The following is a 57,671-nucleotide window of genomic DNA, read 5'->3' on the forward strand; positions in this document are numbered from 1 at the left end:
AAAATAAACATTATACATAAATGTGTATAAATATTCATAACATGATTTAATGTTTTAAAAAGATGATTTTGACTTAGGAGGAATTAAGATGAAAGGTAAATTGATTTTAGAGAATGGAATAATATTTGAGGGCAATATATTTGGGTATTTAAAAGAAAGCGTTGGGGAAGTTGTTTTTAATACAGGCATGACTGGATATGAAGAAATTTTAACAGATCCATCCTATTATGGCCAAATAGTAACTATGACCTATCCGCTCATAGGAAATTATGGGATTAATTTAGAAGATGTAGAGTCGAAGTCGCCTAAGGTTATGGGTTTTATTGTTAGAGAAAAATGTGATTACCCTAATAACTTTAGATGCGAAATGAATTTAGAGGGGTATTTTAAACAAAATAAAATAATGGGACTAGAAGGTATTGATACAAGAGCATTAACAAAAATACTTAGAAATAAGGGCACTATGAAAGGTATTATTACTACGAAGGAATTATCACAAATCGAAATAGAGCAAAAGCTTTCTGCATTTAATAATAATGATGCTGTAATGAAGGTTACTGCTAAAGAGCAATACACAATTGAGGGTATAGGAAAACATGTGGCAATTATGGATTTCGGAATAAAAGAAAATATTATACGTTGCTTTATGCAAAGAAATTGTAAAATAACAGTATTTCCTGCAAATTCAAAGGCGAAAGAAATATTAAAGGTTAATCCCGATTTGATATTTTTATCAAATGGGCCTGGAGACCCAGAAGATTTAGAGGGTGTAATCAAGGTTGTAAAAGAAATTATAGGTAAAAAACCTATAATTGGGATTTGCCTTGGACATCAACTTTTGGCATTAGCCCTTGGAGGGAAAACTGCAAAACTTAAATTTGGTCATAGAGGGTGCAATCATCCTGTTAAAGATATACAAGAAAATAAGGTTTATATTACATCACAAAACCATGGATATTATGTAAGTAAGCTACCGGAGAATATGGAGGTTACTCATGTAAGTGTAAATGATGGCACTATAGAGGGGATGAAACATAAGACTATGCCAATATTTTCGGTACAGTTCCATCCTGAAGCCAGCCCAGGACCTAAGGATATAGATATAATTTTTGACAAATTTCTTTCAACTATATAGTAAAAGCGATGGAAATAGAAAACAAATAGAGAAAAAGTAGGTAGAATTTTGGATACACAAATAGAATAAATAAAAGATTTCGTAGAGGAGGATTTATATGCCATTAGATATAAGCATTAAGAAAGTACTAGTAGTTGGATCCGGTCCAATAATAATAGGGCAAGCTGCTGAATTTGATTATTCCGGAACACAAGCTTGTCAAGCTTTAAAAGAGGAAGGCGTAGTAGTTGTACTTGTAAATAGTAATCCTGCAACAATAATGACAGATAAAGAGGTTGCAGATATTGTTTATATAGAACCATTAACTATAGAATTTCTAGAAAAGATTATTGAAAAGGAAAGACCGGATAGTTTACTTGCGGGTATGGGAGGACAAACGGGTTTGAATTTAGCTGTGGAACTAGCTGATAATGGTATTCTAGGTAAATACAATGTTAGAGTAATCGGAACCTCTATAGAAGCCATAAAAAAAGGTGAGGATAGAGAAATTTTTAAAAGTCTTATGCAGGAGATTAATCAGCCAGTTGTAGAAAGCTCCATTGTTACAAATATACAAGAAGGATTAAAATTTGCAAGCGAAATAGGGTATCCTGTAATTGTGAGGCCAGCCTATACATTAGGTGGAAGTGGTGGGGGAATTGCTGAAAATGAGGAGGAACTAGTTGAAATCTTAGAACTAGGTTTGCAATTAAGTTCTATTGGACAGGTTCTTTTAGAAAAAAGCATTAAGGGATGGAAGGAGATAGAATATGAGGTTATGAGGGATGGCCGAGGTAATTGTATTTGTGTATGCAATATGGAAAATATAGATCCTGTAGGAATTCATACTGGAGATAGTATTGTTGTAGCACCAAGCCAAACTCTTTCGGATAAAGAATACCAAATGCTTAGAAGCGCATCCATAGATATTATAAACAATGTAGGTATAGAAGGGGGATGCAATGTTCAACTTGCTCTCCACCCAAAAAGCTTTGAATATGCAGTTATAGAAATAAACCCTAGGGTAAGTAGATCCTCTGCACTAGCCTCAAAAGCTACAGGCTATCCTATTGCAAAAGTAGCAGCTAAAATAGCGCTAGGATATTCATTGGATGAGATAAAAAATGCAGTTACGCAGAAAACCTATGCTTGTTTTGAACCTTCATTAGATTATGTAGTAGTTAAAATTCCTAAGTGGCCCTTTGATAAGTTTCAGGGAGCGAATAGAGTTTTAGGTACAAAGATGATGGCTACAGGTGAAATAATGGCAATTGGAAGCAATTTTGAAGCAGCTCTGTTAAAAGGAATTCGTTCTTTAGAAATAGGAAAGTATTCATTGCAATACGACGCCTTAGCTCAAAAAAGTTTACAAGAATTAAAGGAAAGAGTAATGGCACCTGATGATGAGAGAATATTTCATTTAGCGGAGATGCTTAGACGCGATTATATAGTGGAAAAGGTTTCGGAAATTACAGGTATAGATAAATTCTTTGTAAATAAAATTAAGTGGATAGTAGAAGAAGAGGAAAAGATAAAAAATTCCTCGGTAGGAGATATGAATAAAGAGTGGTTACAATTATTAAAGAAAAAAGGATTTTCTGATAAGGGGATTTCTGATTTATTAGGAGTTAACCCAAATATAATATGCGAACTTAGAAATATATGGAATATCAAACCTGTTTATAAGATGGTTGATACCTGTGGAGGAGAATTTGAAGCCTTGTCACCCTATTATTACTCAACCTATGATGAATATGATGAGGTTGAGGTAAGCGATAAAAGAAAGGTTATGGTAATAGGTTCTGGCCCTATAAGGATAGGACAAGGGATTGAATTTGATTATGCATCTGTTCATAGTGTAATCGCGCTTAGAAAGCTAGGAATTGAGACTATAATAGTAAATAATAACCCGGAAACAGTAAGTACGGATTTTAATATTTCAGATAAATTATATTTCGAACCATTAACAGAAGAAGAAGTGCTTAATATTGTTGAAAAAGAAAAACCTGATGGAGTTATACTTCAATTTGGGGGTCAAACTGCTATTAATCTTGCTGAATTTTTAAGAGAAAAAAATATACCTATTTATGGAACTAAGCCCGAACAAATAGATTCAGCTGAAGATAGAGAAAAATTTGATGCACTACTCGAAAAATTAGATATTAATAGACCTAAGGGGAAAGCGGTTTGGAATTTAAAAGAAGGATTAAAAGAGGCTAAAATCATAGGTTATCCAGTTTTGGTTAGACCATCCTATGTATTAGGTGGGCAGGGAATGGAAATAACTTATGTAGAAGAAGAATTGGAACATTATTTAGAAAATGCTTTTGAAAAAGATAAGAAAAATCCCGTTTTAATAGATAGATACTTATTAGGTAGAGAGATAGAAGTTGATGCTATTTGCGACGGGAAAGAAATATTAATACCGGGTATTATGGAGCACTTAGAGAGAGCTGGGGTTCACTCCGGTGATAGTATAACTATATATCCAAGTCAAAACATATCAGATGCTATAAAAGATAAAATATTAGAATATACTAAGAAAATAGCAATAGGACTAGAAGTAATAGGCATGATTAATATTCAGTTTATAGAATTTAAAGATGAATTATATATCATAGAGGTTAATCCAAGAGCCAGCCGTACGGTTCCTTACATTAGTAAGGTTAGCAAAGTGCCTATAGTAGATCTGGCAACAAGGGTTATGCTAGGAGAAAAACTAGTGGATTTGGGGTATGGCATTGGAGTTTATAAAGAACCCAAATTGGTGTCGGTTAAAGTTCCAGTATTCTCAACTCAAAAACTTCCAGAGGTCGAGGTGTGCCTTGGACCGGAAATGAGATCCACAGGAGAGGTATTAGGAATAGGAAGAAACTTTGAAGAGGCTTTATATAAAGGACTTATTGCGTCAGGAATGAAGATTGATAAAGATAAAGGTGCTATATTGGCTACGATAAACCCCCAGGATTATGAAGAGTTTTTGTCTATAGCTAAGGCTTTTAATGAACTTAAGTACAAATTTATAGCAACAGAGGGAACGGCTAAGCTATTAAAAGACAATGGAATTAATGCCATAGAGGTTAAGAAAATCATTGAAGGAATCCCGAATATCATTGATGTAATAAAGAGTAGAAAGGTTGATTTAGTAATAAATACCCCTACTAAGGGAAATGATTCGAAAACGGATGGATTTAGGATTAGAAGAACCGCTATTGAGAATAACGTTTCAGTTGTTACTTCATTAGATACTGCAAAGGCAATAGTAGAGCTTATGAAGAAAAATATTATTAGTGAAAATTTAGAAGTGTTTAATATTGTAGATTAGTATAAAAAGTAGTTATAAATAGAACGCGTAATAGGTATTTTAACACCTGCTACGTGTTCTTTTTCTTAAGACAAGACAATAAAAGTAGATACTATTTCCAATCTGCATTTTTACTTAAAGCCTCACAATCTCGTTGGCGGTGCAGGACATATTTCCTTAAACACACTTCATTACTTCCCATTCTGAATTTAATATTTTAGATGCGTCGGGCATTCCTTCATTCCCTTTCTGTACAAATTTTTATATTATCTCTAACTTGCGATTTTAAATATATATTACATATGAATAATAGTATTTTATTGTAACTAAAAGTCAGTAAAATCAATTAGTTAAGCAGATTTTCCTAATTTTTACTGCATAATTATTATATAAACATGAATAAATATTGATTAAAAGTATTGCGCTATTATAAAAAGTGATATATAATAAATAAAAACAAGGCAGTTAAATCAATGATAAAAGTTAAGAATCAGCTAAACCAATGGTAAATAAGTAGAATATGCATTATACATAAAAATGTATAAATATTCACAAAAAAAATATTATACATGGGGGAGTGGTACAAATGAAAAAATTCATGTCAATTGTATTAACAGTTACTATGGCAGGTGTATTACTTGCAGGTTGCGGTGAAAAACAGGAAAAACTTAATTCTCTACAAGCGGTTCAAAAGGCGGGTATCCTAACTATAGGAACTGATGATTCATATCCTCCAATGGAATTTAGGGATTCTAAAAACACTTTAGTAGGGTTTGATGTAGATTTGGCAACTGAAATAGGAAAAAAATTAGGAGTGAAAATAGAGCATACTACCACAGACTTTAATGGAATACTTTTAGCTCTTAACTCATCAAGATTTAATATTATAGTTGCAGCTTTGAGTATTACGGATAAGAGAAAAGAAAGCATAGATTTCTCAGACAGTTATTTAATGGGTGGTCAAGTTGTTACCATAAAAAAAGGAAATACATCAATAAAAAGTTTGGAAGACTTAAAGGGTAAAATAGTAGCTTGCCAGCTTGGATCTACAGGAGATACAGCAGCTTCCGCACTTAAAGGATTAAAAGAGATTAAAAAGTATGACAAAATTACAGAAGCATTTCAAGAGTTATCATCTAAAAGAGTAGATGCAGTAGTTATGGATGCTCAAGTTGGTGGATATTATGTATCAAAGAAACCAGGTGAGTTTGAGGTTTTAAAGGACAGAATCAGCGAAGAACCTATGGGAATTGGATTTAAGAAAGAAGATAAAGAATTAAAAGCAGCAATTCAAAAGGCTCTTAATGAACTTAAATCAGATGGAACGCTCTCTAAGCTTTCACAAAAGTGGTTTGGATTTGACGCATATAAGAAATAACAACTAATAATTGTAATCTACCCAGATGAATGCTAGGAGGAACAAGAATGGATATAAATATTTTAAAGGATATGTTTCCAGTTTTATTACAAGGAAGTTTAATAACATTGGAACTTACTCTTATATCAGTAGTATTTGGAAGTTTGATAGGCATGCTTACAGCCCTACTAAAGCTTTCTAAAAATAAGTTGCTGGGTGGCATTGCAGGTTTTTATACCTGGCTATTTAGAGGGACACCTATGCTACTCCAATTATGGTTTTTCTATTTTGGATTGCCCTTTGTAGGGATTAAGTTTACAGCCTTTCAAGCAGCACTAATAGGACTTAGTTTGAATTCAGGTGCTTATATGGCAGAAATAATAAGAGGTGGAATACTTTCAGTTGATAAAGGGCAATTTGAGGCTTGTAAGTCACTCGGGTTTACTTATTTTGATACTATGAAAAGGGTGGTATTACCTCAAACCTTTAAAATAATTATTCCATCTGTAGGAAATGAGTTTATAACAATGCTTAAAGATACTTCTTTAGTTTCAACTATAACTATGGTAGAAGTTATGAGGTCAGCACAGCTTTTATATGCCTCAAGCTTCAGACCTATGGAAGCTTTCTTCATAACAGGTTGTTTGTATCTTTTAATGACAACAATTTTTACTACAGTATTTTCATACTATGAAAAAAGACTGTCAGTATATTAGTAGAGGTGATATGGAATGTATATGATAGAAACTAAAAATTTAACTAAAAAATTCGGTAGCCTAACGGTATTTGAAGATTTAAATGTAACGGTTGGAAAAGGTGAGGTACTAGTCATAATAGGACCTTCTGGTTCAGGAAAAAGCACATTTTTAAGATGTTTAAATCACCTTGAAAATCCTGATGGGGGCGAAGTTTTTATCGAAGGTGAAAAGCTGGATGTTAAAGATAAAAAGCATATGAGAAATACTATTGAAAAAGTAGGAATGGTATTCCAAAACTTTAATCTGTTTCACCATATGACTGTATTACAAAACGTGATTGAGGCTCCAATTACTGTTAAGCATGAATATAAACAAGAAGTATTAAAAAGAGCAGAAGGAATTATTGAAAAGGTAGGTCTAAGTGAAAAATTAGAGAATTATCCATCAAAATTATCAGGAGGACAAAAGCAAAGAGTAGCTATAGCAAGAGCATTAGCTATGAGACCTGACATAATGCTCTTTGATGAGCCTACCTCATCCTTAGACCCAGAACTAGTAGGCGAGGTTTTAGGAGTAATGAAAGATCTTGCAAAAGAAGGTATGACAATGGTGGTTGTAACCCATGAGATGGGGTTTGCCAAGGAAGTGGCGGATAGAGTGATTTTCATGGACGGAGGGAAAATAGTAGAAGAGGGAACACCAGAACAATTTTTTACTGCTCCCAAAGAAAAGCGAACTAAAGAGTTTTTAAATAAAATACTATAGATTAAACCTAGGACATTAAAATGTAAAAAAACAAAATTGAGAGGGGATATAAAAATGGAAAAAATAATTAAAGAAAAAGTGGTTTTAGCATATTCAGGAGGACTCGATACCTCTATAATAATAAGTTGGCTTAAGGAAAACTATGATGTTGATGTTATAGCAGCTTGTATTAATGTTGGACAAGAAGACGATATGGTGGGAATTGAGAAAAAAGCTTTAAGTTCAGGGGCGGAAAAAATTTATATTGAGAACGTAACAGCTGAATTTATAAAAGATTACGTATTTAAAGGAGTTAAAGCAAATGCTACATATGAAGGAACGTATTTATTAGGTACAGCCTTTGCAAGACCATTAATAGCTAAAAAACTTGTAGAAATTGCTCATAAAGAAGGAGCAAAATATATATGCCACGGCTGTACTGGTAAGGGAAATGATCAAGTTAGATTTGAAGTTGGCATAGCAGCTATAGATCCTTCTATAAAGATTATTGCTCCTTGGAGAATTTGGGATATAAAATCAAGAGAAGATGCTATAGATTATGCTAATACTAAAGGAATAGAAATAGCAGTAACCAAAGAAAAGATATATTCAGTGGACCAAAACTTATGGCATGCAAGTCACGAAGGCGGAGATATTGAGGATTTAAAAAATGATCATAAAAGAGATATGTATCTTATGACTACACCTCCAGAAAAAGCTAAAGATGAAGCTACATTTGTAGATATATACTTTGAAAAGGGAATTGCTAAGAAAGTAGATGGCATCGAACTAGAACCAATAGATATAGTTACAGTATTAAATAAAATTGGTGGAGAAAATGGAATAGGTGTTATAGATATAGTGGAGAATAGACTTGTGGGAATGAAATCAAGAGGGATATATGAAACTCCTGGTGGAACTATACTCTATGCAGCCCATAAAGAACTAGAGGAAATAACTTTAGATAAGGATACACTTCACTTTAAATACACAGTAGCACAAAAATATGGGGAGTTAGTTTATAATGGACTTTGGTTTAGTACTATGAGAGAAGCTCTTGATGCATTTGTAGATAAGACTCAAGAAACCGTAACAGGCACAGTTAAACTAAAACTTTATAAGGGAAATATAATGTCAGCAGGTAAAGAATCACCTAATGCTCTTTACGACGAAGGTATATCTTCCTTTGGGGCAAGTGACCTATATGATCATAAGGATGCAGAAGGATTTATAAACTTATTTTCATTACCAAGTAAAATTAAAGCATATAAAAATTTAAATAATATTTAAGGAAAACTACAAAATTTATAGAAAGTTTAGCAGGTGATATATATGAAACTTTGGGGTGGAAGATTTATTGAAAAAGAAAGCAGGCTTATGGAGGACTTTAATAGTTCTCTGTGCTTTGATAAAAACTTATATTATGAGGATATTATGGGCAGTATAGCTCATGTTAAAATGCTTGCAAAATGTAGCATTTTAACTAATGAAGAATGCGATACTATAGTCAATGGGTTGAATTCTATTCACTCAGATATTGAAGCAGGCAAATTAAAAATTGAAGGTGACTATGAAGATATTCATAGCTTTATGGAAATTCAACTTACAAAGCGAATAGGCGATGTAGGTAAAAAACTTCATACTGCAAGAAGTCGAAATGACCAGGTTGCAGTAGATATGAGATTATATTCAAAAGGTAAAGCCTTGGATGTTATTGATAATCTGAATATTATTTTGTGCACTATTGAAAAATTGGGAAATGACAATGCTGTTATAATGCCTGGGTATACTCATTTACAAAGAGCCCAACCAGTAACATTCAAACAACATATTATGGCTTACCATAATATGCTAGGGCGAGATGTGAAAAGGCTTATAAGTGCTATTGACGTTATGGATGAAAATCCTCTTGGATGTTGCGCTCTAGCAGGAACAACCTATGATACAGATAGAGGTTTTACAACCAAAGAACTAGGGTTTAAAAAACCAGTAGATAATTTTATGGATGGAGTAAGTGATAGAGATTACCTACTAGAACTTTTATCGATTTTTTCAATAATAATGATGCATCTTAGTAGATTAAGTGAGGAACTCATTTTATGGAGTAGTAAGGAATTTAATTTTATTGAAATTAGTGATGAATTCTCAACTGGTAGCAGTATAATGCCACAAAAAAGAAATCCAGATGCTGCAGAACTTATAAGAGGGAAAACTGGGAGAGTTTATGGAGATTTAATGAGCTTACTTACCACTATGAAAGGCATTCCACTAGCTTATAATAAAGATATGCAAGAAGATAAGGAGCCATTCTTTGATGGAGCTTCTACAGTTTTAAAATGCATAAAGATTATGAATGGAATGTTGAGTAGCCTGAAAATCAAAAGGGATAATATGTATAACGCAGTTAAAACAGGTTTTTTAAATGCTACGGAAGCTGCAGATTATCTTGTAAATAAGGGCGCGGCCTTTAGAGATGCCCATGGAGTTATAGGCGCTATAGTGCTACATTGTGAAAAGGAACATAAGGCTATAGAAAATTTAACACTAGAAGAACTGAAGAGCTTTAGTGATTTATTTGCGAAAGATGTATATGAATTTATAGATTATGAAAATACTTTGAGTAGAGGTATAAAAAAAGAAATGTAAAGACCATTCTAAGGTGGTATTTTAGCCTTTTTAAATTAAGAACACGTAACAGGTGCCCCCCACCAGTTACGTGTTTTTTAGTAGTTAAAATCACTAAGACAATTTTTAATGCCACCAATAGTTTCAGGTAAAGCAATACCATACTTTTTTAATTTATTATTGCTTATTCGAAGATCCCTTGGATGTTCATTATACCTATCAGTATCTTTTTCTAAATAGTTATCTGCGTTATGATCTAAACCAAGTTCTTTTAATATGAACAAAGCTATATCATAAGTGCTTAAATCATTTTCACTCCCTGTGTGATAAGTTCCATAGGGAATTTCTAAAATTTTATGAAAGTTTTCTATTATATCATAAACATAAGTCATTCCTCTAAATTCATTTACGGGTAATTTTATTCTCTTATCTTTTAAAACAGAAGAAACAACATTCCATAAAATATTAGAACTTACCCTACAATTTTTTTCTGGAAATCCAAACAACCAACTAAATCTTAAAATCCATAGTTCTTCAATTATTCCTTTTAATTCATCTTCAGCTTGGAGTTTATGGTTTCCATAAACTGTATTTGGTCTTGGGATGTGATTTTCATTATAAGGTCCTTTTTCGAAGTTGCCATTAAAAATTTGCTCAGAACTTAAATATATTAATTTAGATTTTGCTAAACTACAAGCTTTAGCAATGTTAATTGAACCTTTAACGTTTATTTCAAAAGATAATTCTGGATTTCGTTCACACAAACCTGTATCAGCAATGGCGGCAGTATGTATTACATAATCAGGTTTAAAACTTTGAATTATTTCTAAACACCTACGTTCATCTGTTATATCTAAGTCTCTGTGGGATAATGGAAGTATTTCGTATTTATTTTTATAATATGTATAAAATCTTGATGCAAAGAAACCACTAGCACCAGTTAATAATACTTTTTTCATTAAATCACCTCGTTTTTCTTTATGTTAATAATATCATATAATTTCAATTATGACTAAATTTACATAAGACTTTTTTTTAAAAAAACTAAATATTTTATTTGCGGTAATAATTATACTTTTGATGCTTTGAACTCGGACAGAAGCTATAGATTTTGTATTATTTAAAGAAAATTATTGATAAAAGAAAGCGTCTTTAGTTCATTTTAAGCTAAAGGCGCTTTTAAGTTATTATTAATATTTAAAAAGTAAATCTACTAATAAAGTGCTTTAGTAATTCTTCTTATTTATAAGAATTACTTCTAAGGAGCGAATGTTTCTTATAATTGTTCTCCCAACTTTCAAGAAATTCTTTTGCACAAACTACACCAGAATTATATAAATCCATAATTTTTTTATTAGAAATATTAAAATCTGTGGTTTTAATATCAAGAGTATTAATTTTTACAGTTCGTAGATAATCCATTTCTCTTATATGAATATCATCCTGTGCTTCTAGCATAGTCTCAATAATTGAACTAGTGAAATTAAAGATATTTGTGATTTTATGTTCTCGTATCTCTTTGTTTCCTCCTAGTTTAAAACCTATGGTTGGCCAACGAGGGATACCATTTACATCAAAAATCCAAACTGGGTAATTGCTTAAAACGCCTCCATCAACAATGAGAGATTTTTTATTTGAATTTACATCATTTAAATTTACAGGTTGAAAAAAGTAGGGAATGGATATGCTCATTCTTACTGCCAGGCTCACCTGGAGTTCATCAGGATTTATTCCATAGTCGGCAATATCCTCTGGTAATATTATCATTTTTCCATTGCTGATATCTGTTGCTATAATATGAAGTTTGTATTTTCTTTTATACTTATCATTATTTATAAGAATACCCTTTTCTTCTGGAATAATCAAATCTCCAAAGGTTACTTTTTTCCCATCTGTGTGGTTAATCTTAATTGAAAAAATTTCGTCAAGCCAGTTTTTCAAATAATCACCTTTAAAAATGCCTTTCTTAAAAAGTAGATTGCATGTATTAGATAATATAGGAATATTAAAATGATTTTTATCTGTAATTTTTTTATAGTCTAGCTGTATCATTAACTTTTTTATTTCTTCAGAACTGTAACCCACTGCAAGTAGTGCGGCTACAATAGAACCAGCGGAGGTTCCTGAAATATTTTTCCACTCATACCCATTTTCTTCAAATATTTTTAAGGCACCTACAAGACCAATGCCTTTAACACCGCCACCTTCAAACACTGCATCTGCAAATTTTCTATTATTATTATCCATATATAACACCCCCTTATGAGTAATATATGAATATGCATATTCTCATGACCTATATTATCATAAATAAATTCTATTTACACCTTTCTTTATGTGAAGAATATGATACATTATAATGATTTTATAAAAGAGGCAATGCATGAAAAAATTAGAAGAATTTACACCTAATGAATTAGCTACTTTAGCAACTATAATAGGGATTATTATTGCATCCAAATATAATATTAATCAACAAAATGTAATAGGCAATTTTTTAACGGGTGTGGCGCAGAATATTTTAATAATTGCAGCTCAGAATCAAAATCTCCAAACGCAGGAAGAAAATCAATGCGGAGATAATGGAAACAGTAATTCAAATGGTAGCAATAAGGATTTGCAAAAACAAATAGATGAACTTAAAGAACATATCAAAAAGTTTGAAGATAATATGAACTGTTAAGAAAAACGCACTTAATAAAAGGTTTGTTTTTTTTAATTTATTTGACATTACAAGAAACCTTAGGTAATATATATGTGTAAAGTAATTAAATATTAAAAATTAGGGGAGTCAATATTTTTGTCTGAGAGGAAACAATTGTGTTTCGACCCTTATAACCTGAATTGGGTAATGCCAGCGGAGGGAAAATGTGATTTGCATTTAATTTGTAATAAGACTAAATAAATGGTGCAAAGTTATAGAACTGTAAAACCCTTCGTTCAATTATGAGCAAAGGGTTTATTTTATTACTCGAAAAATACAAATATACATAAAGTTTTATTTTAATAATACATCACCATAGGTGATGATTTAAGGAGGAATTAAAATGTCAGTTGTAAATGTAAGTCTTCAAGTTATACCAGTGGTGGCAGAGGAAAGAATTTACCCTGTAGTAGACAAGGTTATAGAGTATATTGAAGCTAGTGGAGTAAAATATGAGGTAGGACCAATGGAAACTACTATGGAGGGCGAACTGGATGAGCTTTTAGATATAGTAAAAAAGGCACAAGAAATTTGTGTGGAGCAGGGAGCAGCTAGGGTTGTTTCTATAGTGAAAATCGATTATAAAGCTGAAGGCGTGACTATGAATGAAAAAACATATAAATATAGAAAATAAACTTATTCCTATAATGTTTCAATTGCTGATTCTTTTTATATGGCAGATATCTATAGATAAGTGGAAGGTTCCACAGTATATACTACCTTCACCAAAAGACATTATTGTTACCTTGGTTAATATAGTACCCAGCATTACTGTGCACATTTATGCAACTTTATATGAAGCCTTGATTGGATTCATGATTTCAATTTTGGTTGCATTAATATTAGCTATATTAATGGATAATGTAAAGCTTATTAAAAAGTGCATATATCCAATTTTAGTAGTATCTCAAACTATTCCTATTATTGCATTAGCACCACTTTTTGTAATTTGGTTTGGTTTTGGAATGTTGCCTAAGATTATCGTGGTAGTACTAGTATGCTTTTTCCCTATAGTTATTAGTTTGATTGATGGTTTAGAATCAGTGGACACGGACATGGTAAACCTTTTAAAGACAATGGGAGCAAGTAAGTTTCAGATTTTTACCATGGTGAAGTTGCCAGCCTCTACTGTGAATTTTTTTTCAGGCCTTAGAATAGCGGCAACCTATAGTATTATGGGGGCAGTTATTGGAGAATGGCTGGGAGGAGATAAGGGCCTTGGGGTATATATGATTAGAACTAAAAATTCATACGCCATTGATAAATTTTTTGCAGTAATTATAATTATTGTGTTACTAAGCATAGGACTATTTGGACTTCTATATTTATTACAATATTTTTTAACACCTTGGAATAGAAATTCCATAGAAAAGAAAAACTAAAATTATAAGTCACTTATTATTTTATTTGGAGGCAAGACTATGTTAAAGAAATCAATTTCATTATTATTGATAGTTTCAATGACTGCAGTTTTATTTGTGGGTTGTGGTACAAAAAAAGAAAGTGTAAAGAAGGTAGAGGCCTTAAAAAAGGTTACAGTCATCTTGGATTGGGTACCAAACACTAATCATACTGGATTATATGTAGCAAAAGACAAGGGATATTTTAAAGAAGAGGGCCTTGATGTGGATATTATTCAACCAGCACAAGGAAGCACTGCAACCTTAATTGCTGCAGGCAAAGGAGATTTTGGTGTAAGCTATCAAGAAGATGTAACTTATGCTAGAACTGCTAAAGATCCACTTCCAATAAAGGCTATAGCTACAATTATTCAACATAACACTTCGGGGTTTGCAGCACCTAAAGAAAAAAACATTAAATCTCCTAAGGATTTTGAAGGTAAAACCTATGGCGGATGGGGGTCACCTTCTGAAACTGCAATATTAAAAGCACTTATGGAAAAAGATAATGCGGATTTTTCAAAATTAAAGACAGTGGATGCAGGAGCAGAGGATTTCTTTGCTGTAACTAAGAAAAATATTGATTTTGAATGGATATTTTATGGATGGACAGGAATAGAAGCTAAGCTTAAAAATATTCCTATTGACTACATTGATATTAAAAAACTAAATCCAGATTTAGATTATTATACTCCAGTAATTATAGCGAATGAAAATAAATTAAAACAAGATCCTGAAATGGCAAAGAAATTTATGAAAGCTGTTACAAAGGGATATGAATACAGCATGGAAAAACCTGAGGAAAGTGCTGGAATTTTAGTGAAAAATGCACCTGAGACAGATAAAGCGCTTGCTATAGAAAGTCAAAAATACTTAAAGGGTCAGTATAAAGCTGAAGCTAAAAGATGGGGCGAAATGAAAGATTCAGTTTGGAATAATTATACCAAATTTCTTTTAGATAAAAAACTTATAAAAAAAGATATGAAGGCAAGTGAGGCATTTACTAATGAGTACTTACCAGACTAGTAATGCAAAATTAAGGGTATCAAACATTAAAAAAACCTTTGGGAATATGAATATAATAAATGATGTTTCCTTTTATGCTAATGAAAATGAATTTATAAGTTTACTCGGACCCAGTGGCAGTGGTAAAAGTACAATATTTAATATTATTTCAGGTCTTTTACTTCAAGATTCCGGTGAAATAACAATCGATGGACAAGAATGCCATGGTAATATTGGAAAAGTAAGTTATATGCATCAAAAGGACTTACTGCTTCCTTGGAAAAATATTGTAGACAACACTACACTGTCTCTTATTATAAAAGGGAAATCTAAAAAAGAAGCAAGGGCTGAAGTACTTAGTCATTTTAAAACCTTTGGACTCCAAGGTTTTGAATATAAATATCCACTTCAACTTTCAGGTGGTATGAAGCAGAGAGCCGCATTACTTAGAACATATATGTCATCCGCGGGTATCATGCTGTTAGATGAGCCTTTTGGTGCACTTGATGCAATTACTAGAGCAAAGATGCAGTATTGGCTAATAGACGTGATTAAAGAATTAAAAGCAACCATAATATTTATAACTCATGATATTGAAGAAGCAGTATTCTTATCTGATAGAATATATGTATTATCAGATAAACCAGCAACTATAAAAAAAGAAATAATTGTTGATTTACCTAAAAATAGAACTAAGGACATAATTACATCAGAGAAATTCAATGAAATAAAAAGAACAATTTTACAAACATTATAAGCTATTTTCAAAAATACTAAGATAAACACCCAACTTAATAATAATTAAGTTGGGTGTTTATTTTCATGTCCTAAAAGGTATGATAAATTCATAGTTGTGATAAAATATAATATTAAGAAGTTAATATTGGAGGAAAGAAAATGAAAAAAGGGGCTATAGAAAGGAATTTTATAAAAGTAAAAAGTCAGTTTAAACAAATTCAAGAAATAGCAGTGCATACTAAGTCAAATGCACTATGGGAACATGAAGCTGCAGTAAGAAAGAAGTTAAAGGAACTAAAAGAGTTTAGAAGTGAAAATTTCAAAGACTATAAAAGAGTATATGAAAATTATTCAGAGTTACTTAAATATATATCTATAAGGCTTGTGGAAGACTACAACAAGAAGAATAATACAGATTTTAAATTTGAAAATATTTCAAAAAATAAGGGAGAAAGCTATTTAAAATCAGGAATTATAAGTGTATTAATCACTGATCATATTCCTCAGATTATATCTATTGAGTTTGATCGCGTATTCCCGTCAAATCCTAAAGATGAGTATGAGGGGACAAGGAATTTTAAGAGAAAATTTTATCTCCATTTAGGAGAAACTAATACTGGGAAAACTTATAATGCCATGATGAAACTTAAAGAGGCAACAAATGGGATTTATCTATCTCCTTTAAGAATATTAGCGCTGGAGAATTTCGAGAGATTAAATAGAGAAGGTGTAAAATGTAATCTTTCCACTGGAGAAGAAGAAATAAACATTGAAGGTGCAGCACATGTCTGCTGTACAATAGAAAAATTAGATATAAGTGAGGAGTATGAAGTTGGTATAATAGACGAAATTCAAATGATTAATGACGACCAAAGAGGAGCTGCATGGACAAGAGCTGTTTTGGGATTAAAAAGTAAGGAGATACACATTTGCGGTGCAACCAATGCAAGAGAATTGCTTATAGAAATAATAAAGGATTGCTCTGAGGAGTACGAGATAATAGAGTATAAAAGAGATGTACCTCTTTCAATGGAGGATGAATCTTTTGCATATAAGAATACTTACAAAGGAGATGCACTTGTTACATTTTCTAAGAAGAAAGTGTTAGAACTAGCTTATCATTACTCAAACTTAGGTATAAAAGCGAGTTTAATCTACGGAGATTTGCCACCAGAGGTTAGGAAAAAGCAGTACAATCAGTTTATTAATGAAGAAAGTACAATTCTAATATGTACAGATGCCATTGGTATGGGAGTAAATCTTCCAATAAAAAGAATAATATTTATGGATATTAAAAAGTTCGATGGTAATGAGATAAGATATTTAACTTCTCAAGAAGTGAAACAGATAGCTGGAAGAGCAGGTAGAAAAGGCATATATGAAGTTGGATATATAGCATCTTATGGTAATACTCAAGATTTTATAAGAGAGAGTTTAAGTATAAGTGATTCAACTATAGAAGAAGGAGTTTTAGGGCCAAGTGAAGCTATATTAAAAATAAGTTCACTTTCGCTTAGAGAGAAATTAGCCTTATGGAGTACAAAAGAAGAAAAAATGATTTTTTACAGAAAAATGGATATAACTGAGTATTTGGTAGTATTAGATAATTTAAGGCATTATAAATTGGAGGAAAAAATTCAATGGAAACTGCTAAAGATTCCTTTTGATGTATCTAATGATAAGATGATGAATGCATTTTTAAGATATGTAGACGAATTATTTATAGCTAAAAGAGAGATTATATCAAAACCACTGTGCCAATTAGATGACCTTTATGAATTAGAGCTTTACTATCAAAAAATAAATCTTTATTATTCCTTTTCAAAAGTATTTAAATTGAATTTTGATGAACAATGGGTATATGAGAGTAGGGTAAAAGTAAGTGAGGATATTAACAATATATTGAAAAAAATATAACAAAACACTTTTTACCATGGTTACCATGAAAAGAATGTTATAAAATACATTATATATGTACAATATATTAGTACAACCAAAAATATATTAATTTAAAGGAGGCCGCATAATATGGCATACAGAAGTTTAGTACCAGAAGCAAAGGCGGGATTAAATAAATTTAAAATGGAAACTGCAAATCAGTTAGGAGTAAGCTTCACAGACTATAATGGTGATTTAACATCAAGACAATGTGGTTCTGTTGGTGGAGAAGTGGTTAAAAAAATGATAGAGCATTCCGAGAGAGATTTATAATTTTAATTATATAGGGTGTGCAACAAAATTGTATACCCTATTTTTTTATTGGGTAAATTCGAATAAATATGATTTGAATTTATAATAAATAATTAATCATCTATTTAGTTTACCTATTTGACTTATGATACATAAAAGGATATAATATATCTCGTAGTGTTAATACGGCTCCTTGGTCAAGAGGTTAAGACGCCACCCTCTCACGGTGGATTCAGGGGTTCAATTCCCCTAGGAGTCACCACTTATTTTTTTCATTGGGGTGTAGCCAAGCGGTAAGGCACTAGACTCTGACTCTGGCATTCGCAGGTTCGAATCCTGCCATCCTAGCCAAATTTTTTCAATTAAGTTTTAAATATTATTATTTAAATATAGATAATCCCAGCAAAATTTTGCTGGGATTATCTTTTTATATATTATTTTTTTCATTTTAATATGTTTTTTAAAAACACATATATTCCTAAAACTATAATTAGGCAAGGAATTGAAATAACCCGATAGCAAGGCCAAAGGTATAAATAGGCCAGGTTTCAGTTGAGTATTTCCAGTTTGTTGAAGTTTCAAAAATAAATAGTAAGCCTGTAGTGGTTAAAATTCCAGCAAGAACTAATATAGCAGGCTCTTTTTTTAGAAAGAAAAAACTTATTTCTAACAAAATACCTGTAATTAGAATAAAAAGTGGCCAAAAGTTAGAAAAACTAAAAAAGTCAATGTGATATATTTGATTAGCTAGAAGCATTGAGCCAAAATTTCATAATTATATTGTTTATATATATAATTTATGCATATTTAAAAGTATTAGTTAGACATTTATAGCTAATACTATATTTAAACGTTAAATCCTTTATACTTCAGAGAATAACAAGGAGGAAATTATATGCAAACAGGTATAGTAAAGTGGTATGATGTTGAAAGAGGATATGGATTTATATCTGCTCAAGAAGGTGAAGACGTATTTGTTCACCATTTAGCAATAAAAGAGCAAGGACCAAGAAAGGATTTACACGAGGGCGAGCAAGTGCAATTTGATGTGATAGATGCACCTAAAGGACCTCAAGCTATTAATGTTCAAAAGTATTAACAACATGATTTTATCTCTTGACATTATATAATAATATTTAGACACACTCGTTTAATCTTTTGAGTGTGTTTTTTATTTGTGTATTTTGAGTTTATTACGCTTAAAAAATACTGTAGCTGTAGAAAATAATCATGAGTATAGTATATAATGGTAATGCATGCTAATAATTATAAGATATAAGAGAAAAAAACTTCAGGTGGTGAAACTTTTGAATGATATTAATGAAGAGATTATACAAAAAAATAGTGATTCAGGGTCTTATAAAAGGGGAAGAGAGTATTATTTAAATAACAAGGTTAAGTATATAGATATAGACATAAATGAGAAAGGAAACTACATAGAAACTAAAATAAATTCAAAGGTAGAGTCTTCAAAGTTCACCCAGTATAAAGTGAACACGAGTTTTAATAATATTGCTCCCTTTATAATTTATCATTGTGAATGTAATGCAAATTATAGTTATTATGGTCAGACAAGCATGTGCAAACATGTAGTGGCTACATTATTAAAATATTTTTATGAAAAAGAACAAATTATTAAAGTGAAGAAAATGGGTAAAACAAATAAATTAATTAAACAAATAACTGAAAATTTAAGCAGTGCACCAAGGGAAAAATTAAATCTAAAACTAGACATAAAATATGTTCATGATTCTAATAGTGATAACAGAAAATCTTCTTTTGAGCTAAAGATTGGTGAGGATAAGCTTTATGTAGTTAAAAACATAAGAGAATTTTTACTTTGTTCTTCTAAAACTATTGAAACCTTGGAGTTTGGCAAAAAATTTTCTTACAATCCACATTTACAGTGCTTTAACACAGAAGATTTAAATATTATAGAGATTTTTAAAGAAGCAGGTGAATTGGAAACTCTAATTGCAAACGTAGATACATATAGAAGCAGTAAAGTAAAGTTTCTCTCTGGTAAAAAAGCTTATTTTACTGATAGCATGGTTAAAAGGCTATTTAAATGCATAAACAATAGGGCTATAACTGTGGTAATAAACGGTGAAATATTTACTAATGTACATGTATTACAGGAGTCAATGCCCTTGCAATTCGAAATTAATAGAGAAAATAATAAATTTGTACTTCAGCAAAAAGAACATATGCCCATTGCACTTTGCAACGATGGTGAATTCTTTTTTTATGCAGGTGAAATATATGAAACAGCTAAAGAACAAAGGGAATCATATTTACCACTATATAATAGATTTAAAGAGGAAAATAAAAATTACATGGAATTCTATGAAGAAGAGAAAGATGATGTTGCATCCTTTCTACTTCCGACTTTAAAAAAGATAAGTAATGGAGTTTCCATAGATAAATCTTTAGAAAATGAATTTTATTTAGAAGAACTTAAAGCAATGGTTTTTTTTGAAAAAATTTTTGAGAATGTAGAGGTGTTCATAACTTTTAAGTATGGAGATATCAAAATAAATCCTTTTAATAGTAGTGAAAACAAAACGCAAGAGGGAAGAGTGCTTATAAGAGACATAGAGAAGGAAATGAGTATCATAAATCAATTTCACAAGTTTGGTTTTGTTAATACAGTGGATGGTTTGGAAGTGAAAGATGAAACAAATCTTCTAGAGTTCTTAGTTTCAGGACTAGAAAAACTTCAAGGAGTGGCAGAAGTATATTATTCTGAGGAATTTAAGAAAATAAAAGTACATGGTAAATCCGGATATAAGTCAAATATAAGGCTTAATAAAGATAATCTTTTAGAATTCAGCTTTAGTATAGAGGGTGTAGATAATATTGAGCTTAGTAATATTTTTTCAGCATTAAGAGAAAAAAGAAAATATTATAGGCTTAAAAATGGTAGCTTTGTATTATTAGATTCAAATAATTTAGTGAATATTGCTCAAATGATGGAATATCTAAATATAAAAGACAGCGATATTTCAAAAAATAAAATTTTACTTTCTAAATATAATGCCATATATATAGAAGAAAAATTAAAACGAGAAGAAATGGATTTTGTTGAAACAAATAAAAAATTTATAGATTTGGTTCATAATGTAAAAGATACAAGCGAAATTAAAGTAACGGTTCCTAAAACCTTAGATAGTATAATGAGAACTTACCAAAAGGTAGGCTTTAAATGGTTAAAAACTCTTGCTAGTTGTGGATTTGGAGGAATACTAGCAGATGAAATGGGTCTGGGTAAAACACTGCAAGCTATAGCCCTTATTCAATCAGAAGTGGAAGAAAATGAAGACAAACAACCATCGCTCGTTGTGTGCCCTACGTCTCTTGTATACAATTGGAAAGATGAAATAGAAGAATTTGCACCACAAGTAAATTGTATAGTAGTTTCAGGAAATAAAAGTCAGAGGGAAGAGCAAAAACAAAACATTGAAAACACTGATGTGGTTATAACTTCCTATGCACTTATTAGGCGAGACATTGAGGACTATGAAAAAATAAAATTCAGATATTGTTTTTTAGATGAGGCGCAGCAGATTAAGAATTTTAATTCACTAAATGCACATTCTGTAAAAAATATCAATGCACAAGGTAAATTTGCACTTACTGGGACACCTATTGAAAATTCTCTAATGGAGCTTTGGTCAATCTTTGACTTTATAATGCCAGGGTATCTTTTAAAGCATAGTGCTTTCTCAAAAAAATACGAAGTGCCAATTGTAAAAGATGGAAGCCGTGAAGCGCTACAAGAACTAAATAATCATGTAAGACCCTTTATACTACGACGGACTAAATTAGAGGTTGCAAGTGAATTGCCACCTAAAATAGAACATAGGATTTCAGTAGAAATGACGGAGGAGCAAAAGAAGTTATATGTAGCATACTTAAAAGATGCAAAAGGAGAACTTGAAGAAGATATTGCCATGAAAGGCTTTAACAAAAGCAAATTTAAAGTACTATCAATCTTAACAAGGTTAAGGCAAATATGTTGTGACCCATCTACTTTCATAGAGGATTATGTAGGAGGGAGTGGCAAAATGGAAGCACTAGATGAAATTTTAGAAAATAGCTTAGAAGAAGGTCATAGAATATTAATATTTTCTCAATTTACTAAGGTGTTAAAAAATATTTCTAAGAGGTTAGATACTAAAGATATAAAGTATATGTACTTAGATGGTTCAACTAAGGCAGAAAAAAGGATTCAAATGGTCAAAACTTTCAATGAAGGGGATACGCAGGTATTTTTAATTTCACTAAAGGCTGGAGGTACAGGTATAAACCTGACAGGTGCTGATATGGTAATACATTTTGACCCTTGGTGGAATCCAGCTGTAGAGGCACAAGCCACAGATAGGGCTCATAGAATTGGTCAAAAGAAAACAGTAGAGGTTATAAAATTAATAGCAAGAGGAACTATAGAAGAAAAAATATTTAAGTTACAACAAAAGAAAAGTGAAATTATTGAAACTGTTATTAATGATGAAACAGGAGCAGAATTATTTCTCTCTCAGATGAGTCAAAATGAAATCCAAGACTTATTCCTTTAAAAATAGATGTCCTAGAACTATCTAAAAGTTCTAGGACATCTATTATTTTATTCCTAACTTATAATTTTACAGTTTGACCGATATCAATAATTTTTATGCTTCCGTCATTTATTCTTTCTAGTGTATCACAGGTAACCTCATCATCGTCTTGAGCCAAAATATAGGTTTTATAATGAATCGGAATCATGAATTTAGATTTTGACATTTTAAACATATTAAAGCTTTGCTGCGGTGAACAATGCATTTCTTGAAACTCGTCAGGCTTGTAGCATCCTACAGGCATAATAGCGATATCAGCCATCAAATTTTTATATATATCAGTATAGGCTGTATCTCCAGCAAAAAAAATCTTCTTTGTTCCACTTTCAATCATATAGGAATTGCTATTAGTAGCAGTGCCCCAAGGATATCTTCTACCATCATGATTTGCTCTTAAAGCCTTTATTTTTATATCGCTTGCACTATAGGTTTCCTCTGGGTTTAAAAGTATTCTATTTTTAAATCCTAAAATCTTTAGTGGAAGATCTAAATTTTTAGGAGCAATAATTATTGCGCTTTTATTTAGTTTCATTAGAGTAGTGTAATTCATATGATCCATATGACCATGGGATAGTAATATGTAATCAATATTAATTGAAGCTAAGTTTAAAGAAGGTTTTATTAATCGTCTCATTTGACCAAGATTTATTGAGGTCACAGGGTCAGTTACTATAACTTTTCCATTTAAATTAATAACTACAGTAGCATGACCTACCCAATGCACAGAATTTGTTACTATAGGTTCATAGGATGGAATAAGCATAGGCCTAAAGTAGGACTTAAAGTTTCTACGGTGTAGTTCATACATATATCCAGTGATTTTACGGAGTTTAATAAATTTCATTTTATACCTCTAATTTTCAATAAATTTGTTTATACCATATGATTATATTCTTTTATGTAAAGTTTAAACAAATTATATAAAAGAATTTCTATAATTGAATTATACCATAAGGTAGGAAACTTTAATTTAGACCCTTTGAGTTAACAAGAAAAAAATCACCTACAGAATACTACAAAACAATTGACAATATGACTTATTTCTGTTATTTTTTTATAGGAATTATTATTTTAATGGGAATATAAGGAGGGACTATTATGATTACAAACGAAACACAAAATGTAAAAATAACAAATGCGGATCCATCTGCATTAGGATTATTCGGACTTGCAATGGTGACACTTGTGGCATCTTCACAGAAACTTGGACTAACACAAGGCACATCTTTTGTAATTCCATGGGCTATATTCTTAGGAGGATTTGCTCAACTATTTGCATGTATCAATGATTCAAAACGTAACAATGTTTTTGGAACCACAGCTTTTGGTGCTTTTGCATTCTTTTGGATGGGAGTTGCAGGCAGCTGGTTAATTCAAGCAGGCGTATTTGGGAAAGCTTTAGCGTCAACGGTGGATCCAAAGCAATTGGGCTTTGCTTTTGTAGGATATTTGATATTTTCATTATTTATGACTATAGGAGCTGCAGAAACTCACAAAGTGCTATTCACAATCTTTGTATTAATTGATTTTCTATTTATAGGATTATCACTTAAGACTTTTGGAATTATGCCTGAATTTTCACATAACCTGGCAGCGTATTCTGAATTGTCAATTGCATTAGTATCTTTTTATGGTTCGGCAGCTGCGGTTTTAAATGCTCATTTTGGCAAGCAATTCTTGCCAGTAGGAAAACCTTTTGGTATATTTAAAAAACAATAAAAAAAAGCACTATACTGTGAGATTACAGTATAGTGCTTTTTTTAAGTAAGTATGTGATAAATTATATACAAAAAAATATTGTTCCATTAGGATTTTGAGGAGTCATAGTGAATATTAAGGAAAAGAAAATGAGTGTATGAACATAGTAATTAATAGATGATTTTATTCTACTTTGTTTAGGCATAGTTTTTTTCAAATTTATGATTAAATCCTCCTTTCACTATAATAATATTCTGAATTAACCATAAGGGTGATAGAAATTATTATATTTTCAAAACCTCGGATTATTATAAAAAACTTACGTATATATTTATATATAACATAATTTGTTAGTGTTTACACTATCTATGATTTAAAGGGGGGGATTTTATGAAAAGAAAATTTAAAAGTATATCAGTAATACTAATGTCAATGATAATAATTAGCTTTGCAGCTGCGGGATGCGGGGCTAAGAAATCATCTACAAGTCCTGAAAGCAAACCTACCATGGATGTTTCAAAGGGTAATAGCGGCTTAAGTGACGGTACTACTGTTACTTCAAATGAAACTTCTAAATCTGTTACAAATACAAAGGCTCCTTTGAACGCTTCGTTAGAGGGACAGGGTAAGATAATAAGGAATGGGATAATACAGATGGAAACACTTGGCTTCGATGTAGCCGTAAAACAGATTTTAAGTAAAACCACTAGTATGGGAGGATATGTGCAAAGTTCTAATGTATCAGGCACAAATATTGAAGCAAAGTTGTCTGAGCAAAGCAGAAGAGGTGTGTTTATATTAAGGATTCCTAAGTCGAAATTTGACAGTTTTATTTTAGACATTGGGAATTTAGGAAGTATAACAAGTCAGCAAATTTCAGCGGAGGATGTAACCTCTCAATATTTTGATACACAAGCACATTTAAAATCACTAACTATACAAGAGGAGAGATTGCTAGAACTTTTAAAGAAAACTGGTAAACTCGAAGATATAATAGTATTAGAAAAGGAATTAAGTAGTGTTAGGTATGAAATTGAAGGGTTGACAGGAAGCCTTAAAAAATGGGATAACTTAATAGATTTTTGCACATTAAATATAGAGGTAATAGAAGTTCATAAAATCAAAGAAAATTCTGTTTCTTTTGCAGATAAAATTGTAGATGGGTTTATAAGTTCAGTGAACTCACTAGTTGATTTTGGTAAATGCTTTGTTGTGATTATTTCTATATTCATACCTTATTTAGTTGTTTTATCTATTATATTTTTAATAATTAGATATATATATAAATATATTAAAAAAAGTTGATATATGGTATTAGTTAAAAAACAATATAAAAAAGGGTTATTTTAAGAAGCATATAATTACGCTTCATAAAAATAACTCTTTTTCTATTTTATAAATAAGTATAAGGAATAAAAATATATAAAGCAATATCAATATAAATTTAAATTTCCAAAAAATCTGTTAATATAACTAAAGAAAAAGAAAAAAATATCGAAATATATAATAATATAAAAATGAATTGGGGGTTATTTTGTGAAAAAAAATATATTCGACAAAAATGATTTGAAAAAACCAAAAGGCAAAAAATTGAGTTTCCAGTTAATATCATTGCTTATTTTGGCATCATTTTTACCTATATTATCAATTTCTTTGGGATCATATTATAGTTTATCAAAAACTTTAAAGGGTGAATTTGATAACATGGCAAATCAAAGCACATCAAGAGTTAATGAGGCTATTGATTCATTATACAAAGCTAACTTTGAATCTACAGATATGTTATCCAATGATCCAAACGCAACAATGGTTAAGGTAAATCCTGATTCTGCACAATGGTTAATGAAAAGCTTTGAGGGATTTGGAAAAACCCATACTGATATGCTACACGTATATCTAGGAACTGCAGATAAGAAGATGTACGTTGAACCTAAGGTTGACTTACCTGCAACTTTTGATCCAACTTCAACAAGTTGGTATAAGGATGCAATTAGCAATGATGGTAAGGTAATTTCTACTAACCCATATGTGGATACTGATACTAAAAAATATGTAGTGACTTTCGCAAAGACAGTTAAAGATGTCCAAGGTAACCTAGTAGGCGTAATTGGAATAGATGTAGACTTAGAATTAATATCTACTATGGTTCAGAATATTAAATTAGGTGAAAATGGCTATTCAGCAGTATTAGACAGCACAGGAACAATAACAGCACACAAAGATAAAGCCTTATTAGGGAAAAACCCAAAACAAGAGCCTTGGATAAAAAGCATTATAGATTCTAAAGAAAACAAACTTACAGTAAATATAAATGGTAAAAAGTATTTAATTTATAAGGCTTTAGATGCAAAAAATAATTTAACTACAGTAGGATTTATTCCAATAGCCGAACAAACATCAAAAATATTAGAAGGATTAGCAATACCTATTATAGTTTTAGTATTATCACTTATATTTGTAATTGTAATTGGAACAGTATTTTCTGGTAAAATAACGAAGCCCATGGAGAAATTAAGTAGTGTTTTGGCAAAAATTAAGGGGGGCGATTTTACTCAAAGGGTGAATAAAAATAAAAATGCTAGCTTAGAAGTACAACAAATTATTGAATCAGTAAATAATATGATAGAGGATATGGTTATAGTTTTAGGGAATGTAGTAGAGAGTTCAAATAAAGTTAAAGAATCAGCAGAGTCACTAGCGGCTACTACTCAAGAGTCAAATGCTGTGGGGGATGAGGTTGCAAGAGCAGTGCAACAAATTGCACAAGGGGCAAATGAGCAGTCTCAAATTCTAGAGGAGAGTGTCAATTATTCCACTACTTTAGGCGAAGAAGTAAATAAAACTACTATTAATGCTAAAAATATGATTAAAGCATCTTTAGAGGTTAAACAATCAACTGAAGAGGGCATTATAGTTGTTAATAATTTAAGAGCTGTATTTGAGGAAAACACAAAAGCTAATGATGAAGTAGCTAAGAAGGTAGAAATTTTAGCTGAAAATTCTAATAAAATTAGCGCTATAACTGATACAATAAAAGCAATAACGGAGCAAACGAATCTATTAGCGTTAAATGCTAGTATAGAGGCAGCAAGAGCAGGAGAAGCAGGAAGAGGCTTTGCAGTTGTTGCAGATGAGGTAAGAAAACTTGCAGAGCAATCTTCAATTTCAGCCTCTGAAATTGATAAGGTAATAAGTGTAATAAGAACAAGTGTTAATGGAGTATTAGAGCAAATAATATATTCTAAGGAGTTAAACATTAAAACCGATAAAAGTGTGCAAACTACAAATGAAACCTTTAAGAAGATTGAAGGAGCAATGGAATTACTTCAAAAGGATATGAATAGTGTAGATAATTCACTAAAAGAAATAAATAATTATAAAGATAAAGTAAGTGAAAAAATTGAAAATGCTTCATCTGTATCACAAGAGACAGCGGCGACTTCAGAAGAGGTTAGTGCCTCTACAGAAGAACAAGCTGCGGGACTTCAAGAAATAGTAAGTGCTGCAGAAAATTTAAACACCCTTGCTGAAAATTTAAGAGAGAGCATCAGTAAATTTAAAATTTAGTAAAGTCTTATTTTAGTGTACACCTAGTTCACAATGAACTAGGTGTTTTTATCCTTGAGTTTCAATACCTATTCTTAAGAAATAATTATAATAGGTAGTTTTATAAAATGCATTAGTATGATATATTTATATTAGAATATTTATATGTATGATTTCAAATGTTAATTAAAGAATATATAGGTGTGGTACTTTTATAAATAATCGTTGAAGGAGGGTGTTTTTATGAAAATTTATTCTTGGAATGTAAATGGAATAAGAGCTATAAAAGATAAAGGGTTTATTGAATGGGTTGAAAAAGAACAACCAGAAGTATTATGTCTTCAAGAGACAAAAATTCAAGAAAATCAAATAAGTGAGGAGCTTAAAAATATACAAGGGTACTACTCATATTTTTCATGTGCAGAAAAGAAGGGCTATAGTGGCGTAGCCACATACACTAAGCGAAAACCAATATCTGTTAGTTATGGTATTGGAATAGAAAGATTTGATAGTGAAGGTAGATTTGTAATAACTGAGTTTGAAGATTTTACTCTTTTAAACATATATTTTCCTAATGGTCAGAAAGATGATATCAGATTAAATTATAAAATGGAATTTTATGATGCTCTATTAGACTATTGTGAAACACTTAGGGAAAACGGGAAAAAGTTAATTATTTGTGGAGACTACAATACAGCGCATAAAGCAATTGATTTAAAAAATCCAAAGGCAAATGAAAAGTATTCAGGGTTCTTACCTATAGAGAGAGCTTGGATGGATAAATTTGTCTCCTATGGTTATGTTGATACTTTTAGATATCTCCATAAAGAAGAAGAAAAATATTCTTGGTGGAGTTATAGATTTAAGGCTAGAGAAAAAAATGTAGGTTGGAGAATCGACTATTTCTTTGTAACTGAGGATTTATTGGATAAAATAAAGGAAGCTCATATTTTAAATGATGTTATAGGATCAGATCATTGTCCTGTGTGCGTTATCTTATAGATATAAATAAATCTCCCTTTAAAGTAGAGATTGCAGATGATTTATCTGCAAATGTTCTATTTTAAAGGGAGATTTTTTAAAAAAGGTTATTTTTTATTGGATTTTAAAGAGACTATACACTATACTTTAAAAATTTTAATACTGTTTTCAAGATCCTTTGCCATTTCTCTTAACTGCCTAATCGAAATGGACATCTCATCAATAGTGGTTGATTGTTCTTGGATAGATGCTGCAACTTCCTCTGTGGCAGCAGCACTTTCTTCTGAAACTCTAGTTATGTTTTCAGAACTCATTGCTAGATTTTCAATAATTTCATTTGAATACAATATGTTTTTTGTTACTACGCTTAACTTGTTTTTAGTGTGGTCAAATGCTTCAAGTATTTCAGTAAGTGCATGGTCAACATTTTGTACATTAATTGTGCCCTTTTGGGTTTCTGCACTTCCTTCTTCAATTGAAGACAGTGCGGTTTTAGCATTTTGTTGAGTGTTTTGTATAAGCTTTTTTATACTATTAGAGGATTCCATGGTTTCCTCAGCTAGTTTTCTTACCTCTTCAGCAACTACAGAGAAACCTCTACCGGCCTCTCCAGCTCTTGCAGCCTCAATTGAAGCGTTTAGTGCGAGTAAGTTTGTTTGAGAAGCAATAGTGTCTATAAATTCAACAATGTTTCCAATTTCATCTGAAGTTTTTTGTAGGGTTTCTATTACTGAAGCGGAGTAATCTACTTTATCTTTTATAACTTTTATTTGAGTTATAAGATCATTCATTTTACTTCGTCCATCAGTAGCAAGGCAACTTGTTTCATCTGCAGTTTGGACAACGCTACTTATTTCTTCTTTAATAGTATCCATGTTATTTACAATTTCTTTAGTGTTTTTTGAAATATCTTCAGTAGCGATAAATTGCTTTTCTGATCCAGAGGCCAGTTCTTGAGCTGCCATAGCAATTTGGTTTGAAACCATGGAACTTTGCTCTCCAGAACTTAAAAGTTGGTCAGCAGATGATAATAAAAGTCCGGAAATATTACTAATTTGTTTAGTCATACCACGAAGATTAATAATCATTTCATTAAAGCTTATACCTAAAAGGCCTATTTCATCCTTGGATTTTATTTCAATCTCATTTGTTAAGTCTCCCTTAGAAACATCTTTGGCTAGAATTACTAATTTCTTCAAAGGGTTAATAAATTTTGATACTAATAACAATAGTATTAATGAACCTAATAAGAAAGAAATTAGTGTTATTAAAAAAGAGCTTGTTAATACGGAATTAATAGCAGAACCAACATTTTTCATTGAAAGAGCTATATCAACAGCTCCTACATGCTTTCCATTTTCAGAAAGAGGAACTAATACTTCATAAACTCTCTCCACACCTTTATACATAAAATCTGAACTGAATTCTTTGCCATCTTTAGCTGCAGCTATACTTCCTTCATCGGTTAAGGTTTTTCCTACTCTATCTTTTTCAGTGTGTGTAAGTACCTTTAGGTCCGTTCCTATAGTTAAACCATAGGCTATGCTTTTATCCTTACCTATTTCATCAATAAGAGCTTGAGGGCTTACAGAATTAAGAATAGTATTAACTTTATTAGCAACAATTCCAATCTGAACAAATCCGCCTTTGTCCAATGCCACAGCACCATATTTATAAAAAGTATCTTTTGAATTTCCGCTTGGGCGTATGCTTTCTACCACCTCAGGAGCTTTATCTTTTAATATTTTTTGAACTACACTATCTTCTGGATATTTATATTTTAAATTAGCTGCCATATTAGAGAGTATAATAACTCCATTGGCATCCGCAATATTAATTTCGTCAATATTTAATCTTTTAGATATTTTCATAAGATTCTCATTTGAGATATTAGGTGTAATACCAATAAGGTAAGATGAACTAATAATTTTTTCACTTAGTAGAGTATCGAGTTCTTTTGAAATATTTTGATTAGAAGTAAGTCTTTGCTGGATTTGTTTAACTATTATGTTTCCATCAGTTTTCATTTGAAGTTCCATTTTGCTTTTAACAATAGACACCATAATAATGCAAAAAATAAGTAAGGTTGTAAAAAGTACTAAAAGTGAAGATGCTACTATTTTCACTTTCAAAGATAGATGTTTTGATTTAGTTTTAGTTTTCATAATAAATTAATCCCCCTTGTGTGTTTTTAATTAGTAATTGGATTGTTTTTTGAACTTAGAGTATATAAACATAAAACATAGTATTTAATTTAAAAAAATTCAATTAAAACTTAAAAAACACAATGGTTTTTTACAAAAAAATAAATTAATTCTATATTATACGGTAACTATATTTAAGCAATACATTAACAATATAATACATAATATGATAAAATACAATAAAAATAACTATGTTTTCCTAAATTTCAAACGACATATTAATTGTTAAATTGAAAAATATAACAATAATATTTAATATATTTAAATAATGAATTAAAGAAAAATTATTAGATAAATATGAAAGATTTCAGTGTATAATAATATTACATTAGTTATTGTATAAAACATTTAGAATCAATAAGTTTAGCTTACGCTATTCCATATATATAAAAGAAGGGAAGTTATAGTATGAACAATGAAAAAAAATTATATCCTGTGAAATCGAAAAAAAAATATGGGTATATTGATAATGAAGGTAATGTAATTATAGAATTCAGATATGATTATGCTGAGGAGTTTGAAGGTAACTTAGCAATAGTAGCTTTAAATGAGAAGTATGGCTTTATTAATAAAGCTGGAGAAGTTGTAGTAAACCCTTTGTATGATGAAGTTCAGCAATTTAGTGAAGAGCTTGCAGCAATAAAATTAGATGGCAAGAAGGGTTATATTGATTTGATGGGAAAATTTATTGTGGAGCCTAAATATGAAGAAGCTAATTTTTTTATAGAGGGAAGAGCAGCAGTTAAAAGAGGATATATGTGGGGATATATTGATAGCCATGGTAAAGAAGTAGTCCCTATGAGTTTTTTAGATGCTAATGATTTTAGTGAGGGCCTTGCGGCAGTGCAAATTGGTGGCAAAATAGCTTATATAGATAAAGAAGGCAAAATTATAATAGATGCAATTTATGACTATGCCTATGGCTTTAATGATGGCATTGCTCCTGTTTGTGCTAAGGGGAAATATGGCTGCATAAATAACAGCGGAGATGTGGTTATACCACTTCGATATAATGTTTGTGGAGAATTCAATGAGGGCCTGGCATCAATTGAAATGAGAGGAAAATACGGCTTTATAGATTCCAAGGGAGAGCTTATTATAAAACCTGAATTTCAATGGGCAGATAGATTTTATAATGGACTAGCTGCAATTTGTGAAAACGAAAAATATGGTTGCATTGATAAAAATGGCAGTATTATAATACCAGCGCTCTTTGATGACATAGATATTATAAGCGAAGGCTTAATGGCCGCTCAAATAGGAGAAAAGTGGGGTTACATAGATTGCGAAGGTCAAACAATTATAGAGCCAAGTTTTGAAGAAGCCTACGAATTTATCGGTGGTATTGCAAGAGTTGAAATAGGTAAAAAAATTGGATATATTGATAAATTAGGGGAATACGTTTGGAAAATGCAATCATAATCTAATTAAAACATAAGGCATCTAATAAATAACAAGTATACACACTAGTTATTTTTAGATGCCTTTGTTACTATTTTTTAAAATACGTTTTAATATAGAGGGGGTAGCGCTCTTAGTAGCTTCTTTGAGGCTTTCTTCTAATATTCTTACACTATTTTGTAATTTTTGGATTTTTTCTAAATAAGTTATAACTTTTTTACTTTGCAAGGAAATTTGCTCTTCATAGTTTTTGTTAATTATAGTAAGCTCATCTATTTTATTTTCATAAGAGTTAATAACTTTATTTTTTTCGGTGTTTTTTATTTGAAGCAAATCTATTTCAGATTTGTTATCCTGGAAAGTTTTATGATTTCGAATAATTTCTCTTTCATAATCTATTATTTTAACTTTTAATAAGGATACCTCTTCATAATTAATAATATATAACCTCCTTTATGGTACAAGTTAATGACTATAATATAAAATATGCAGTGAGCACATGTGGATATACATGAAATTATAAATTTAATATTTAATTTCACATAAGTATATAGAAACTTTTACAAGATAGATTAATAGTATATATAAATAAATCATTAGAAATAAAAGTTAATATATATTATGTTTAATGAAATGTTATAAATAAACATAAGCTAGCATAGTTATATGGTAAAAGTAGCAAACTATAGGGGGATTTGTGCTATGAAAGTTTTATTGTGTGTTAGGCAAGATTATTATAAAAATTTTGCAGGAGATTCTATGCAGGTTATTAAGACAGCTGAAAACCTACGCAAATTAGGGGTAACCGTAGATATAAATGATGGTGGCATATATGACTATTCTGATTATGATATAGTACATTTATTTAATATTGCTACTACAGGAGAAACATATAGATACTTTAAGATTGCAAATTTTCACAAAAGAAACACAGTTATATCTCCAATGCATTTGGATATGAAAAAATATAACATGATAAATAATAAAATTGAAAGTATTAAACTATATGAACGGTGTAATAGTTATAAAAAAGAAATTTTAAAAAAGAGTAAAGTTGTATTTTGCAATAGTGAATTAGAAAAGTCTCTTATAAGGAATGAATTTAATGTCAATACGGAATATAAAGTTATATACAATGGTGTAGAAGTAGAAAATGACGATATACCTCTATATAATTTTACTGAGAGATATAATTTAAATAATTATGTTTTATGTGTGGGAAGAATTTGTGAAAATAAAAATCAACTTTCACTATGCAGCGTATGTGATCAATTAGGAAAGCAGTTAGTTTTAATTGGAAGTGGAAATGACAATAAGTATCTTGAAAAATGCACCAATTTTAAAAATGTAATATATATGGGCTTTATGGATAGCTATAATGTATACAATGCCTATAGATTTGCAAAAGTACATGTGAATCCAAGTTTTGTAGAAATGCCTGGCTTATCTTCACTAGAGGCAGCAGCAAGTGGTTGCAATATAGTTTCAACACAGGAAGGCTGCGCAAGTGAATATTTTAAAGATATGGCTCTATATTGTGATCCCTATGATAATCAGAGCATATTAAGTGCAGTAAAGAGTGGATTTGAAAAACGTAAGAATAGTGTGCTTAAAAATTATGTTAATGAAAATTACACTTGGGAGAAATCAACAAACGAATTTTACAAAACCTATCTAGAAATTTTAAAGTAACTGTGACTTTGGAAAAATAATAAAACCTATTTACGAATTAAGGATTTTTCTATATTATGCCTTAACGAAAGGTATATATTACTAAATGCCTTCACTGCGCTAAGTAATTCTAAACTAATTTTATTGAAAGATACTAAAAAGTGCAAACTCACTATGATAAAGCTGTTAGATTGAAAAAAGATGTTCATGATGAACATCTTTTTGATTATTTATTACAACCTACATTTCGCTGGATGCCATTAAGAAATTGATTATTAATGAATTTAAGTAGAATTTTCTTATAGAACATGTATCCTAACCATGCACCGAAAGTATTTAATATTATGTCATCAATATCGAAGGATCTACCCATATTCCCTACGTAGTAAGATAAAAGTTGAATAATCTCTATGCCTAAAGAAAATAAAAACGATAATAAAAGTGTGTTTCTTATATTATCAAACTTTCTCCATAATATTGGGAGTAATAAACCAAAAGGAAATAATAGAAGCGTATTACCCAAAATATTCTTTAACCAAAATTTAATCATAAAGTTTTGCATTTTTGGTGTTTGGGAGATCATTGAAATATCATTTATCGTATTAAAGACTGGTACGACATTTATCGAAACACTACTCCTTTGCCCAGCCCAATTTATAAATAGAGGGAATAAAGTTATTCCTATAAAGCAGAGAATATATGCGAAAAAAAGTTCTAATACAATTTCTCTTTTAATTGAAAACTGATTTTTGCTGCAATTTTTGCGGATTGAAATTACTCTAATCAGTACCAATATAGGCAAAATAAATATGATTAAAGTTCGGAACTCTAACATAATACCCATTTAGAATCATCCTTTCGTTTGTTTTTTAATTACTGAACTATAATAGTTAATTTTTCATAACTTTACCATATCATATAATATTATTCAATCATTTTAAGTCCCAACCTCTTTTTGATAGATTATTTTTTAAACCATTATATCTATTCTTACTTCATCTTCTTTAATTTTTAAATTACTAATAATTATAATTTTTAATAATAAACATAAAAATAACCATTCAATATAATAAAAGTTATATTGAATGGTTTTGTTTTTACTTTAAATCATGCTTTTTTTACTGATTTTATATGTATTTTTTTAAATTTTATGGTATACTTATAAAGTAAACATTATGTATACGCATATAAATGAACTGTACACTAACGTATACAATTGTAAACATAAGTGTACAATTTATAATATACTAAGAGTTTTTTAATTATTGATATAAATAAATTATTAAAAATTATTGAACCCAAGTATTTTAGCAATTATACTGTTTATAGAACCATTTTTAGCACGTGGTAGATAAATTCAAGTATAAATGGCATTTAATTACGAAAAAGATTGAATTAATTCTATTAATCATTGAAAACACTGGACAGAGAGAGGGAATAGCAAATGGATGCAATATTAAGTGTAAGAATAAGTGATGAATTAAAACAAAAGTTTAATGAATTGGCTCAGAGTGAAGGAATAAACAATAAAGAATTGATGGAGCAAGTAGTTAAATACTATGAATTAAATAGAGCAAGAGAAGAAGACAGTAATATGTCCGAGGATATAAAGGAGTTACAAACAATAACCAGTAGAATGGCGGATATATACATAAATATAGTAGAAAGAAATAATATTAAAGCCTTAGAAGTAAAAAATATTCATAGAAATGAGCTAATAGATAAGAATAGTGACGTTCAAAAACTTAAAGAAGACATTACATTGTTAAAAGAAGAGAATAAAAAAATAAACTCACTTGAAAAAGATCTATCTGATGCAAAGCATATAAGTAAAGAACTACAAGAAAATATTAAGAGTTTAAAAACCCTTAATAATATGCAGGAGGAAAAAATATTAAAACTAACGGAAACCAATGAAAAATATATTAAATACAGAGATGAAATTGTAAAACTTAAAACAGAGCAGGGCAAATCTACAAATGAGAATATGCAATTGAAGAATGAATTAGCAAATAAAAATGATAAAGAAGATAGATTAATAAAACAGATAGATGAGTTAAAGATAATAAACAAAAGTAAAATAGATGAGCTTGAAATTAAAGCTAATCAAGATATTGAAATGCAGAGGGAAAGAACAAGTTTTAAAATGGAAAAAGAAATATTAAAGTTAAAAGAGGAACAACAATTAAAAATACAGGAATTGCAAGAAAGTTTTAATGACAGAATTAATAAATTATTAATAGAAAAAGAGGAAGTAGCGGAGCAATTTAAAAATATGATTTTGCAAATGGATAAAAACAAAAATGTAACTGAACATATTGTTATTGAAAAGAAATAGAGTGGAGTAATATACAATCAAGCAATTTTGATTTTAAGTGGTCAGTATCTTTGAATGATACCAAGTATAAGGCTAAAAAAATTAAATGCTTTTTATTGTATTTTAATTAAACATATGTTATATTATGGTTAAAGTTTAATAGTAAACTGAGGCGAAAGGAGTGGATCTTTTTTTATGCAAAAGTTATATGAGGTGGTTTCGAAATAATTGCATATAGGTTCAAAAGGTTTTTAAAGAGTACTTAGTGTACCTTTTATTTGTTATGCCTATTGAACAACTTTGATTTAACCTTTCAGCCTTAATAGTTAGCATTAAATTGCACGGTACGGGTTAGCGTGTATTTTTTGTGCCCAAATATTAGGTATCCCACAGTAGGTTAGTCTTGCTGTGGGATTTTTATATACTTTTTTATGAAATGTTTTTCAATTTATAAGGTGAAGGTAATGCTAATTTATTCGAACCTTCATAGTAACTTTATCTCAAACTCACATTAAGCTTAAAAATTAAGCAAGCCAATTTTGGAGTGCAACAGAGAAAGAGATTTTATGAGTTTAGAAAAGTTAGGATGGAACACGTATTTTCAAAAAAAAATTGAACCCTATTTAGACAAAGGGTTTTGTGCCGCAAGAGTCATAAATCAGCACAAAGGGAAGTATATTGTATGTTCTGAAAATGGAAGTTTTAATGGTAAATTGAGCGGTAAGTTTATGTATAATGCAGATCTGAAAAAAGATTACCCAGCAGTTGGTGATTGGGTGGCAATTAAAATGGTTAATGATACTGAGGCTATTATATACGTTGTATTACCAAGAAAAAGTTACTTTGCTCGTAAACTTGCTATATCAGGCGGAAGAAAAATGAAAAACGGTATACTGGTTGGAGGAAATATAGAAGAACAAATTATAGGTTCAAATATAGATACTGCATTTATTGTAAGTGGTCTAGATGATAATTTTAATATAGGTCGAATTGAAAGATATATTACCTTAGTTCGTAGTAGTGGAGCAACACCTGTTATACTCTTAAATAAATGTGACCTTTGTAATAATGTATCTGATTATATAGAAAAAATAGATATCATTGCTAAGGGTATAGCTGTTTACTCTATAAGTGTATTAAATAATATCAATATGGATATCTTTGATAAATTTTTATGTTGCAATGAGACAATAGTATTTCTTGGTTCCTCTGGAGTAGGTAAGTCTACTGTCATTAATTATCTTTTGGGTGGTGAAATACTAAAAACAAATACAATAAGTAGCTCTAATGGAAAAGGTAGGCATACCACAACGGGCTCTCAGCTTTTACATCATAGCTCGGGCTGCACAATTATAGATACTCCAGGAACCCGTGAACTACAGCTATGGGCTGATGAAGATATACTTTCTGAAAGTTTTCAAGATATCTACTCTTTAACTGATCAATGTAGATACAGGGATTGTGCTCATGAAAAAGAAGATGGTTGTGCAATTAAGGCAGCCCTTGAAGATGGAAAGTTAACTATTGAAAGATTCAATAGCTACAAAAGCCAATTGAATGAATTGAATACTCTAAAAGATACTAGAAAATGCTATGACAACAGTAGAAAAAATAAGTTAAATAAGGTAAATAAGAAAAGAGGTTATGTTGAATGTTAAAATTAAAGTATTTGTTTAATAATAAAGATTTAGCCCATATGGTACTTAGTAATTGGGAAAGTGATAATGTAGATTCTGATTTATTAAATTATTATAGGATTTCATCAAATGCAGTTTATTGGTGTAAAAATCAAGGTAATATTTTTTTTCTTAGATTTGCACCTGCTGAAGAAAAATCCAAGGAAAGCATTCTTGCTGAACTTGATTTTTTAAGATTTTTAAGAAATAGTGGCTATCCTGCAGTAGACACTATATTATCTAAAGCTGGTAATGAACTTGAAGAAGTAAATACACCTTGGGGCATATACTATGCGGTTGCATTTAAAAAAGCATCTGGTAAACAAATAAGTGAAATCCCGATGACAGATGATATTATTTTCGGATTAGGTAAAGCATTAGGAAAATTGCATAAACTAAGCCGTGAATATAAACCAGTAAATAATAAACGTAATGACTGGAAAGAAAAAATAGACTGGATGGAAGATGTATTATCAGATTTTCCAGATGAAACCGCTGCTAAAAGTGAGCTCTATATGCTTAAAGATTACTTTTTAAAGCTAGCTACTACAAAAGAGAATTTTGGACTTATCCATTATGACTTTGAACCTGACAACGTATTTTATGATGAAGTTACGAAAAGCTATAACCCTATAGATTTTGATGATGCAATGTATCATTGGTATGCACTGGATATTCAAATATCAATAGACAATATCACTGAGGATATGCAAGAAGAACAAGTAGAACCTGCAATAAATCAATTTATTAAAGGCTACCGCTGCGAGTATACTATTTCCAACGATATGCTTAAATTATTACCGATCTTCAAAAGATATGATAATTTATATAGTTATGTACGGTTGCTTCTCTCTATAAAAGAAAAATGGAATAATGAGCCTGAATGGATGGTAGACTTAAGAATTCGCTTAGAGAATTCATTAAATAATAAAAAATGTACATTTACAAAGCCAATTTAATTAGTAAGGTTTCATAAGGAAGTGGTTTTATATGTCATTTACAGATGAAGATTTTTTACGCATTGCCATTGAGTTGGCGAAAAAAGCACGCAAAAAAGGCGAGGATCCATTTGGTGCCGTATTGGTATGTAATGGACAAATTATGCATAAAACTCATGATCAAAGCATTACCAATTGTGACCCAACATCTCATGCGGAATTGAGTGTTATTAGTGAATATTGTAGATTATCTAATAATTTTTCACTTGAAGGATATACTCTTTTAGTACAAAAGTGATTGCTATAAATTATTGGGTTTAACCTGATTGAAACGTAGTTGTAAGATATTGTGGAGATAACATTTAATAATGACAGGGGGAGAATAGTAATGTTTTTAAGTAGAGTTCAATTATTTATTGCAACGAAAATGTTAAATATAGTATTACCTATCCTAATTTTATCTGGCCTTTTCAAATTTGGGAAAGGTAATCTCAGTGATAATATTATATATATTTTATTTGTAGGTAATTTCATATTTCTATTATTTAAGACGGCTCCTTGGGAATTTACTAACTACTATATTAGGTATGTTTTAGTTTTGATTTATATAATAATCGCTTTCAGAAATATTACTTTTATTAATACAGGCATACAAGGCTTATCAGTAATTAAAGTTTTTACAGATATGTTAATTTTAGTTTTCACTTTAATTTTAATGTATTTGAATATTGCTTCTATACGTGCTTCAAAGAAGCCAAAGGATTATATAAATTTATCGTTACCATTTAAAGATGGTAAGTATCTTATAACTGATGGTGGAGATGGTAAGATAAGTTCATTACTCAATTATCATAATAAGGCTCAGATACATAAAAGGGGAAAATCGAATACGTCTATGAGGTATGCAACTGATATAGCCAAGCTTAATAAACTTGGCTTTACAGTAAAAAATGTTCTTACTAAAGAAAATATAGGATATGAGATATTTCACGAAAAAATGTACTGTCCATGCGAGGCTACTGTAATTGAAGTAGTAGATGGAATAGAAGATAATATACCATTTAGTGGAAATTATCCTTATAATGTTGGAAATCGGGTAGTATTAAAAATAGATAATTTTTATATAGTTATGGGACATTTAGCGAAGGGTAGTATAACTGTAAAAGAAGGAGACAGGGTAAAATCTGGGCAACAATTAGCGATAATAGGGAACGGTGGATTCACCCCCCGACCTCATTTGCATATGCAAGTATCAAAATGTGAAGACGGACAATACTGGCAAGGAAAAAGTATACCTATATTTTTTAATAATTTATATTACCCATTCAAAAATAAAATCATTAAAGGTTAACGAAATAGATTATTGTGTATTCATTGGGGGGGGAATTAGTGGCTAAACTCCGCGCCCAAGTGCAGTCGCACTAGGGCTGGAGAATGTCGGCAACACGAAACGTTAGCAGAAAGAATATTTTATCGGAAGTTTATGTTCCGTTACTTAAAAATTGATAAAGCGTATCTATAAAATATTTTCATTATATGATTTTAAAATGAGGTGGGGATTTATATGAAAAAGATTATATTTTTTCTTTGTCTAATTTCAGTGGTGTTTTCTTTAGTGGCTTGTAAACAAGTTGGTAAAACTAATAACGTTGTAATCAGTATTGAAAAATCTGATAAGTTTAGCGAAGAGGAAATAAATGATGCAATAAATTGTGTAAAGAAAAAATTCAAGGATTTTGAGGGATGTAATCTTACGAAATTATGGTATGATGAAGAAAAATCGAAAAAATTTATTGAAGGGTATTTGAAAAATGGGAAGGGTTCAGTGAATGGTGTCAAGGCTGAGAATGTAACTGTTTTGCTGTCTAATTTTGATGTAGATTCTTCAGGTGGTGATGGGAGTTTAAATCCAAATTCAACTTATTCCAATTGGAATTGGATATTAATAAGAGATAATAAAACAGGCAATTGGAAAGTTGATGATTGGGGATATTAAAAAATGAAATAACTAAAAACATTGTAAACTTAATTATATTATAACAAGTTCACAATTTTCTTTTATTGTAATGCAATAGTAGAAATGAGGAAGTTAATATCATCGAAAAAGTGTTCGGAGGAATATTCCATCTGCTAACAAAAAACTCCCGTTCGTTTTGGCATGAAAGACTGCCAAAACACATTCTTTCGCCAAGCACGGTCGCGCTAAGCGAAAGAACGTCGGGAGTTAGGAACGTGACGATGAAATCCTATCGAAGTGAGTGCCAATTTAAAGTTGTTTAAGAAAAACGTTTTTTACACTGATAATTTAATATTATTTTTAAATCGCGAAGCAAAGTATGATATGAACTATATCTTTTATGATTATTTTTAAGGGGGGACTATTAACAATGTTAGATAAAATTAATTCGGATTTATTGAAAGAAAAACTTATTAAAATAAAGATGGATAACTATGTAATTAATGATTCAGTAAATATATCAGAAATAGCATTAGAAATGATGGAGTATATTGGCTCTGTAGATTTTGAGTTAAGGGACGAACTTATATATTCAACTTTCTTAAAATGGACAATTAATAATGTGTTTACATCAGAACAAATGTACAAATTATTAAAAATAAGTCTCGATGAAGAACATTTATTTTATAAAATAGGTGAAAAAGATACTGACTCTGTTTTTACCCGTACATTTTCACTTTTATTTATTCCACTTGTATTGTATTTAGATAGCAATACTAGCTTTTTAACCAAGGAAGAAACGATAGCCATCAAGGATAAGGTTATTAAATATTTAGATCTTGAAAAGGATACAAGAGGATATGTAGTTGATAAAGGATGGGCTCACTCTACGGCACATGCCGCTGATACTTTAGATGAAATTGCAAAATCACAATATATTAATTATGATGAATTGCTCGAAATATTACATGCAATTAAAACCAGAGTATGTATAAATAATTATACATACATAAACAAAGAAGACGATAGAATGGTTACTGCAATTATGACTGTTTTTAGCCGGAATTTGATTGATGACAATGAAATAGTAGAATGGATAAAAGGTTTTGGTAACATTGAAAAGACTGGTAAATATCCTGAAGAACATCATTTAATAGTGAATATAAGAAATCTTTTAAGAAGCCTATATTTTGAAATGTTGTACCAAAAAAGTTCGAAAATATTTACTAAAGCAATTTTAGAGACATTACAAAATTTATAGAATTATCTATACAAAAGTAATATCAGAAATAAATTAAATAGAGGTGTATTAGTTATGTATAAAGAAGAAAATGAGATTGAACCATCAGAAGTTATTTTCTCCTACAATGTTAAGAAAGACAATAAGGTATTTATTTATTGGTATGATAAGCTTATAAAAATACTCTCTGGAGAAAAAGCTGAGAAATTTCTATCCCAAATTGAAGGTGCAGGTAGTCTTGAATCTCAACAGCTTCTGGCGAAGGCCACAGGAAATCTTAAACGTAAAAAGGATGAAAATACAAATACCATTGTAATCAGAGGTTCTCACTTTACTAGGAAAAACAATAGAGTTAAATCTAATATATACTAATTCTAGCAAATGATCATAATTTATAGTATTGGTCAGATTATGATTTTCATAAAACCTGAATTAAAGGTACCCTAAAGGTTGTCTTAAATTAAATGATTTATTCACTAAAAAGGGTTTTAGATAGTGGAAATTTAGAATGTAGTGACTACGGACTTCATCTAACAAAATACTCCCGTTCGCTACGCACATTAGCCAGCCTAAGATAGGAGATATCTAAGGCTGGCTAATGTCGGGAGTAAGGAACCGTTAGTGGAAATGGCATATTAAATAAAGTTTTGGTTTCGCACTAATTTATTTATCAATACTAGCTTGTGAAAAAGTAATCAGTAAGGGTAATTTATATATATGTAGATAAATAGTAATTTGGTAATTTTAAAAAATAAGTTGAAATACATTTTAAAGCATTATATGATGAATTCAGGCATCGATGTACTCTATTAAAAAAGAAGGTAAGTTATGGATATTAATATTGAAATGATATCATCATATAAAATTGCTTATATACGAAGAGCAGGTCCTTACGGTTCAGAGAATGTGCAAATAATGGAGCAATTAAAAAGTTGGGCTAGAGAAAAAAACTTATTTAATGAAAATTCAATTATATTAGGAATAGCCCAAGATAACCCTCAATTCACAGAACCTAAAGATTGTCGTTATGATACATGTTTAGTTGTTTCGGATGAATTTAAAGTTGATAATAAGTATATTAATTTCGGAAAAACTATCGGTGGAAAATATTGCGTATTTAAAATAAGTCATACGGTAGATGCTATGCAAAAAGCATGGATGGAGATATTTTCGGTGTTATCAAAAAGAAATTATGAATTTGATGATAAAAGACCTATTCTTGAACGCTATGCAATGCAGATGATAAATAAGCATTATTGTGAAATTTGCGTACCAATATTATAAAAGAATATTAAAACAAATTCCAATTTATCGTTAAGTTAATTCTCAATCTCTTATATGACGAACAAAGCCCAAAAGAGTTGAGGGGTATAGTCAACGAATAAAATGTAGTGCAAATATGCTACTTCCACTAACAATGCATTCAAGTTCGCTTTGGCTAAATTAGGGTAAAGCCTTCGAAGAAGCCAAAGCACATTCCTTCACCAAGCCAGGTCTGGCTAGGCTCAGGAACGTCTCGAATGCGAGACGTTATGTGAAATTTCAGGTCTATCAGAAATTATCTTACGCATTTAGTTATTTTAAACCATTCTAATATAAAGGATAAGTAATATTGGTTATTAACTGTTACTTATCCATAAAAATACGAAGGAGTTAGAATCAAATGGAAAATAAGCACGGAATAGGGCTACCTACATTAGAAGAAGCAAAAATATTATTAGAAGAAGCAGGAAGGTTAAATCCAGGACTTTGGGTTGAACATTCTATTTATTCTGGAAAAGCAGCACAATTGATAGCACAAAATTGTGACAATATAGATTCAGATACCGCGTTAATATTAGGGATGCTCCATGATATAGGTAGAAGATTCGGAATAACAGGCATGAGGCATAGTATAGACGGTTATAATTTTTTAATGGAAAAAGGTTTTTATAAGGCGGCAAAGGTATGCATTACTCATTCATTTGATTGCAAAGATATAAAATCTGCCTTTGGAAAATGGGATTGTACTGAGAAAGAATATGATTTTGTAAAACATTACTTGGAAAAAACTGAATATGATGATTACGATAGACTTATACAATTATGTGATGCCTTAGCATTTATAGATGGTTATTATCTGATCGAGAAAAGAATGGTTGAAGCCGCAATAAGACATGGTATCAATGAATATACTACACTTAAATGGAATGAAACACTTGAAATAAAAGCGTATTTTGAACATAAGATAGGAAAGTCTGTCTACAGTATACTTCCTGGAGTTATTGAAAATACATTTGGGCTATAGATATATTTTTCCACATAAATTAATTCACAGTATTCGTATACAGTTAAATAAATCACGAGTGAATTAGTGGAAAGTGCACGCCATTTAGAGAGTGCAAGACCTGAAACATCACATAACAAAATGTTGACGTTCGCCTTGGCTGGAGAGTCCTTTGAGGAATGGCAAGCTATACAGAAAAGCTATGTTCCAAGCTAAGAAAATCTAAAATCATCGCCAAGGCACATTCCTTCACCAAGCCCGTCGGGCTGAGGTTAATGAACGTCGTCAACACGAAACGTTATATGCCATTCCTAAGTTAGTTACTTAGTACTTATTAATAAATGTTATTAAAGGAGATGCACAATTATGATAAATCATTTGGGACAAGGTGTGCCAACCCTAGAGGAGGCAAAATTACTATTACTAGAAGGACAAAAATTAAATCCTGGTCCTTGGATTGATCATTCAATGAATGCAGGAAGAGCAGCAGAGTTGATAGCAAAAAATTGTAAAGGGTTAAACCCAGATGTTGCTTTAGTACTAGGAATGCTACATGACATCGGTGTAAGATTTGGGGTTTCATATATGAAGCATATTTTACACGGCTATAATTTTGCTATGGAAAAGGGGTATTATAAACTAGCAAAAGTTTGTTTAACTCATTCATTTGAGTGCCAAGATATAAGAACTTGTTTTGGAAGATGGGATTATTGTAGTGATGAAGAATACAGTTTTATTAAGAATTACATTGAGTCTGCAGAATATGATGATTATGATAGATTGATACAATTATGTGATGCACTAGCATTACCAAGCGGGTTTTGCTTAATGGAAAAGAGAATGGTTGATGTAGTATTAAGACATGGGATACATGAGCATATTATTAATAAATGGAGAGCAACTTTCAAAAACAAACAATATTTTGAAGAGAGGATGGGAAAATCAATATATAGTGTATTACCAGGTGTTATAGAAAACACTTTTGATTTATAAATGTGTATTCCTATTAAGTAAAGAAAGTATAAGATAAAATTTGAAATTCACAGAACGTGCATATATCGGAGTTTTCAATTTAGAGGTAAGCGAAAATTTAGTTTAGACGGAACGGCATATAACAAAATGTTGCCGTTCGCCTTGGCTGGTAGACTATTTTATATGGTAATATGCAAATTTATGACTTGTAATCTATATATAGGTTAGTAGTTATCCCATCGCCAAGGCACATTCCTTCACCAAGCCCGTCGGGCTAAGGTTTCAGGAACGTCGGCAACAAGAAACGTTATAGGAAATGGCAATGCCGGGGCTATTCTTTGGAGCCTCCATATTTTGCTTAGGTAGAGCTAAAATTTAGTAGTTATTACATCAGCGTAATTTTATACGAAGTATGGATTATTTATATTTTATTTAGACAAATGAAAGCAAGGTAGGATAGGAAATAACAGTTATATTTTAGTACAATTTGTACATGGAGGTGAGAAAAATGAATTTTATTAAAAACTTGCAGAGGGCAATCGACTATATGGAAGAACATATATTAGAACCTATTACATATGAAGATGTTGCAAGGCATGTCTATATGTCAAGCTATAATTTTCATAGGACATTTAGTTTAGTGACTGGTATTACAGCTAATGAGTATATTAGGAATAGAAGATTATCTATGGCGGGGCAGGAACTCTCTATGTCTGATGCAAAGGTAATTGATATTGCTTTAAAATATGGTTATGATTCGCCCGAAAGTTTTACAAAGGCATTTTCCAGATTTCATGGTATTACGCCGAATGTGGCAAGGCGTGCAGGTATGAAATTAAAATCTTTTAATCGCCTTCTTATTAAAATAAAATTGGAAGGTGGTACTGTTATGGACTACAGAATCGAAAAACGAGAAGGATTCAAATTATTGGCTAAGGTTGCAAAGTTTAGAAATGAAATAATTTCAGAAGAGGGAAATACTGAAATTCCGGATTTTTGGAAAGAATGTGGTGACAATGGAACATTTGATGGTCTGAAACAAAACACTAGCAAGAATGATATTTATGGAGCTTGTGCACCAATATCAAAAGAAAGTACACATTTTGATTATGGTATTGGTATGGAATTTAGTGGTGGTAATGTACCGGAGGGATATACTATATGGGAGGTAAAACCTATATTATGGGCTGTATTTAAATGTATTGGTGAAACTGGGGATTGTATAGGCGAAACATGGGGGAAAATCTTTTCAGAATTTCTTCCAGGTTCAGAGTATAGCATGATTGATGATACTGATTTTGAATTGTACTCAGAAGATATTAATGCAGATTGCTTTTGTGAAATATGGATTCCTGTTGAGAAAAAGACATATGCATAATTGATAAAATAGGTTTAATCTCAGAAGTTAAGGTGAGTTGCCACTCCCTATAACGAAATGTTGCCGCCCGCCTTGACTGGTGGGCTCTTTTTTTTATAGCAATGTGTAAATTTATGGTTTATAATCTATATATAGGTTGTCGTTCGACTGTCCCCAAGGCGCATTACTTCGCCAAACGCGTCGAGCTAGGTATCTAAAGACGAAGTTAAGTTTAATTTTATTAGTGGAGGTAAAGAAAGTGATTACATATAGAGAAATTGATAAATCATATTTTGAAAAATATGACAGTATTCCTATGATTGTTCATGTAAAAAGCATACTTACATTAGAGAAAATTGAAAATGGATTGGGAGGAATTTTGCTAAAAGAAACATCCATTAAAGAATACCGAAAAGATTTAGGAATATATGAGGAGGCAAAAATATGCTGAAAATTTGACATAACTAATTGGGCATTCTTTATGGCGTTTGATAACGAATTCCCTATTGGGGCAGTTACTGTTGCCTCAAAAACAAAAAATGTTAATATGCTTGATGGTAGAGACGATATGAGTGTGTTATGGGATATAAGAGTTGATGATAGATATAAGCGACAGGGAGTAGGTACAAAGTTATTTACTATAGCTGTTGAGTGGTCTAAATCAAATGGATTAAAACAGATGAAAATTGAATGTCAAAATAATAATGTTCAAGCGTGCAGATTTTACCATAATCACGGTGCCATATTAGGAAAGATAGACGAATATGCTTATTACAATGATATTGATATAGAAGATGAAGTTCAACTTCTATGGTATTTAGATTTATAAATATTATAAGCAAATTTAATGTATAATCTTGTTATTTTGAGGTGTATGTAGTGAAATTAATTTGATAATTGATAAAATAAGTTTAATCTCAGAAATTAAAGAAAGTTGCCACTTCCTATAACAAAAAACTCCCATTCGTTTTGGCATGAAAAGATTGCCAAAACACATTCTTTCGCCAAGCGCGGTCGCGCTAGGGCTCAAGAACGTCGGGAGTTAGGTACGTTATACGCCATTTGCAAAGTGACTGAGCATGTATGCATTTTCAAATAAATTAATAGGGGTGATTAAGAATGGTGATAAATAAGATTGACGAAGAAATTATCAAAAGAGAAGAAGATGTGTTTTTAATGCTAGATGATTTACTAGACAAAAGAGATGCAGAGTGGTGGGGCAAGTTCTATTCTAATAAAGATAAACCGATACCATTTTTTATAAATGCTCCTGATGAAAATCTTGTTTCGTATTTAGAAAGTGGGATTTTCAAGGCAGGTAGAGTTTTAGATATTGGGTGTGGTAATGGAAGAAATTCTCTGTATCTTGCTAAAAAAAACTTTGAAGTTGATGGAATTGATTTTTCGCAAACCTCAATTGAATGGGCATGTCAAAGAGCTTTAGAGAGTTCTATAGATGTCAACTTTATAAATAGGTCAATATTTGATTTTGAAGCTCTAAAAAATAGTTATGATTACATATATGACAGTGGATGTTTACATCATATTAATCCTCACAGGAGGAGTCAATATCTTAGTAAGATAGCGGAATTATTGAAAGAAGATGGATATTTTGGGCTAACCTGCTTTAATTTGAGGGGTGGAGCAAATATATCAGATTATGATGTGTATAGGGAATTTTCTATGTGTGGAGGTCTAGGTTTTTCAGAGTCAAAGTTAAAGGCAATTTTAGAACCTTATTTCACTGTACTTGAATTTAGGGAAATGAAAGAAAGTAAAGATATTAATATGTTTGGGAAAGAAATTTTATGGGCTGTTTTGATGAGAAAGAAGTAGAAGTAATCTACTATTCAGGCTATTTGCATCCATATTAATAAATATAGTTAGGCTAGTAGCACGGCGTATAACAAAATGTTGCCGTCCACCTTGGCTGGTGGACTATTTTTATATAGTAATGTGTAAATTTATGACTTATAATCTATATATAGGTTAGTGATTGACCTCTCGCCAAGGCACATTCCCCAGCCCAAGTGCGGTCGCACTAGGGCTGGGAAACGTCTGCAACAAGTAACGTTATATGACAGAACATATTATTGACTAAAAGGAGAGTTAATATTGTAAGTAAGTAAAAGAAAAAATGTCAATCTCTTTTTTATCAGTTGTCAGTAGATTGCGATTCAAAAAATGGCATAATATCAGAATGGTATAGGTTTTTAGAAATAGTATATACGAGTATTATATTCTTAAAAGTTAGGTTAGATTGGCAGGATATTGTGATGGAACTACTAAATATATAATGAAAAAACATAGATATATATTCCATTCCACAAGTGAGAATATATGAAATTTATGAGAAAATCAAGATAATATAGAAAGGAAAGGATTGTTGTATGAGTTATGGAGCATTATTATTGAAATCTATTAAAAAAATATTACCGACAACGATAGGTTGTATATTTGGAATAATGATTGCTTATATATTATTCTTGCGTTTTAATAGCTTTACTACGGCTAAACATATGTTTATTTATATTATAGGATTTTTTATTAGTTTTTTAATACTTACAAGTATAACATGGTTGTTTTATATTTTTAAATTTCATAAGAAATAGAAAATGACACAATTACTGACCTGTGTCTGTTTTTTAAATCGTTGCCGTACCCGCCATTGAAGAAGTGCAAGGTAAGGCCTTAGAACTAGATATTAACAATTTTTTTGATTAAAATAAGTAGATAGTAGAAGTTTTCGCAAGTTCCGTCATATAACAAAATGTTCAAGTTCCCTTTGCATGAAAAGATTGCAAAGCACACCTACGAAGCCAAGTGCGGTCGCACTAAGCTTCGTAGGTGTCTTGAACACGAAACGTTAGCAGAAAGTCTTGGTAGCAGAGTGCAAGTTCGAAATTTTTTTGAATTTTATGAAGTACATTTTTGTTTGATAAAACAAAATAGAGATTATTCGTATTATATGGTATAGGCAGTGACGTCCTTGCCACTCCACAATCATATAGTTCTAAGGAGGGTTACATTATATTGAGAAAAGGTATATTTGTTTTCTTTGGATATTCGATGCCAATGAAAAGACGATTTGAACTTATTAAAAGCGCAGGTTTTGATTCGGTTATGATATGGTGGGGAAATGGCACAGGTAATTTTGAAGGTGAAAAGTTTGCTTATAGATTGTTAGCTGCGAAATATGATTTATACATTTGCAATGCGCATCTGCCGTTTGATGAATGCAATGATCTGTGGAGTGACGCCTCTGTGGGAGACGAGTATGTAGATTTTATTTTTCAAAATATTAATTCATCAAAATTGGGATTCTGTTTTGACAGCGGACATAATAATTTTTTTACACCTGACATAGATGTTTTAAGTAAATACAAGCAGCATATTTTTGCCTTACATTTGGATGATAACGTGGGTGATGCAGACATACATATGCTACCGTTTGATGGGACAACAAATTGGGACAGGATGATAAAAACACTTAAAGAAATCAAATACAATGGAGTTCTTTCACTTGAGGTTCAGCAGGACAGGCATGAAAAATATCATGGGTTAAGTCCAGAAAATTATCTAGCATTGGCAATTGAAAGAGCAGAAAGGATTGAACAAGGCTTGAAGATCTGAAAGCAGATTTTATAAGTGAATTTGTTGTAGAATAAGAGAAGTTATGATAACAAAAATGAGCATAATCCATAGACAAACTGATGTATGCTCTTTACATAATCTTTAAGTAAAGTGTTTTTTTTGATAGTGGTAGTTCCAAGTATGGTGTGAGGACCTTCTGCTAACAAAATGTTCAAGTTCGCTTTGCATGAAAAGACTGCAAAGCACACCTACGAAGCTAAGTGCGGTCGCTCTAAGCTTCTCGGCGTCTTGAACACGAAACGTTATATGTAATTTTTGTTAAACAGAGCAATCATTCATATGTTTTAATTTATTTTCTTCAGAAGCAATTGTTAGATATTGTCCACCAACAGGTTTTATCAGAATAATCATATATAACTTTAAAAAACATGAGATAAATAGATGGTTACTAGTTAAATATAAGCTAGTATGTCTAAGCAGTAAAGTAATGCAGCACAAAGTAAAAATATGACACATACCTAACTTGTAATATAATCATATTGTAAATATATTAATAACACATAAATGTTTATTCGTAAATGATTTAAATGTTAAGAGGGGGAAATTTTATGGGATTATTTGGACCAAGCAAAAAAGAAATTTGGCAGCAACTGGCTGATGAAATTCAGGCTGATTACGTAAATAAGGGCTTTTGGTCGGGAGACAGAGTAGAAGCCCACATAGATAATTGGGTTGTTGTATTAGATACCTATACTGTATCCACAGGAAAATCATCAATAACATATACAAGGATGAGAGCACCTTTTGTAAATCTTAATAATTTCTATTTCAAAATATATAGAACTGGAATTTTCAGCGGGATTGGTAAGATGCTGGGCATGGAAGACATAAACATCGGTTATGAAGAGTTTGATGAGGATTTCGTTATAAAAAGCAATAGTGAAGAAAAGGTAAAGCAGTTGTTTTCAAATAAAAGCATCAGGGATTTAATAGAAGAGCAGCCAAAAATTAATCTTGAAATAAAAGATGATGAGGGATTCTTCAATGCACATTTTCCTGAAGGAGTAGATGAGCTATACTTCCAGGCGACTGGTGTTATAAAGGACATTGATATACTTAAAGAATTATGCGAGCTTTTTGCGGAAGTGCTGAAGGAATTGTGTAGCATGGGCTCCGCAAGTGTTGAAGAGCCAGGAGTAGTATTATAATTAACTTGAAAAATGGGAACTGAAGAGGCTTTAGAGCCATTATTCAAAGTGTAGTAGCTAAAACTACATATAACAAAATGCTCAAGTCCGCTTTGCATGAGAAGACTGCAAAGCACACCTGTGAAGCCAAGTGCAGTCGCTCTAGGCTTCTCGGCGTCTTGAGCAGGAAACGTTATGTGACATTTCAGGTCTATCTGAAAATTTCTTACGCAGTTGGTGATTTTTATGTATTCCAATAGAAACGATAAGTCACAATAGTAGATTAGAATATATAATATGATACATTCAACAATAAATTGGATAGGAGTTGAAAATTATGAGCACTATTGTAGTTTACAAATCAAAAACAGGTTTTGTAAGGAATTATGCAGAATGGATTGCAGAAGAACTATCAGCGGATATTTTGGAGGTTTCAAAAGTTAATATCAATATGTTAACGAAATATAATACCTTGGTTTATGGTGGTAGTCTGCATGCCGTTGGTATTAACGGTGTTAAATTCATTACGAAAAACTTTGATAAACTCAAAGATAAAAAGTTAGTTGTTTTCGCTTCAGGGGCTTCTCCATCAAGTGAAAAAGTAATAAAAGGAGTTGTAACCAATAACTTTACTTCAGACCAACAAAAATGTATTAAATTTTTCTATTTGCGAGGTGGTTTTAACTATAATAAACTGTCAATTTTTGATAAAGTGCTTATGATATTATTGAATTGGAAAATAAAGATTAAAAAGAAACAGAAAAAAGATTTAACTCCTGATGAAATAGGTATGCTTGCCGCATTTGACAAGCCAGCAGATTTTACAAGAAAAAAGAATATAAATGAAATGGTCATTTATGTTAATTCGTAATACTCTTATATAATAAATTAAATCATGAATAGATTAGGGGTAATTGCACGCTATATAGAGAGTACAAGACCTAAAACATCACATAACAAAATGTTGCCGTTCGCCTTGGCTAGTGATTCCTTTGAGGGAAGAACAGTAAATTATTCAAGTGTGTCTTTTAAAACTAAGAAAATCATAAACCAACGCCAAGGCACATTCCTTCACCAAGCGCGTCGCGCTAAGGTTCAGGAACGTCCGCAACAAGAAACGTTATACGACAAAACAGCCAACCGCAAGTGTAGAAATAAAGGAGGGAAATAGAATGAAAATTGGAAGAACAGTTAGACTATTAACAGATAATAAGAGAAAAGAATCATTAAATGATACAGATGAAAAAAGAAAAATTATAATAAGTATATTTTATCAAATTGACGAGAATTTGAATGAAACTAAACAAGCTTATTATATGGATATATTCCATCCGTGCCAGGAAGAATTAATTAAAAGGTTTGCAGGGAAAAAGAATTTAGCAGGTCAAAAAGTAAGTGAAAGGTACCTTAAGAGTATAAACATAAATACATATAATAATGTCCCAATTAGTAAGAAAGAGATATTATATCCTGTTATTATTTACTCACCAGGATTGGGTATGGATAGGGATTCTTTAATTTATAATATAGAAAAATTAGTAAGTGAAGGTTATGTTGTTTTTACATTAGGACATATATATGACGCTGATTTCACTATTTTGCCTGATGGAGAAATAGTTGAACAAGCTAAGCACATTGCTAATTCTACTTTGGAAGAAAAAGAACAATTAATTGATATAAGAAAGGAAGATGTTTTATTTCTACTAGATGAATTAAAAATATTAAATAGTGAAGATGAATTAATGAAGGAAAAACTAGATTTAAATAAGATTGGAATAATGGGACATTCCCTTGGTGGAGCGGCAATATTTAAAGCAGCTTCAGAAGATACAAGAATTAAAGCTGTTATAATGCTTGATGGTAGCCTTCAGCATTTTAATTTAACAAAAGATATATTAGAAGAGAAAAGGTTATATACTCCTTTTTTAAACTTTAGAAGAGGTACCATAGACTATGCGGAAGAAATGAAAAAGGCCATAGAATTCAATGCAGATAAAATGAATGGTGAGGAGTTTAAGAAAAGAATTGTTATGCGTCATCAAACTTTAATAGGGCAAATAAGAGCACAAAAGGAACTTTATGAATATTTAGCAGGATATAAATCCTTTATTAAACTAAAATACTCAGAACATCTTACCTTTACAGATTGGCCAGTTATCTACAATCAAGAAATGGAGAATGAGATATTGCCTATTAAAGAGGCACATGAAATTATTAGTGAAATTACTGTTAGATTTTATAATGAATTTTTATGTGGGGTAGAAGGAGATTATAGAAACTTTATTAATAGTAATAGGTGTCCACAGATTTGTATAATAAGTAAGAATGGGGAATCACTTAAGTAGAAAAGGTTTCATCGTATAACAAGGCACTCAAGTTCGCTTTGGCTAAATTAGGGTCAAGCCTTCGAAGAAGCCAAAGCACATTCCTTCACCAAGCCAAGTCTGGCTAGGCTCAGGAACGTCTTGAGTGCGAAACGTTATACGTAATTTTAGAGAAATAGAGTGATTGCTTAAAAGTTTTCGGATTAGGTTTTATTGAGATGCAAATGTATTATATAACGAATTAAAGGAGTTGTGATATTATGAATTTTCCATCACATATTGTTTCTGTATGTGGGCTAATAGAAAATGATGAAGGAAAAATACTCATGGTTAAAAATCCAGTAAGAGGATGGGAAATTCCAGGTGGACAAGTTGAAGTAGGAGAAACTATTATTGAGGCATTGAAACGAGAGGTAAAAGAAGAATCAGGAATAGACATAGAGATTGGTAATTTAACGGTAGTTCACTCTAATATAGGAATTGGGGTTCAATATGACGGAGTAAGTCCAATTCCTACAATTGTAACTTTTGGATTTACTGCTAAATCACTTTCAGGTGAATTGGCTACAAGCGAAGAAAGTCTTGAAGTTTGCTGGTTTGAAAGAGGTGAAGTTTTAAACTTAATTGAAGAAGAGTTTATAACAGATAGAGTAAAGTGTATGCTCAACTATGATGGAAGAGTTACATATGGTGCGTTTTCTCGTAATCCTTATATTCTTCAGGGAGTACAGTATATCTAATAATTAGGTCGCAATCTTCATATTTTGTACCACAATTATTAGGTATGAATCATATTCAAGGATAACTGGATTAAGTCTTGCCCAAGATATAATAGCTAAAACTCCGTATAACAAAATGTTGCCGTAGGCAACAAGAAACGTTATAGGAAATGGCAATGCCGAGGCTGTTCTTTGGAGCCTTGAAATTTTTTTTAGGTAATATAAGAATTTGGTAATTATTACATAATAGTAATTTATTGTGTAATAAAGAAAGATGAATAAAATGGAGGTTATAAAATGACAAGTGAAACAAAAGAAATTTTAAAACAGTCATATAATAATTGTGCTCATGAAAGAGAAAAAAATGAAGTGCAAGAATGGAAGGTAAAACCAAGAGCGTCATTTCTGAAACTTTTATTAAATGAGGGTAAGTCTACTCTTTTAGATGTTGGTGCAGGAACTGGAAAAGACAGCAAATTTTTTATGAATAACAATATAGATGTAATAGCAGTTGATTTATCAGATGAAATGATTAAATTATGTCAAGAAAAAGGAATTGAATCATATGAATCAGATTTTTATAATCTTTATCAGATTGGTAAAAAAGTTGACGCTGTATGGTCAATGAATTCTCTATTGCATGTTGAAAAAGCAGATCTTAATTTAGTATTGCAAGAAATTAGAAGTGTGCTAAATCCTTTAGGATTATTTTTTATGGGAGTATATGGTGGTGAGGATTCAGAAGGCATATGGCAGGATGATATTTACACTCCACATCGATTTTTCTCGTCTTATACTGATGAAAATATAAAGCAAGTTGTTTCAAATTACTTTGAGTTAATTAGTTTTGAAAGAATTGAAACAGGAGGGAAATATCATTTTCAATCTATAATTATGAGAAAAAAATGAAAGTACAAATATAAATTGTGATTGTTTTGTTATTCACAGCATCTAGAGTATATTTATAACGCAGCATCCTTATTTTGCATTATAAGTATTGGAATAAATTTCAAAGGAGACTAAATAGGTTTAATCTGAGATGTAATCATAAATAAGTATGTATTGCTGTATACAAATAGGAACGAGGTAAATTATTATGATTGAATTAAACTATAATGATGTGAAAAATGAATAATGGAACATGACAGAGACTATTTTTACTGTCTTGATGTTATGAAAGAGAAGGCTGAAAAACATTCTTAAGATATATGGAGAAGTTGATTCACATGGTCAATGTCCTCAGTTAAGAACTGGGATTTTTCATCAGCCTAATTAATTAATTAATTAATTAATAGTTTAATTGAATAAGTCTTTAATGCACATCCTTTATATTTAGCATAACAAACATACATTATGGCCAAGCACAAGTAGCGGATCATTTTTCTTATAATACGAAATTAATTTTAAGATAGCTGCAGTAGACTTTGCTTAAAGTGTAGTGGCTAAAACTACGTATAACAAACTGTTGCCGTTCGCCTTGGCTAGCGAGTCCTTTAAGAAGGGAGAATCTATACAGGAAAGTCTATATTTCAAACTAAGAAAATCATAAACCAACGCCAAGGCACATTCCTTCACCAAGCCCGTCGGGCTAAGGTTCAGGAACGTCGGCAACACGAAACGTTAGTGGAAATGGCATATTAATTAAAGTTTTAGTTCCGCACTAATTTGTTAATCAATACGGAGTTGTAAAAAGCGGTCAGTAAGGATAATTTATATGATATATAGATAAATAGTAATTTGGCAGATTATTTATATTAGTGGAGGTAATGGAATGAATGTTGAAATTAAAAAATTGACACCTGCTCACGTAGAAGAATATATAAACTTTTTCGAAACGACGCCACATGATGACAATATCCCTGAGCATACCTGTTATTGTGAGTGTTGGTGTAGTGCCGACCACCGTTTCGGAACAGGTATTCCATCGCGTGAAGAAAGAAAAGCAATGGCTATTGAATATGTTAAGAGCGGAAAAATACAAGGATATTTAGCATATTTTGACGGTTGTATCGTTGGTTGGTGTAACGCAAATACAAAGACAGAATGTTTGAACTGTATCGGCTGGTATCGTTTTATGCCCCAAGTAAATGAATTGGAGATTGACGCAAATAATAAAGTAAAATCTATATATTGTTTTCTTGTTGCACCTGATATGAAAAGAAAAGCAATAGCAAAACAATTATTGCAATATGCTTGTCAAGACGCGACGAATGATGGTTATGATTATGTTGAAGTATATCCAGAAAAAGAAACTACAGATGAACGTAAACATTTTATGGGGTTTGTTGATATGTATAAAAACTTGGGCTTTACTATTCATGCAGAAACAAAGCAAAAATTTGTAATGAGGAAACAGCTAAAGGGCACCATAGTATGAGCATTATATGAAGCAGACAGATTCCAATTTATCGTTAAGTTAATTCACAATCTCTTATATGACGAACAAAGCCAAAAAGAGCTAAGGGGTATAATCAACGAATAAGATGTAGTGCAAATATGCCACTACCACTAACAACACCTTGCCGGTTCCGCTAGCGCTACACCCAAATGCCCCAGCTAACCTAGTCGGAGTCTAAGAAAACAACATAAGAGCTATGTAAGTTTTCTTAAACTCCTGTAACGCTGGGGCACTTCGGCAAGCCAGACGTTATATAACATTTTAGATCTAATAAAGCTTCTGTTTACGCATCACAGTTTCTAAATTAAATAACATAATAAAGAGTAGCAATTGTAGGAAATAGAGTAGTAAAGTAAATAGAAAATTAAACTGATTTTATATTTGTATATTAAGAGTTTTAATGCAAGTTCAAATAAGTGGGTGAGATTATGGAATGCTATTTATGTGGAAAAGAAACAACAACATGTACTCCCTGGGGAGATTTTATATGTAATGGATGTTTAGAGACCATAATTAACGAAGATAAGCGAATTGCTAATCTTGATGATAAAACTAGGTGTATAGAGCTTAAAGAAGCTATAGATGAGTTAATTATGATAATAAAGACAGAAGAAAAAGGACAATTTCCTAGGTTTTTTAGTTTCTTAAATATTATGAAAAGAAATTTGGATATTTGTATAAAAAGTAATTTTGAAGATTTGGATGAGTTAATTCAATTACTTAAAGAAGA

53 protein-coding genes, 2 tRNA genes and 1 riboswitch (1 of these 56 cut by a window edge) are annotated in these 57,671 nt (G+C 30.9%); of the genes, 49 read left to right on the forward strand and 6 right to left on the reverse strand.

Annotated elements, in window-relative coordinates; all coding sequences use genetic code 11:
* Positions 1–88 precede the first annotated feature (88 nt).
* From G9F72_RS13145 to argH, 7 genes are all read left to right on the forward strand, one after another.
* Positions 89–1,135, forward strand: coding sequence for a carbamoyl phosphate synthase small subunit (locus G9F72_RS13145; RefSeq protein ID WP_164958687.1), 1,047 nt, complete (start codon positions 89–91; stop codon positions 1,133–1,135).
* Positions 1,136–1,232: 97 nt separating this feature from the next.
* A complete protein-coding gene (gene carB, locus G9F72_RS13150; protein ID WP_164958686.1) occupies positions 1,233–4,439 on the forward strand; it encodes a carbamoyl-phosphate synthase large subunit in 3,207 nt (1,068 codons plus the stop codon).
* A gap of 565 nt (positions 4,440–5,004) precedes the next feature.
* Complete coding sequence (locus G9F72_RS13155; RefSeq protein ID WP_164958685.1) at positions 5,005–5,796, forward strand: ABC transporter substrate-binding protein; 792 nt, start codon at positions 5,005–5,007, stop codon at positions 5,794–5,796.
* A 47-nt stretch (positions 5,797–5,843) separates the two neighbouring features.
* Positions 5,844–6,491, forward strand: coding sequence for an amino acid ABC transporter permease (locus G9F72_RS13160; RefSeq protein ID WP_164958684.1), 648 nt, complete (start codon positions 5,844–5,846; stop codon positions 6,489–6,491).
* A 15-nt stretch (positions 6,492–6,506) separates the two neighbouring features.
* Positions 6,507–7,238, forward strand: coding sequence for an amino acid ABC transporter ATP-binding protein (locus tag G9F72_RS13165; RefSeq protein ID WP_164958683.1), 732 nt, complete (start codon positions 6,507–6,509; stop codon positions 7,236–7,238).
* A gap of 66 nt (positions 7,239–7,304) precedes the next feature.
* A complete protein-coding gene (locus G9F72_RS13170; protein WP_164958763.1) occupies positions 7,305–8,507 on the forward strand; it encodes an argininosuccinate synthase in 1,203 nt (400 codons plus the stop codon).
* 42 nt (positions 8,508–8,549) lie between these two features.
* A complete protein-coding gene (argH, locus tag G9F72_RS13175; RefSeq protein WP_164958682.1) occupies positions 8,550–9,863 on the forward strand; it encodes an argininosuccinate lyase in 1,314 nt (437 codons plus the stop codon).
* Positions 9,864–9,940: 77 nt separating this feature from the next.
* On the opposite strand, the gene G9F72_RS13180 is transcribed toward argH, so the two are convergent.
* Both G9F72_RS13180 and G9F72_RS13185 read right to left on the reverse strand, forming a co-directional pair.
* The gene (locus G9F72_RS13180; protein ID WP_164958681.1) at positions 9,941–10,801 is read right to left on the reverse strand and encodes an SDR family oxidoreductase; all 861 of its coding nucleotides are present in this window, start codon (positions 10,799–10,801) and stop codon (positions 9,941–9,943) included.
* Positions 10,802–11,081: 280 nt separating this feature from the next.
* Positions 11,082–12,089: a patatin-like phospholipase family protein gene (locus G9F72_RS13185; protein ID WP_164958680.1), complete on the reverse strand. Its 1,008-nt coding sequence runs from the start codon at positions 12,087–12,089 to the stop codon at positions 11,082–11,084.
* Between the two features lie 136 nt (positions 12,090–12,225).
* On the opposite strand from G9F72_RS13185, the gene G9F72_RS13190 reads away from it, so the two are divergent.
* The 12 genes from G9F72_RS13190 to G9F72_RS13240 all read left to right on the forward strand — a co-directional run bounded on the left by G9F72_RS13190 (position 12,226) and on the right by G9F72_RS13240 (position 22,456).
* Complete coding sequence (locus G9F72_RS13190; RefSeq protein ID WP_187356090.1) at positions 12,226–12,525, forward strand: hypothetical protein; 300 nt, start codon at positions 12,226–12,228, stop codon at positions 12,523–12,525.
* A 91-nt stretch (positions 12,526–12,616) separates the two neighbouring features.
* Positions 12,617–12,726: riboswitch (TPP riboswitch) on the forward strand.
* Between the two features lie 163 nt (positions 12,727–12,889).
* Positions 12,890–13,180, forward strand: coding sequence for an MTH1187 family thiamine-binding protein (locus G9F72_RS13195; protein WP_164958679.1), 291 nt, complete (start codon positions 12,890–12,892; stop codon positions 13,178–13,180).
* Complete coding sequence (locus G9F72_RS13200; RefSeq protein ID WP_164958678.1) at positions 13,152–13,928, forward strand: ABC transporter permease; 777 nt, start codon at positions 13,152–13,154, stop codon at positions 13,926–13,928. Before G9F72_RS13195 ends, G9F72_RS13200 begins: the two co-directional genes overlap by 29 nt.
* 39 nt (positions 13,929–13,967) lie before the next feature.
* Positions 13,968–14,972, forward strand: a complete 1,005-nt coding sequence (locus G9F72_RS13205) for an ABC transporter substrate-binding protein (protein WP_164958677.1) — start codon at positions 13,968–13,970, stop codon at positions 14,970–14,972.
* A complete protein-coding gene (locus G9F72_RS13210; RefSeq protein ID WP_164958676.1) occupies positions 14,953–15,708 on the forward strand; it encodes an ABC transporter ATP-binding protein in 756 nt (251 codons plus the stop codon). Before G9F72_RS13205 ends, G9F72_RS13210 begins: the two co-directional genes overlap by 20 nt.
* Before the next feature lie 140 nt (positions 15,709–15,848).
* Positions 15,849–17,606: a helicase-related protein gene (locus tag G9F72_RS13215; RefSeq protein WP_164958675.1), complete on the forward strand. Its 1,758-nt coding sequence runs from the start codon at positions 15,849–15,851 to the stop codon at positions 17,604–17,606.
* Between the two features lie 111 nt (positions 17,607–17,717).
* Entirely contained in the window at positions 17,718–17,900 is a 183-nt protein-coding gene (locus G9F72_RS13220; protein WP_164958674.1) for an alpha/beta-type small acid-soluble spore protein, read from the forward strand.
* A gap of 166 nt (positions 17,901–18,066) precedes the next feature.
* Positions 18,067–18,141 (forward strand) — tRNA-Glu (locus G9F72_RS13225).
* 14 nt (positions 18,142–18,155) lie between these two features.
* Positions 18,156–18,230: transfer RNA gene (locus G9F72_RS13230), tRNA-Gln, on the forward strand.
* A 251-nt stretch (positions 18,231–18,481) separates the two neighbouring features.
* Positions 18,482–18,613, forward strand: a complete 132-nt coding sequence (locus G9F72_RS27105; protein WP_263486911.1) for a hypothetical protein — start codon at positions 18,482–18,484, stop codon at positions 18,611–18,613.
* Positions 18,614–18,774: 161 nt separating this feature from the next.
* A complete protein-coding gene (locus G9F72_RS13235; protein ID WP_164958673.1) occupies positions 18,775–18,978 on the forward strand; it encodes a cold-shock protein in 204 nt (67 codons plus the stop codon).
* A gap of 208 nt (positions 18,979–19,186) precedes the next feature.
* Positions 19,187–22,456, forward strand: a complete 3,270-nt coding sequence (locus G9F72_RS13240) for a DEAD/DEAH box helicase (RefSeq protein ID WP_224676118.1) — start codon at positions 19,187–19,189, stop codon at positions 22,454–22,456.
* A gap of 58 nt (positions 22,457–22,514) precedes the next feature.
* Here G9F72_RS13240 and G9F72_RS13245 read toward each other — a convergent pair whose 3' ends face one another.
* Positions 22,515–23,339, reverse strand: coding sequence for an MBL fold metallo-hydrolase (locus G9F72_RS13245; protein ID WP_164958672.1), 825 nt, complete (start codon positions 23,337–23,339; stop codon positions 22,515–22,517).
* Positions 23,340–23,593: 254 nt separating this feature from the next.
* Here G9F72_RS13245 and G9F72_RS13250 point away from each other — a divergent pair, with 254 nt between their 5' ends.
* The 4 genes from G9F72_RS13250 (at position 23,594) to G9F72_RS13265 (ending at position 28,741) form a co-directional block, all read left to right on the forward strand.
* Positions 23,594–24,214, forward strand: a complete 621-nt coding sequence (locus G9F72_RS13250) for an acetate uptake transporter (protein ID WP_202054879.1) — start codon at positions 23,594–23,596, stop codon at positions 24,212–24,214.
* Positions 24,215–24,583: 369 nt separating this feature from the next.
* Positions 24,584–25,498, forward strand: coding sequence for a DUF4349 domain-containing protein (locus G9F72_RS13255; RefSeq protein ID WP_164958671.1), 915 nt, complete (start codon positions 24,584–24,586; stop codon positions 25,496–25,498).
* Between the two features lie 231 nt (positions 25,499–25,729).
* Positions 25,730–27,760, forward strand: coding sequence for a methyl-accepting chemotaxis protein (locus G9F72_RS13260; protein WP_164958670.1), 2,031 nt, complete (start codon positions 25,730–25,732; stop codon positions 27,758–27,760).
* Positions 27,761–27,982: 222 nt separating this feature from the next.
* The gene (locus G9F72_RS13265; RefSeq protein WP_164958669.1) at positions 27,983–28,741 is read left to right on the forward strand and encodes an exodeoxyribonuclease III; all 759 of its coding nucleotides are present in this window, start codon (positions 27,983–27,985) and stop codon (positions 28,739–28,741) included.
* A gap of 119 nt (positions 28,742–28,860) precedes the next feature.
* Here the strand turns inward: G9F72_RS13265 and G9F72_RS13270 are convergent, their stop codons facing one another.
* Positions 28,861–30,885: a methyl-accepting chemotaxis protein gene (locus tag G9F72_RS13270; protein WP_164958668.1), complete on the reverse strand. Its 2,025-nt coding sequence runs from the start codon at positions 30,883–30,885 to the stop codon at positions 28,861–28,863.
* A 447-nt stretch (positions 30,886–31,332) separates the two neighbouring features.
* Between G9F72_RS13270 and G9F72_RS13275 the strand changes: the two genes are divergently transcribed.
* On the forward strand, positions 31,333–32,346 hold the full coding sequence (locus G9F72_RS13275; RefSeq protein ID WP_164958667.1) for a WG repeat-containing protein: 1,014 nt from the start codon (positions 31,333–31,335) through the stop codon (positions 32,344–32,346).
* 54 nt (positions 32,347–32,400) lie between these two features.
* Here G9F72_RS13275 and G9F72_RS13280 read toward each other — a convergent pair whose 3' ends face one another.
* Positions 32,401–32,658 carry a hypothetical protein gene (locus G9F72_RS13280; protein ID WP_164958666.1) on the reverse strand — a complete coding sequence of 86 codons (258 nt, stop codon included), beginning with the start codon at positions 32,656–32,658 and terminating at the stop codon, positions 32,401–32,403.
* A gap of 369 nt (positions 32,659–33,027) precedes the next feature.
* Between G9F72_RS13280 and G9F72_RS13285 the strand changes: the two genes are divergently transcribed.
* The gene (locus G9F72_RS13285; RefSeq protein ID WP_164958665.1) at positions 33,028–34,017 is read left to right on the forward strand and encodes a glycosyltransferase family 4 protein; all 990 of its coding nucleotides are present in this window, start codon (positions 33,028–33,030) and stop codon (positions 34,015–34,017) included.
* Between the two features lie 205 nt (positions 34,018–34,222).
* On the opposite strand, the gene G9F72_RS27625 is transcribed toward G9F72_RS13285, so the two are convergent.
* The gene (locus G9F72_RS27625) at positions 34,223–34,840 is read right to left on the reverse strand and encodes a VanZ family protein (protein ID WP_164958664.1); all 618 of its coding nucleotides are present in this window, start codon (positions 34,838–34,840) and stop codon (positions 34,223–34,225) included.
* Positions 34,841–35,440: 600 nt separating this feature from the next.
* Between G9F72_RS27625 and G9F72_RS13295 the strand changes: the two genes are divergently transcribed.
* From G9F72_RS13295 to G9F72_RS13405, 24 genes are all read left to right on the forward strand, one after another.
* Positions 35,441–36,334: a hypothetical protein gene (locus tag G9F72_RS13295; RefSeq protein WP_164958663.1), complete on the forward strand. Its 894-nt coding sequence runs from the start codon at positions 35,441–35,443 to the stop codon at positions 36,332–36,334.
* 545 nt (positions 36,335–36,879) lie between these two features.
* Complete coding sequence (rsgA, locus tag G9F72_RS13300; RefSeq protein ID WP_164958662.1) at positions 36,880–37,971, forward strand: ribosome small subunit-dependent GTPase A; 1,092 nt, start codon at positions 36,880–36,882, stop codon at positions 37,969–37,971.
* Positions 37,965–38,948, forward strand: a complete 984-nt coding sequence (locus G9F72_RS13305; RefSeq protein WP_164958661.1) for a phosphotransferase enzyme family protein — start codon at positions 37,965–37,967, stop codon at positions 38,946–38,948. The genes rsgA and G9F72_RS13305 overlap by 7 nt, the downstream gene beginning before the upstream one ends.
* Positions 38,949–38,979: 31 nt before the next feature.
* A complete protein-coding gene (locus tag G9F72_RS13310; RefSeq protein WP_164958660.1) occupies positions 38,980–39,225 on the forward strand; it encodes a nucleoside deaminase in 246 nt (81 codons plus the stop codon).
* Positions 39,226–39,315: 90 nt separating this feature from the next.
* A complete protein-coding gene (locus tag G9F72_RS13315) occupies positions 39,316–40,278 on the forward strand; it encodes a M23 family metallopeptidase (protein WP_164958659.1) in 963 nt (320 codons plus the stop codon).
* 213 nt (positions 40,279–40,491) lie between these two features.
* Positions 40,492–40,923 (forward strand): DUF4829 domain-containing protein, encoded by a 432-nt coding sequence (locus tag G9F72_RS13320; protein ID WP_187356088.1) that lies wholly within the window; start codon positions 40,492–40,494, stop codon positions 40,921–40,923.
* Positions 40,924–41,314: 391 nt separating this feature from the next.
* Positions 41,315–42,145, forward strand: a complete 831-nt coding sequence (locus G9F72_RS13325) for a DUF2785 domain-containing protein (protein ID WP_164958658.1) — start codon at positions 41,315–41,317, stop codon at positions 42,143–42,145.
* A gap of 54 nt (positions 42,146–42,199) precedes the next feature.
* On the forward strand, positions 42,200–42,496 hold the full coding sequence (locus G9F72_RS13330) for a hypothetical protein (protein ID WP_164958657.1): 297 nt from the start codon (positions 42,200–42,202) through the stop codon (positions 42,494–42,496).
* 456 nt (positions 42,497–42,952) lie between these two features.
* On the forward strand, positions 42,953–43,408 hold the full coding sequence (locus G9F72_RS13335) for a GyrI-like domain-containing protein (protein WP_164958656.1): 456 nt from the start codon (positions 42,953–42,955) through the stop codon (positions 43,406–43,408).
* A gap of 379 nt (positions 43,409–43,787) precedes the next feature.
* Positions 43,788–44,411: an HD domain-containing protein gene (locus G9F72_RS13340; protein ID WP_164958655.1), complete on the forward strand. Its 624-nt coding sequence runs from the start codon at positions 43,788–43,790 to the stop codon at positions 44,409–44,411.
* Positions 44,412–44,477: 66 nt separating this feature from the next.
* Positions 44,478–44,606, forward strand: coding sequence for a hypothetical protein (locus G9F72_RS27115; protein WP_263486913.1), 129 nt, complete (start codon positions 44,478–44,480; stop codon positions 44,604–44,606).
* A gap of 150 nt (positions 44,607–44,756) precedes the next feature.
* Entirely contained in the window at positions 44,757–45,383 is a 627-nt protein-coding gene (locus G9F72_RS13345) for an HD domain-containing protein (protein ID WP_164958654.1), read from the forward strand.
* 487 nt (positions 45,384–45,870) lie between these two features.
* On the forward strand, positions 45,871–46,740 hold the full coding sequence (locus G9F72_RS13350) for an AraC family transcriptional regulator (RefSeq protein ID WP_164958653.1): 870 nt from the start codon (positions 45,871–45,873) through the stop codon (positions 46,738–46,740).
* Between the two features lie 238 nt (positions 46,741–46,978).
* The gene (locus tag G9F72_RS13355; RefSeq protein WP_164958652.1) at positions 46,979–47,170 is read left to right on the forward strand and encodes a hypothetical protein; all 192 of its coding nucleotides are present in this window, start codon (positions 46,979–46,981) and stop codon (positions 47,168–47,170) included.
* 30 nt (positions 47,171–47,200) lie between these two features.
* Positions 47,201–47,548, forward strand: coding sequence for a GNAT family N-acetyltransferase (locus G9F72_RS13360; RefSeq protein ID WP_164958651.1), 348 nt, complete (start codon positions 47,201–47,203; stop codon positions 47,546–47,548).
* A gap of 290 nt (positions 47,549–47,838) precedes the next feature.
* Positions 47,839–48,555 carry a class I SAM-dependent methyltransferase gene (locus tag G9F72_RS13365; protein ID WP_187356087.1) on the forward strand — a complete coding sequence of 239 codons (717 nt, stop codon included), beginning with the start codon at positions 47,839–47,841 and terminating at the stop codon, positions 48,553–48,555.
* Positions 48,556–49,752: 1,197 nt separating this feature from the next.
* Positions 49,753–50,352 (forward strand): sugar phosphate isomerase/epimerase family protein, encoded by a 600-nt coding sequence (locus G9F72_RS13370; RefSeq protein WP_164958650.1) that lies wholly within the window; start codon positions 49,753–49,755, stop codon positions 50,350–50,352.
* Positions 50,353–50,921: 569 nt separating this feature from the next.
* Positions 50,922–51,521 (forward strand): DUF3137 domain-containing protein, encoded by a 600-nt coding sequence (locus G9F72_RS13375; RefSeq protein ID WP_164958649.1) that lies wholly within the window; start codon positions 50,922–50,924, stop codon positions 51,519–51,521.
* 316 nt (positions 51,522–51,837) lie between these two features.
* Entirely contained in the window at positions 51,838–52,371 is a 534-nt protein-coding gene (locus G9F72_RS13380) for a flavodoxin domain-containing protein (protein WP_164958648.1), read from the forward strand.
* A gap of 301 nt (positions 52,372–52,672) precedes the next feature.
* On the forward strand, positions 52,673–53,845 hold the full coding sequence (locus tag G9F72_RS13385; protein ID WP_164958647.1) for an alpha/beta hydrolase family protein: 1,173 nt from the start codon (positions 52,673–52,675) through the stop codon (positions 53,843–53,845).
* A gap of 239 nt (positions 53,846–54,084) precedes the next feature.
* Positions 54,085–54,564 (forward strand): NUDIX hydrolase, encoded by a 480-nt coding sequence (locus G9F72_RS13390; protein WP_164958646.1) that lies wholly within the window; start codon positions 54,085–54,087, stop codon positions 54,562–54,564.
* A 276-nt stretch (positions 54,565–54,840) separates the two neighbouring features.
* Positions 54,841–55,452 carry a class I SAM-dependent methyltransferase gene (locus G9F72_RS13395; protein ID WP_164958645.1) on the forward strand — a complete coding sequence of 204 codons (612 nt, stop codon included), beginning with the start codon at positions 54,841–54,843 and terminating at the stop codon, positions 55,450–55,452.
* Positions 55,453–56,314: 862 nt separating this feature from the next.
* On the forward strand, positions 56,315–56,920 hold the full coding sequence (locus tag G9F72_RS13400) for a GNAT family N-acetyltransferase (RefSeq protein ID WP_164958644.1): 606 nt from the start codon (positions 56,315–56,317) through the stop codon (positions 56,918–56,920).
* A 449-nt stretch (positions 56,921–57,369) separates the two neighbouring features.
* Positions 57,370–57,671: the 5' portion of a hypothetical protein gene (locus tag G9F72_RS13405; RefSeq protein WP_164958643.1), read on the forward strand. 148 nt of this gene lie beyond the right edge of the window; the window shows 302 of its 450 coding nt (coding positions 1–302); the start codon lies at positions 57,370–57,372; the stop codon falls past the right edge of the window.

This window comes from Clostridium estertheticum, assembly GCF_011065935.2.
GTDB classification, from domain to species: Bacteria; Bacillota; Clostridia; order Clostridiales; family Clostridiaceae; genus Clostridium_AD; species Clostridium_AD estertheticum_A.

Bases quoted from the DNA above. Each gene is read 5' to 3' on its own strand.
- G9F72_RS13145 (WP_164958687.1), top strand. From the start codon at position 89: ATGAAAGGTAAATTGATTTTAGAGAATGGAATAATATTTGAGGGCAAT.
- carB (WP_164958686.1), top strand. From the start codon at position 1,233: ATGCCATTAGATATAAGCATTAAGAAAGTACTAGTAGTTGGATCCGGT.
- G9F72_RS13155 (WP_164958685.1), top strand. From the start codon at position 5,005: ATGAAAAAATTCATGTCAATTGTATTAACAGTTACTATGGCAGGTGTA.
- G9F72_RS13160 (WP_164958684.1), top strand. From the start codon at position 5,844: ATGGATATAAATATTTTAAAGGATATGTTTCCAGTTTTATTACAAGGA.
- G9F72_RS13165 (WP_164958683.1), top strand. From the start codon at position 6,507: ATGTATATGATAGAAACTAAAAATTTAACTAAAAAATTCGGTAGCCTA.
- argH (WP_164958682.1), top strand. From the start codon at position 8,550: ATGAAACTTTGGGGTGGAAGATTTATTGAAAAAGAAAGCAGGCTTATG.
- G9F72_RS13180 (WP_164958681.1), bottom strand. From the start codon at position 10,801: ATGAAAAAAGTATTATTAACTGGTGCTAGTGGTTTCTTTGCATCAAGA.
- G9F72_RS13185 (WP_164958680.1), bottom strand. From the start codon at position 12,089: ATGGATAATAATAATAGAAAATTTGCAGATGCAGTGTTTGAAGGTGGC.
- G9F72_RS13190 (WP_187356090.1), top strand. From the start codon at position 12,226: ATGAAAAAATTAGAAGAATTTACACCTAATGAATTAGCTACTTTAGCA.
- G9F72_RS13195 (WP_164958679.1), top strand. From the start codon at position 12,890: ATGTCAGTTGTAAATGTAAGTCTTCAAGTTATACCAGTGGTGGCAGAG.
- G9F72_RS13200 (WP_164958678.1), top strand. From the start codon at position 13,152: ATGAAAAAACATATAAATATAGAAAATAAACTTATTCCTATAATGTTT.
- G9F72_RS13205 (WP_164958677.1), top strand. From the start codon at position 13,968: ATGTTAAAGAAATCAATTTCATTATTATTGATAGTTTCAATGACTGCA.
- G9F72_RS13210 (WP_164958676.1), top strand. From the start codon at position 14,953: ATGAGTACTTACCAGACTAGTAATGCAAAATTAAGGGTATCAAACATT.
- G9F72_RS13215 (WP_164958675.1), top strand. From the start codon at position 15,849: ATGAAAAAAGGGGCTATAGAAAGGAATTTTATAAAAGTAAAAAGTCAG.
- G9F72_RS13220 (WP_164958674.1), top strand. From the start codon at position 17,718: ATGGCATACAGAAGTTTAGTACCAGAAGCAAAGGCGGGATTAAATAAA.
- G9F72_RS13235 (WP_164958673.1), top strand. From the start codon at position 18,775: ATGCAAACAGGTATAGTAAAGTGGTATGATGTTGAAAGAGGATATGGA.
- G9F72_RS13245 (WP_164958672.1), bottom strand. From the start codon at position 23,339: ATGAAATTTATTAAACTCCGTAAAATCACTGGATATATGTATGAACTA.
- G9F72_RS13250 (WP_202054879.1), top strand. From the start codon at position 23,594: ATGATTACAAACGAAACACAAAATGTAAAAATAACAAATGCGGATCCA.
- G9F72_RS13255 (WP_164958671.1), top strand. From the start codon at position 24,584: ATGAAAAGAAAATTTAAAAGTATATCAGTAATACTAATGTCAATGATA.
- G9F72_RS13265 (WP_164958669.1), top strand. From the start codon at position 27,983: ATGAAAATTTATTCTTGGAATGTAAATGGAATAAGAGCTATAAAAGAT.
- G9F72_RS13270 (WP_164958668.1), bottom strand. From the start codon at position 30,885: ATGAAAACTAAAACTAAATCAAAACATCTATCTTTGAAAGTGAAAATA.
- G9F72_RS13275 (WP_164958667.1), top strand. From the start codon at position 31,333: ATGAACAATGAAAAAAAATTATATCCTGTGAAATCGAAAAAAAAATAT.
- G9F72_RS13285 (WP_164958665.1), top strand. From the start codon at position 33,028: ATGAAAGTTTTATTGTGTGTTAGGCAAGATTATTATAAAAATTTTGCA.
- G9F72_RS27625 (WP_164958664.1), bottom strand. From the start codon at position 34,840: ATGGGTATTATGTTAGAGTTCCGAACTTTAATCATATTTATTTTGCCT.
- G9F72_RS13295 (WP_164958663.1), top strand. From the start codon at position 35,441: ATGGATGCAATATTAAGTGTAAGAATAAGTGATGAATTAAAACAAAAG.
- rsgA (WP_164958662.1), top strand. From the start codon at position 36,880: ATGAGTTTAGAAAAGTTAGGATGGAACACGTATTTTCAAAAAAAAATT.
- G9F72_RS13305 (WP_164958661.1), top strand. From the start codon at position 37,965: ATGTTAAAATTAAAGTATTTGTTTAATAATAAAGATTTAGCCCATATG.
- G9F72_RS13310 (WP_164958660.1), top strand. From the start codon at position 38,980: ATGTCATTTACAGATGAAGATTTTTTACGCATTGCCATTGAGTTGGCG.
- G9F72_RS13315 (WP_164958659.1), top strand. From the start codon at position 39,316: ATGTTTTTAAGTAGAGTTCAATTATTTATTGCAACGAAAATGTTAAAT.
- G9F72_RS13320 (WP_187356088.1), top strand. From the start codon at position 40,492: ATGAAAAAGATTATATTTTTTCTTTGTCTAATTTCAGTGGTGTTTTCT.
- G9F72_RS13325 (WP_164958658.1), top strand. From the start codon at position 41,315: ATGTTAGATAAAATTAATTCGGATTTATTGAAAGAAAAACTTATTAAA.
- G9F72_RS13330 (WP_164958657.1), top strand. From the start codon at position 42,200: ATGTATAAAGAAGAAAATGAGATTGAACCATCAGAAGTTATTTTCTCC.
- G9F72_RS13335 (WP_164958656.1), top strand. From the start codon at position 42,953: ATGGATATTAATATTGAAATGATATCATCATATAAAATTGCTTATATA.
- G9F72_RS13340 (WP_164958655.1), top strand. From the start codon at position 43,788: ATGGAAAATAAGCACGGAATAGGGCTACCTACATTAGAAGAAGCAAAA.
- G9F72_RS13345 (WP_164958654.1), top strand. From the start codon at position 44,757: ATGATAAATCATTTGGGACAAGGTGTGCCAACCCTAGAGGAGGCAAAA.
- G9F72_RS13350 (WP_164958653.1), top strand. From the start codon at position 45,871: ATGAATTTTATTAAAAACTTGCAGAGGGCAATCGACTATATGGAAGAA.
- G9F72_RS13360 (WP_164958651.1), top strand. From the start codon at position 47,201: ATGGCGTTTGATAACGAATTCCCTATTGGGGCAGTTACTGTTGCCTCA.
- G9F72_RS13365 (WP_187356087.1), top strand. From the start codon at position 47,839: ATGGTGATAAATAAGATTGACGAAGAAATTATCAAAAGAGAAGAAGAT.
- G9F72_RS13375 (WP_164958649.1), top strand. From the start codon at position 50,922: ATGGGATTATTTGGACCAAGCAAAAAAGAAATTTGGCAGCAACTGGCT.
- G9F72_RS13380 (WP_164958648.1), top strand. From the start codon at position 51,838: ATGAGCACTATTGTAGTTTACAAATCAAAAACAGGTTTTGTAAGGAAT.
- G9F72_RS13385 (WP_164958647.1), top strand. From the start codon at position 52,673: ATGAAAATTGGAAGAACAGTTAGACTATTAACAGATAATAAGAGAAAA.
- G9F72_RS13390 (WP_164958646.1), top strand. From the start codon at position 54,085: ATGAATTTTCCATCACATATTGTTTCTGTATGTGGGCTAATAGAAAAT.
- G9F72_RS13395 (WP_164958645.1), top strand. From the start codon at position 54,841: ATGACAAGTGAAACAAAAGAAATTTTAAAACAGTCATATAATAATTGT.
- G9F72_RS13400 (WP_164958644.1), top strand. From the start codon at position 56,315: ATGAATGTTGAAATTAAAAAATTGACACCTGCTCACGTAGAAGAATAT.